Raw genomic sequence first — 57,671 nt, forward strand, 5'->3', positions numbered from 1 at the left:
TGCGAGACCGCTCCCTCGCCCGCGAACGCGCCAAGGCCGAAGCACGCGCGTCGTAAATTTCGCTCGACTGGTGTGCCCGGTACCGATTTCGGTGCCGGGCACCCCTTTTTTCTCCTGAAAGTTCTCCCTCCGTTCCAAAGGCTCTTCCATGACATTGCAGATCGGCTCCCTGGAGTTGCGCAGCCCCGTCGTCCTGGCACCGATGGCAGGCGTGACCAACGTGGCCTTCCGGACTCTGTGCCGGGAACAGGAACTAGAGCGGGCAGGTAGCACGTCGGGGCTGTACGTCTGTGAGATGGTGACCGCCCGCGCGCTGGTCGAGAGACAGCCCGCCACGATGCACATGACGACCTTCGGCCCCACCGAAACGCCGCGGTCGCTGCAGCTCTACACCGTCGATCCGGACACCACGTACACCGCGGCGAAGATGATCGTCGACGACAACTTGGCCGACCATATCGACATGAACTTCGGCTGCCCGGTGCCCAAGGTCACCCGCAAAGGTGGCGGCGCCGCTCTGCCGTACAAACGCAACCTGTTCGGTCGCATCGTCGCCGCGGCGGTCAAGGCGACCGAGGGCACCGATATTCCGGTCACCGTCAAATTCCGCGTCGGCATCGACGAGAACCACCACACGCACCTCGACGCGGGCCGAATCGCCGCCGACGAGGGTGCCGCCGCGGTGGCATTGCACGCGAGAACCGCGTCGCAGCGTTACTCCGGTACCGCGGACTGGAACGAGATCGCTCGACTCAAGGAACACGTCACCGGCATCCCGGTGCTGGGCAACGGAGACATCTTCTCCGCGTCCGACGCAGTCCGGATGATGGCCGAGACCGGCTGCGACGGTGTCGTCGTCGGGCGAGGTTGCCTGGGCAGGCCGTGGCTGTTCGCCGAACTCAGCGCCCGCCTGAACGGTCGCCCGGAGCCCGTTCCCCCCACCCTCGGCGAGGTGGCCACGATCATCGCCCGGCATGCCGAGTTGCTCGCCGAGCACCACGGTGAGAAGAAGGGTCTGCGCGAGCTGCGCAAGCACGTCTCCTGGTATCTGCGCGGCTTCCCCGCGGGATCGGATCTTCGAGTCTCGATGGCCTTGGTGTCCACTCTCGCCGAGCTCGACGATCTTCTGGCGCAACTCGATCCGACCGTTCCGTTTCCCAAGGACGCAGAGGGGCCACGCGGACGACAGGGTTCACCGGGCGCGGTTGCTCTGCCCGACGGCTGGCTCGACGATCCGGAGGACATCTGCGTCCCGGCCGGTGCCGACCTCATGCACTCGGGCGGCTGATCCCCAGCTGACCGCCCCGCACCTCGTACGAAGTGGACCATGCCGCTCGAGTCAGTACTATGGCTTGGATTGCCGAGTAGGCAACGCGTGCGTGTGATGGAAGGCCAGGTTCGAATTCGTGGGAGACGATCGAGAGTCGGGCCCGTCCGTGCCCGAGGGTCGCGCCCCATGGGAGCGCCCGCTGTCCTCAATCAGACAAAACGGAGAGCATCGGCCTCGCTCCGAACGCCCGTCCACACCGGACCAGAATTCACCACCGCAGCCCGGCGACAGCGGCAGGCTCGGCAAACGATCGCCGCGTAATGCCGACACCGTCTCGGTGGCCGAGTTGGTCGACAAGATGTCGCGGTCGGGATCGAGTCGTCGGGTACCTACCGAACGGCCCGAGACCGAAGAACCCACCGAGATCATCGCCCCGATCACCGATTCCACGCCCCCACCCTCCCGGGCAGTACCACCGCCGCCACCGCATGCCGTGCCGGAACCGGTGGGCGCGCCCGCCTCGGACCGCCCGGCACTGACGCGGTTGGCGATGAGCCGGGTGCGCCGACGCAGGCGACTGCGGATGGTCGGCCGGAGTCTGGTGTCCGTCATCGCGATCCTGTCGGTGGCACTGACCGGCGTGGTGTGGGGCTATCTCCGAAATACCGACCAGGGATTTCTTCAGGTCGCTGCGCTCGATCCCGACTCGACGGACGTCGTCGACGCCGCGGGCCAGTACGGCGACGAGACCTACCTGATCGTCGGTACCGACACTCGCACCGGGGCCAGCGGCGAGGTGGGTGCAGGAACCGTCGCCGACGCCGAGGGAGCCCGCTCGGACACGGTCATGCTCGTCAACATTCCGGCCGATCGCAGCCGCGTCGTCGCCGTGTCGTTCCCCCGCGATCTCGATGTGACACGCCCCGAATGCGAGCAGTTCGACAACGACACCAATACCTACACCGGTGAGATGTTCCCCGAGGCCTACGGCGACAAGCTCAATGCCACCTACGCCCTCGGCGGCCCCAAATGCCTGGTCAAAACGATCCAAAAGATTTCCGGCCTACGCATCGGTCACTTCGTGGGAATGGATTTCGCCGGGTTCGAGTCCATGGTCGACGAGGTCGGCGGCGTCGAGGTCTGCACCGCGCAACCGTTGATCGACTACGAGCTCGGAGACGTGCTGCCCAACCCCGGTACGCAACGCATCGACGGGCGCACCGCGCTGAACTACGTCCGGGCTCGCAACGTCGAGTCCGAGGGCAACGGCGACTACGGCCGCATCAAACGGCAACAACGCTTCCTGTCGTCCTTGCTCAGATCGGCACTCTCGAACAAGGTTCTGCTCGACCCGGGCAAGTTGAACGGGTTCGTCAACGCGTTCACCTCGGACACCTTCGTGGAGAACGTGAAGACCCAGGACTTGGTGACGCTGGGCCGATCGCTGCAGAACGTGGACGCCGGCGCGGTCACCTTCCTCACCATCCCCACCACCGGCACCAACGACTACGGCAACGAGATCCCCAACGACGACGCGATCGGGGCAATCTTTCAGGCCATCATCGACGACGATCCGCTGCCCGGCGAGGAACGCGCGGAGCCGGTGGCCCCCGAATCCCCGGCTCCCCCCACCGCCCCCGACGCCCCGCTACTGGCCGTCGAACCGGGCACAGTGTCCCTCCAGGTATCGAACGCGTCCGATATCGCGGGAATGGCTCAAACGGCATCCGACGAGCTCGCGACCTACGGATTCCAGATCCTGACGGTGGGCAACTTCTCGGGGTCCGCCGCCCAGACCGTCGTGCGCTACTCCCAGGACCAGGAAGCGGCCGCAGCGACCGTCGCGTCTGCGATCCCCGGCGCAGCCATCGAGCTGGCTCCGAGCCTGAACAACGTCGTCGAGGTGGTGCTCGGCTCCAATTACCCCGGATACACGCAAGCCCCGACAGCGTTCGGCACCGCGATCGATGCCACGCAGGTGGAGGGCACGACCGAGAGCGCGCCGCTCCCGGAAGATCTTTCGTTCACCAATGCCGCCGACGACACGTGTGCCTGACTTCATTCATGCTCCGTTAACCCTCGGGACAGCGAACAGGTCAGTGTGACCTACTAAACTTCGCTCATGCGCGTCGCCTACAACGAACAGATGAACGAGCTTGCCGATCTCCTCGGAGAAATGGCGAGCCTGGCTGGTACGGCCATGGAGAAGGCCACTCAGTCACTCCTCCAAGCAGACCTGGTGCTCGCCGAGCAGGTCATTTCCGAGCACGACAAGATCACCGAGCTCAGCGCGGTGTGCGAGGAGAAGGCTTTCACGCTCCTCGCCCTGCAAGCTCCTGTCGCAGGCGATCTCCGGTCGGTGGTGGCCGGAATTCAGATCGTTGCCGACATCGACCGGATGGGCGCGCTTGCCCTGCACGTCGCGAAGATCACCCGTCGCAGGCACCCGAACCACGCCCTCCCCGAGGTCGTCAACGGGTACTTCGCCGAGATGGGACGCCTCGCCGTTCAGATCGGCGCGTCCGCCCGCGAGGTCCTCGAGACACGGGACCCCGAGCGCGCTGCGAAGTTGCAGGAGGAAGACGAGGCAATGGACGATCTGCACCGTCACCTCTTCACGGTTCTGATGGACCGTGAGTGGAGCCATGGCGTCGCGGCTGCGGTGGACGTGACCTTGCTGGGGCGCTTCTACGAACGCTTCGCCGATCATGCTGTCGAGGTCGGCCGCCGAGTGATCTTCCTCGTCACCGGCCAGCTTCCGGTCGACCTGCACCAGAACAACATTCCCACCTCGTAGTACCGCTCTCGTCGAGTAGCGTTGCCCAGCAGCGCTACTCGACGTCCGTATCGGGGCAGGCGCACAACGAAAAGAACCCCCGTCGAGCTTTCGCTCGGCGGGGGTTCTTCGCGGTATGTGGCTATCCGAAGCGGCCGGAGATGTAATCCTCGGTGGCCTTCTGCGTGGGGTTGGAGAAGATCTTCTCGGTGTCGTCGATCTCGATGAGCTTGCCCGGCTTACCTGTCGCCTCGAGGTTGAAGAAGCCGGTCTGATCGCTCACACGTGCAGCCTGCTGCATGTTGTGGGTGACGATCACGATCGTGAAGTCCTGCTTGAGTTCCTGGATCAGGTCCTCGATGGCAAGAGTGGAGATGGGGTCCAGAGCCGAGCACGGCTCGTCCATCAGCAGCACGTCGGGCGACACGGCGATGGCACGAGCGATGCACAGACGCTGCTGCTGACCGCCGGAGAGGCCGCCACCGGGCTTGTCGAGGCGGTCCTTGACCTCGTTCCAGAGGTTGGCACCCTTGAGGGAGCGCTCGGCGATCTCGTCGAGTTCCTTCTTGCCGCGGCCGCCCTGCAACTTCAGGCCTGCGACGACGTTGTCCTTGATGGACATCGTCGGGAACGGGTTCGGGCGCTGGAAGACCATGCCGATGGTGCGGCGCACGCCCACCGGATCGACGCCGTTGCCGTAGATGTCCTCGCCGTCGAGCAGCACCGAGCCCTCGACGCGGGCACCGGGGGTCACCTCGTGCATGCGGTTGAGCGAACGCAGGACAGTGGACTTACCGCAGCCCGACGGTCCGATGAACGCTGTGACGCTGCGCGGCGGTACGGCCAGGGTGACGTCGGAGACGGCGTGGAACTTGCCGTAGTAGATGTTGACGTCTTTGAGATCGAGACGCTTTGCCATGTTCTTCGTTCCTTACGGTTCGCTGGAGTCGGGTGGGTCAGAAGTTCTTGGGCGAGAAGAACTTCGAGACCAACTTCGCGCCGATGTTGAGTATTGCGACGATCAGGATCAGCGTCAGGGCTGCTCCCCACATGCGCTCAGCGGTGAGCACGCCGGTTCCTGCCTTCTGCAGGTCGACCATCATGAGCGGCAGAGACGTCTGCGGCCCTTCGAAGATGTTGAAGTTGATAGCGGTCGCGGATCCCACCAGGATCAGCACCGGTGCCGTCTCGCCCATGACGCGGGCCAAGGCCAACATGATTCCGGTGACGATTCCGGACAGCGCGGTGGGGATGACGATCTTGGCGATGGTCTTCCACTTCGGCACGCCGAGCGCGTAGGACGCCTCGCGCAGGTCCTGGGGGACGATGCGCAGCATTTCCTCTGCCGAGCGCACGATCACCGGGATCATCAGCAGAACGAGAGCGAATGCGACGGCCACACCGGAGCGCTGGAAGCCGAAGGTGGCGATCCAGAGCGCGTAGATGAACAGGGCCGCGACGATGGACGGCACACCGGTGAGGATGTCGACCATGAACGTCGTCACTCGCGCCAGCCGGGTACCCACGCCGTATTCGACCAGGTAGATAGCGACAAAGATGCCGATCGGGATGGAGATGACGGCGCAGAACAGTCCTTGAAGGAGAGTTCCGACAATGGCGTGATACGCGCCGCCGCCTGCGATGAACTGGGTGACGCCGGCCTGCGAGTTCTGCCACCAGGTAGGTGAGACCACGGCCGAGAGACCGCGGGAGATCACCGTGTAGAGCACCCACACGAGCGGTACGAGTGCGACCAGCACCGAGAGGCTGACGAGAATCGTTGCCGAGAGGTTGGCTGCCTTGCGCCGGGCGCTGACGCCCTGGAAAGTCGGTTCCTTGACGGGCTTGTCCATGGTTGTGGTCATGGGTCAGTCCTTCTTTCCGGCGATGGCGGCGCGAGCACCTGCGTTGACGACGAAGGTCAGGACGAAGAGCACCAGACCGGCGGCGATGTAGGCCCCTGCCTGCAGCGGGTTGTTGAACTCGCCTGCGGCCAGCGCGATCTTGGTCGCGAACGTGGAACCGCCGTCGAACAACGTTCCACCGAATGTCGCCTGGGTGCTGCGGATGATGATGTACAGCGCGATGGTCTCACCGAGTGCGCGGCCGAGACCGAGCATCGAGCCGGAGACGAACCCGGACTTACCGAACGGAATGACCGTGGTGCGTACGACTTCCCAGCGAGTGGCTCCGAGCGCGAGGGCGGCTTCGACCTGGCCCTTCGGCGTCTGGATGAACACCTCACGGGTGACGGCGGCGATGATCGGCAGGATCATCACGGCAAGCACGATGCCACCGGTGAAGATGGTGCCGCCGCCGGCGATCGAGACCGATCCGGTGCTGAAGAGCGGGAACCAGCTCAGCGACGAGTTCAGCCACTCGGCGAACGGGCTGATGGCGGGAGCGAGGACGTACAGGCCCCAGAGACCGAAGACGATCGACGGGACCGCGGCCAGCAGGTCGATGATGTAACCGAGCGGTCCTGCGACTCGCTTGGGTGCGTAGTTCGTCAGGTAGATGGCGATGCCGAGTGCGACCGGCATCGCGAGAATCAACGCGAACAGCGACACGGTGACGGTGACCAGGAAGAGGTCGAGTACACCGAACACCATTGCGGAGGTGTCGGATGTGTCCCAGGCGCCGTTGTAGGTCAGGAAGTTGACCGTGTTGTTCGACAGTGAGGGGATCGCGCGCCAGAGCAGGAAGATACCCACGGCGGCGATCAGGGCGATGATGAAGATGCCCGAGCCCGTGGCCAGGCCTCGGAAGATCCGGTCACCGGGACGTGTGACGGTTCCCGATGTTTTCTTGTCTGACAATTGTGGTTCTTCCGGTTTGTGCGCGGCACCCGTGGAGGGCACGGTAGCCGCGGAGGGGACGCCGGTCATCGAGTGGGTGTCGCTCATACCGCTCACTGTCTCGTGTGGGGGTCGAGGACGGTCTTGCTTCGGCTCGCGATACCGCGAGCCGAAGCAAGATTACGTCTCATTGAATCAGGCGATCGCTTCGATAGCGGTGACCAGGCGTTCCTTGAATGCGTCGGGCAGCGGCACGTAGCCGGCTGCCTCGAGGCCCTGCTGGCCCTCGTTGGCTGCACTGAGCAGGAAGGACTTGACCGCTGCCGTGGTGTCGGCGTCGTAGCCCTTGGAGCAGACGATCTCGTAGGTCGCCAGAACCAGCGGGTACGTGTCGGCTGCGTTGCTGGCGTACAGGCCGTCGATGTCGATGACGAGGTCGTTGCCCTCACCCTTGAACTTCGCGGCGTCGATGGCCTTGCCCGCGGTCTCGCTGCTCAGCTCGACCGGTCCGTTGCCGAAGTCGACGGCTGCCTTGCCCAGGCTCTCCTGGTCGGCGAAGCCCTTCTCGACGTAGGTGATCGCACCGGGGGTTGCGGCTACGGCCTGGGCGACGCCCGAGGATCCGTTGGCACCTTCGCCGACTCCACCGGCCCAGTCGGAGCTGTGGTTCAGGGTCCAGGCCTCGGGAGCGGATGCGGCCAGGAAGCGCTGGAAGTTGTCGCTGGTGCCCGAGGAGTCGGAGCGGTAGACCGGGGTGATCGCGGTCGACGGCAGCGTTGCGCCGTCGTTGAGCGCGGCGATGGCCGGGTCGTTCCAGGTGGTGATCTTGCCGGTGAAGATCTGGGCGATGACGTCGGGGTTCAGCACCAGATTGTCGACACCGTCGACGTTGTATGCCACCGCGACCGGTCCGAAGACGAGCGGCAGATTCCACGCCGGGTTGTTGGCGCAACGAACGGCAGCCTGCGCGGCCTGATCGTCCTTGATGGACGAATCGGAGCCGGCGAAGTCGACGAGACCGGCGACGAACTGCGTACGGCCGTTGCCCGAGCCGCTGGTGGTGTACTCGACGGCCTTGCCGGCGCAGACGCCGGAGTAGATCGAGGTGAAGTTGGACATGGCGTTCTGCTGAGCGGACGAGCCTTCACCGGTCAGCGGGGACTTGCCTTCGCAGGTAGCCGAGGACTCTGATGCGCCGTCCGTGGTGGCGACGTTCGCGTCACTACCGCATGCGGCCAGCAACATGGCACTGACTGCCACTGCACTCATGAGAGCACCGTTGCGCTTGAGGTTCACCTGTTTCCTCCGAGGAATCTTGGGCCGTGTTCACGCCTCGGGCCTGATCGGCCGAGCAGTGACTGTGTGGGTGCCGGCTCGAAAGAAACCTCGCACCAGGCGGCGTTGGTTGCCGCCCAGAGAGAAAGGTAAGGGCAGGTGGTAGACGTTTACCCCCGCGTGGGTGAACGGGAGATGAACACCGTGGCCGATATGTCCGTTCAGGCGCTGCGCGCGTACGCCGCGTCCACGTGATAGTTCTCGAACCCGAGCTTGGTGTACGTGTGCACCGCCGCAGTGTTGTCGGCCTCGACGTACAGCATGATCTGGTCCAGTGCGCGTCCGTGCAGATAGTGCAGCCCGGCCAGGGTCAGTACCCGTCCGAGACCGCGACCCTGCGACTGCGGATCGATACCGACCACGTACACCTCGCCGATGGCCGGGTCGTTGCTGTCCGCCGCATGAACTTTGGTCCAGTGAAATCCGAGCAGGTGGTCGCTGCCTTCCTCGAACGCCAGGAACAGGCCCGCCGGATCGAACCACGGCTCGTCTCGCCGCGACGCGATGTCGCGATCGGTCCAGCCGCCCTGCTCGGGATGCCAGGAGAATGCCGCGTTGTTCACCCTCAGCAACTCGGCATCGTCCTGGTGCCCACGATAGGTTCGCAGCGTAATGCCCTCCGGCACAACAACATCGGGAAGATCAGGACTGGCCGATGCCCGACGCATCTGCAGCAGTTCCCGAACCACCTTCAGCTCCAGACGAGCTGCAACGGACTGCGCCGCGGCGATGTTGCCATGCGCCCAGATTCGCGTGTCGGAGCCGATATCGAGTGCGCGAGAAACCAATTCGCGACCGATGCCGCGACCGCGGGAAGAAGGATCGACCACCGCCTCGGCCATCCCGTCGGCGATTCCGGCGTAACCAACGACGCGATCACCTTCGGTGGCGACGAGACGAACGACGCCCTCGCCGGCGTCGACCGCCTTCACCGCCTGCTCCGAGAGGGGCGCGGTACCGTCGACTTCGGTTGCGCGAGAAAGGATCCGATGAATCTCGTCGGAAACCCGAGAAGACGGTGCGTCGCCGTCGATGGGATGGACGCCGAACGCAGTATCCGAACTCATCTAGGAGAGAGTACTCTCCTGCTCGAACTCGAAATCCGCATCGCCGGAATCCCCGCCCGCGCCGTCCGACGCGGCTGGGCCGCCCTTGGTGTTGCGCGCTGGCCGGACCGCCTTGTATCCCACGTTGCGCACGGTGCCGATCAGCGATTCGTACTCGGTGCCGAGCTTGGCGCGCAGGCGTCGGACATGGACGTCGACGGTGCGAGTGCCACCGAAGAAGTCGTAACCCCACACTTCCTGCAGCAGTTGGGCACGAGTGAACACGCGGCCCGCGTGCTGAGCCAGGTACTTCAGCAGCTCGAATTCCTTGTAGGTCAGATCGAGCGGACGACCGCGCAGTCGTGCGGTGTATGTGCCCTCGTCGATGATCAGCTCACCGAGCGTGATCTTGCCCGAGGCCTCCGGGCTCGCAACGCCGCCGCTGCGACCGACCAGTAGCCGCAAGCGCGCGTCCAACTCCGCCGGGCCGGTACCGGGGAGCAGGATGTCGTCCAGGCCCCAATCGGAGTTGACCGCCACCAGCCCGCCCTCGGTGAGGACCGCGACGACGGGGATGGCCGACCCGGTACTGCCCAACAGGCGACACAACCCGCGTGCCGCAGCCAAATCGGTGCGGGCGTCCACCAGCGCGATATCAGCCGATCCCGCTTCCAGAAGCGAGGACACCTCGGTGGGCACCGGACGCACGTGATGCGCCAGAAGAGCAAGGGACGGAAGAACGCCCTCCGGATTGGGGTCGGAGGTCAGTAGTAGGAGCTCCACTGCGTCTCCATTCTTGCTGCTGGCCGGTCCAGCTCGAGCTGGATTGGAGTGTTCGTCAAGGACACAGACTAGCTTGTTCGTACAACTGGCCGAAGCGGGCAGTGTGCGACCCGTCGGTCACAATGGACGCGTGCGCACACTTCTCATCGGACTCGTCAGCCTGCTGGCCCTCGCGCTCGTCGTGGATTTCGGCGCGGCGGCCTACTCCGAGTACAGGGTCTCGCGCGCGATTCGCGCCGGTGGCGAGCTCAATTCCGACCCCCAGGTGATCGTGCACGGCTTCCCGTTCCTCACCCAAGCAGCGGACGGCCGCTACCAGAACATCGAGATCAGGGCTCAGGACGTCCCCACCGAATACGTCGGGTCGACGACGATCGAGGCCAATCTTCGCGGCGTGCACATCGCCCTGTCCGACTTGATCGACAACAACGTCCGGGCCATTCCGGTCGACGAGCTCGACGGCCGCGTCCGCATCGAGGCGACAGACCTCGGCCGGTTCCTCGGCATCGTCGACCTGCAGGTTTCTGCGCCCCCTGCCGACAAGTCCGACGGCACGGGCGGCTCGGGCGGCTCGGGCAAGACGACGACCGGAGGCGTCGTGCTGACCGGAACCGTGCCGGTCGGCCCACTGCAGACCACAGTGAGCGTGCAAGCCGACCTGTCGCTCGAGGGCGACAGTGTCGCCATCGTGGCATCCGACTTCTACTTCGGCCCCGAGGGTCGGGCGGACTTCACGATTCCCGACTTCGCCAAGCCGACAGTGCTCGGGTTCTTCACCAAAACCATCGAGCGGCAGAACCTGCCCTTCGGACTGCTGCCGACCGACGTCTACGCGGAAGGGTCGCAGATCGTCATCGAGGGTTCGGGTGACAACGTTACGATCGACCTCAACGAGATCGAAAAGCCGTGACAGGGATCACAGTTCTGTTGGTCGTGGCGGTCCTTGCCATAGCTACCGGGTTCTATCTCCGGAGCCGGTCCGGTGCCGTGCGCGCGGTACGAGACACCGGCTCCGACACCGACACTCTTCTCCCACTCCTGCTCGAGGCGGGCATCACCACCGACACCGCGACCGTGCTGCACTTCTCGGCGGACTGGTGCGGACCGTGCGCGGCCGTCCGTCGCGTCGTCGGGCAGGTACTGAGCGACCGCAGCGGAGCCCGCGAAGTGGAGCTCGACATCGACGCCAACCCTGTTCTCGCCCGCGAACTGGGAGTGCTGTCCTTGCCCACCACGTTCGTGCTCGACACCGACCTGCGCCGGCGCTCGCGAATCGCGGGGGTTCCCTCCGCGGCGGCTCTGCGGTCCGCGCTCGACGCCTTGTGACCGCACCCGCTCGGGCCGGCGGTTCAACGCGCCGCTGGTAGCGGGTAGGATGCTCTTCGTGTTCTCCCGCCACGAGCTGATGCTCACCAGTCGACGCACGGTTGATCTGTGCCGACTGGGCGGATGTTGCTGTCGCTGCTGCTGATTTCCTTCTGCCGCCACGCCCATGCGTGATGTCGGCCCAAGACAGGAATCCACGTCCGAGCACTGCCTATGCGGCGTGCCCCGGCCTCGTACAGGAGTACTTCTCGATGTCGACACCCGACTCCCCCACGATCGACCAGGTCGACGTCCGCGGCCCGCGCTTCGCAGCGTGGATCACCACCGCCGTCCTGGTAGTCGTACTTCTCCTGACCACGTTCTCGGTCCCCGCAGCGGCAATCCTGCTCGGGCTACAGGCGATCGTGTTCGGAATCGGAGCCGTACGCGGACCCAAGCACAGTCCGTACGGCACGATCTACGCGACGTTCGTCGCTCCGCGTCTCTCCCCGACCAGCGAACGCGAGCCGGTGGCTCCGTTGAAGTTCGCTCAGCTGGTGGGATTCGCATTCGCCGCCGTCGGAGTTCTCGGCTTCGCACTCGGCGCTCCCGTCGTCGGCACCGTGGCAGCAGGCTTCGCCTTGTTCGCGGCGTTTCTCAACGCCGCGTTCGCGGTCTGCCTCGGCTGCATGCTCTACCCCCTCGCGGCGCGCTTGCGCAGCACCTCGCACTGACAACGTTCTTCCGATCCGTACAAGAAAGACCGAAAGGAACACCATGGCTCGCTCCGACGTCCTGGTCTCTGCCGACTGGGCCGAGCAGAACCTGAACGCACCGAAGACCGTCTTCGTCGAGGTCGACGAAGACGCCAGCGCCTACGACGGCGGACACATCGAAGGTGCAGTCAAGCTCGACTGGCGCAAGGACCTGCAGGACCCGGTCCGTCGCGACTTCCTGAACCAGGAGCAGTTCTCGGATCTGCTGTCGGCCAAGGGCATCAGCAACGACGACACCATCGTTCTGTACGGCGGAAACAACAACTGGTTCGCCGCCTACGCGTACTGGTACTTCAAGCTCTACGGCCACCAGGACGTCAAGCTCATCGACGGCGGACGCAAGAAGTGGGAGCTCGACGGACGCGCACTCTCGAAGGACGTCGTCAGCCGGGAGACCACGCAGTACCGCGCCGAGGCTCCAGACCTGTCGATCCGCGCGTTCCGCGACGAGGTCATCGACGCCATCGGCAACAAGAACCTGATCGACGTGCGCTCGCCCGACGAGTTCTCGGGCAAGATCCTCGCCCCGGCTCACCTGCCCCAGGAACAGGCTCAGCAGCGTGGCCATGTGCCGTCGGCGATCAACATCCCGTGGAGCACCACCGCCAACGAGGACGGCACGTTCAAGTCCGACGAGGCGCTCGAAGAGCTGTACAAGACCAAGGGTTACGACGACGACAAGGCCACCATCGCGTACTGCCGCATCGGTGAGCGTTCGAGCCACACCTGGTTCGTTCTCAAGGAGCTCCTGGGCAAGGAAGACGTCAAGAACTACGACGGTAGCTGGGTCGAGTACGGCTCCCTCGTCGGAGCACCCATCGAGTTGGAGGTTCACTGATATGTGTGGAGCACCCGTACAGGGCCAGACCATCCCCGCAGGCGTCGACGTCGAGAAGGAGACGGTCATCACCGGCCGCGTCCTCGCCGGCGACGGCGAGCCGGTAGCAGGGGCATTCGTTCGTCTGCTCGACGGCACCGGTGAGTTCACCGCCGAGGTCGTCGCGTCGGGCACCGGAGACTTCCGCTTCTTCGCCGCTCCCGGCCAGTGGACGCTGCGCGCACTGTCGGCATCGGGCAACGGCGACACCGTCATCGCTCCCGAGGGCGCAGGCGTGCACTCTGCCGACGTCACAGTCGGAGTCTGATTTCGCAGCTCGTATCGAACGAGAAAAAGAACCCCGCACCTACGAGTAGGTGCGGGGTTCTTTTCTGTCCAGGCCGGAGATCGTTCAGTTGGGCACGGGCGCTGCGGTGGTGCGCTCGGGAACCGTGGAGTACTGCGGCGGGAACAGCCCCTCCGGGACCGGGATGCCCTGAGACTCGAGGAAGGCACCGAAGTCACTGACGCGAGTCTGCGTTCCCGGCTCCGGTAGCAGTCGGGGCTCGGCGGCAGGCGTGGGCGTCTCGGTCGTGGGCGTCTCGGTCGAGGGAGCCTCGGGCGTGGCCGGATCCACCGCGGGGGGTGCATTGTTCTTCTCGCGTTCGGTACGAGCCAGATCGGTCACCCAGGCAACCATCTTCTCGCTCTCCCACTCGTAACCGTCGTTGGGGTCGTTGTACCAGTACGACAGGTGCTGCAGAAAGCCGATTGCCAAGTAGGGACCGAGCACGACGTCGACGATGCCCTTGTTGTTCTCCACCAGGCCCTCGCCTTCGGCGCGCAGTTTCGCCTTCACGGTCTCGGCACCGGGCCCGAGAGCCCAATTGAGATCGGCGAGCAGCTGCTCGGGAGACAGCGCTGCGGCAGCCTGCTCGTCGTCCACCTGATACTGCCGGTCGGAGACTTTGACCAGAACCTGCAGCAGCGTCTCGTCCGACTCGAGCCACGACTTGTTCGTGGCGATGTCGATGATCGCGCGGGTGGCAATGGAGGCGACCGTCCGACCGAAGTCGGAGACGGTCTGCACCGGGTTGAGCAGCGTCAACCGCATCTGACCGAATACACCGAGCGCCAGCTGCAGCAGTTCGATCTTGTCCGGCGAATCGCAGGCGAGATCGTAGGGACGACACGACCAGGTGACCTTGTCGGTCATCGACCCGTAGTCCCGCGGCGACTGGTCCATGAAGCCGCCGAGCGACTGGCCCACCTCGTCACCGAAGTTCGGCACGCCGGCCGGGCGGTAGGGCGACCCCACCATGACGACACCGACGACGTCGTCGGACGTGACGAGAGCGTTGGGGTCACGGTGGCCGAGTTCCCTTGTCACGCGATCGAGAATTTCACCGCCGACGCTGTACCCGAGCAGCGCGAACTTGGTCTTCTCACCGCACTTGGTCTTGTACTCGTCCATCAACCGATTGGTCGACGCGATGCCGTCGGCGATCGACTCCTGGTAGGTCGGCACGTTGTCGAGTACGTCGAAACCGTACGTGGAGGAATACGGAACATAGAGCCATCCGACGGTGCCGGGGCTGTCCGCGTTCGCCTCACCGACCGGAACGGTGACGTTGCCGACCCAGTTCGACGCGATCGTCTGCGCTTCTTCGTTGAGCGGATTGCGATCCGAGTCCGAGTCGGTGGCGCCGGACACCGCCAACAGCAGTACGTCCGGGCAGTCCTGCGCGTAGTTGTTCGGATCGATGTTCGGGCCCTGAGAGGACCCGAAGTCGGCGGAACCGGAATCCGACGAGCCCGAGTTCGACGAGCCCGAGTCGGGGGCGGCCAACGCAGCAGCGGGTGCTGCGAGCGCCAGCGCCAGTGTGACGACCGCCGATCGAAGCAACACGGAACCGAACGACGATGTCAGAACACGCTTACGACGCAGCATTTTTGCAGAGCCCTCCCCAGCCTTCACGACACAACACTGTAAACACGTCGACAATTCGCCCGCGAGCGCCCGACGTCCCCCGAAGAAGGTACCCGTTGTGCGGGATTTCTCCACCAGTGCGAGTGATCCAGCGCACTTGGGGCGGCAAACTCGGGTAAATGTCACCAAGGACACACGTCGGATTCGGGCCGCTGTTCTCGGTGGGAAACTATGCGGGTTAAACTCGTTTCCGTGGTCATCTTCTTCGAGTTGTTGCTGGTGCTTGCGGCAATAGCCATCATCGCGTTCTCGCTCTACGTCGTCTACCGACTGGTCAACGACGAGTCGTGACGGATCCGGTTGCGGGACAACCCGGCAGTGGTGACGAGGGCAAGGCCGACGAGAGGCACGACGCCCCCATCACCAGTGGTGACGAAGCGATAGCGGCGGCCGAACAGAAGTTCGCCGAGGCATCGTCGCGCAACGTCCCGATACTGCCCGATATCCCTCATCCCGACGACACCGCCAACCTGCGGCTCGGCCCCGATCTGAACCCGTCGATGCTGGCTCTGTTGCCGCTCGTCGGCGTCTGGCGTGGCGAGGGCGAGGGGCACGACCCCGAACTGGGAACCGACTACCCCTTCGGACAGCAGATCGTCATCACCCACGACGGCGGTAGCTACCTGAGCTGGGAATCGCGCTCGTGGCGGCTCGACTCGGACGGCAATTACGCTCACCCCGACCTCCGTGAGACCGGATTCTGGCGCGTCAGCGGCGGCCACGGCGTCAAGGGTTCCGAGAACGAAGAGGTCATCGAGCTACTGCTGACCCACAGCACTGGTGTGGTCGAACTCTATTACGGACACGCACTCACCAAGTCCTCCTGGGAACTCGCCACCGACGTGGTCATCCGCAGCACCTCGGGTGCGCTGGTCGGCGGGGCGAAGCGGCTCTACGGCATCGTCGAGGGTGGAGATCTGGCGTACGTCGAGGAACGTGTCGTCGCCGACGGCCCACTCGCACCGCGGCTTTCCGCACGACTCTCTCGTTACATCGGCTGAATCTCTCTCTGCTCGTTGCACGCGAACGGCCCCCGAGCCGTACCTGCTTTCAGGTCCCGACCGGACAGGTCGGGGGCTCGGGGGCCGGGTAGCTGCCTGGGATTCGCTTGCCGCTCGCGCGGTCTTCGCAGTGAATCCGTCAGCGATAGCGGCTAGCTGACAGCCACCTCACGCGTCCTAGAGTTCATCAACTTCAGACCACCTCCTCTCTCGTGTACTCCCAACGTACGCCGGAGATTCCGAGTCGGCAAAGGGTTTTTTCTTCGAGTCTTTGCCGAGGTCGATCACCTGGTCGGCGTCGGTATCCTCCGGCAGTTGATGGGTGACGACCACCACGGTTCGGTCGGCACCGAACAGGCCGCCGTCGGAGGTGAGCAGCTCTCGCAGTATCCGCGTCCCGGAGACTCTGTCGAGGTGTTCCGTCGGCTCGTCCAGCAAGACGATCGGTGCGGTACCGAGCAGAGCGCGCGCGAGCAGCAGCCTGCGTCGTTCTCCCCCGGACACCGCCTGTGCGCCGCCCACCAGGGTCGTATGGACACCGAGGGGCATCGCGTCGAGCCACGAGCCGAGGCCGACTTTCCGCAGTGCCTCCGCTGCTTCCTGTTCGTCCACGTCGCCGCGTACCACCCGCAGATTCTCCAGAATCGAGGTGTCGAACAGATGCGCGTCCTCAGCGAACAGCGCTGCGTCCGAGCCGTATTCCTCGGCCAGTGCGCGCAACATCGTCGTTTTACCCGATCCACTCGGACCGATGAGAGCGCTTCGCGCATGTGCACGGAAGTTCGTAGCAGGGGTCGAGCGGGAGTGGAGCCCGCGGAACGACCCAACCGGGGAGGCGCTCACATGGAGCGGCGGAGCCGCATCGAGCATCGCCATGATTCGGGTCGCTGCGATTCGGCCGCGCATCAGCGCGACAGCAGCCCCGGGGAGCGCGGCAGTCGCCTCGAACGCAGCCAGCGGAACCAACACGATGATCGCCAGTGCCATCGGCGTCATACCGCCGGCGGTGCCTCCGTCCGGTCCGTACAGCCCGATTCCGACGAGCAACGACCCGATCACCGACGCTCCGATCGACAGCGGCCCAGCGGCATCGGCCATGGCCGACGGACGGGCGGCGCGGTCCCGGGCAACCACCGAATCCTGTGCTGCGCTTCGAGCTTCGGCCAGTGTTGCGTCGAGTCGCCCGGCGACCCGCAGTTCCGCGGCGTGGTCGAGGGCACGGACGGCCGACTCGGCGAACCGTGCGTCGGCGTCGGCACCGGCCTCTTCCGCGATCCTCGCCGACCGCGCCGCCAGCATCGGTGCTCCCACTCCGGCGATCAGCAACGCCACCGCCAGGATCGACGCGGCAGCAGGCGCAATGCCGGCGAGCAGACCCACCGCCGCGAACATCATCACGACACTGACACAGATGGGCACGACCGCCCGCACGACGACGTCGCCGAGCACGTCCACGTCCGCTCCGGTGCGAGCGAGAACGTCACCGCGCCGCAGATGGATCGCCCCGTTTCCGTTCGCCAACCTCTCGTAGATTCCGGTGCGGGCTACCGTCGTACCGCGCAGTGCCGCATCGTGTGTGGACAGTCGTTCCAGATATCTGAACACTCCCCGCGAAATGCCCAGCGCCCGAACGGCTACCACGGCCACGGACAGATCGAGCACGGGTGGGATCTGCCAGGCTCGGGTGATCAACCATGCCGAGAGCGCCGCCAGAGCCAGCGCACTCCCGAGCGTCGCCACTCCGGCGGCCACCGCCACCGCCACCCGCCGCGGGGAGAGCTCCAACAACGTCAACGCCCGACGTAGATCAGACATGATCGAACTCCGAGTGCAGGGTCGCGTCACTGCGTACTTCGACCACTCGGTCGGCGGCATGCAACACCGACCGCCGGTGACCCACCACCACCACGGTCACTCCTCGGTCGGCAGCGGCTCGGACAGCCTGCAGCACAGTCTTTTCACGCTCCGAATCCAGGTGTGCGGTCGGCTCGTCCAGCACCATGACCGGCGCATTCGAGACGAAGGTCCGGGTGAGGGCGAGGCGCTGCAGTTCGCCGAGCGACAGCCCCACTCCGCCCTGACCGACGCGAGTGTCCCAGCCGGCCGGATGATCTCGGAGAACCTCGTCGAAGCCGGCCGAACGGCACGCCGCGTCCAAGGCATCCGAATCGGGCACTCCGTGCAGCGTGACGTTCTCGTACAGCGTGCCGGGCAACAACACCGGCCGTTGCGGCAGCCAGGCAACCTGCGCCCACCACTGTTCGAGGTCGAGGTCGGCCACCGGCACTCCCCCTATTCTCACCGCGCCGCTCGAAGGCGTGGTCAGACCCAGGATCGCCTGTAGCGCAGTCGATTTTCCCGCACCGTTCGGTCCGGTCAGCACCGTGATGGTGCCCGCTCGGCACACCGCACTGAGCTCTGCCGGAGCCTCGCCGTCCCGACTCGCGACGGTGAGCCCGTCGAGTTCGATGTTCGCGGCCGAGGCGTCGACCGTGCGACCACCACTCGACCGAACCGTCCGCCGATCCAACACTCGGAAGGCTCGGCTCGCGGCCTCGACGCCGTCCTCGGCCGCGTGAAATTGGGTACCTACCGACCGGAGTGGAAAGTACACCTCGGGCGCGAGGATCAACGCGACGATGCCTGCCTCGAGTGTCATCTCCCCGAAGACCAGCCGCAGTCCGATGCCGACGGCCACCAGCGCGACACACAGGGTCGCGAGCAATTCCAGAACCATCGACGAGAGGAAGGCAACCTTCAACGCGCGCATCGTCGTTCGCCGATGTGCATCGCCCAGTGCTCGGATGCGGGCGGCGGGCCCGTGTTCGCGCCCCAGCGCGCGTAATGTCGGCAGACCGGCCAACAGATCGAGCAACTGCGCCGACAGCCGGGTCATCGTGTCGAGCGTCGCAGCCGCTCGCCCCTTGGTCAGCAGTCCGATCAGAATCATGAAGATCGGGATGAGCGGCAGGGTCACCGCGATGATCACCGCCGACGTCACGTCCTGGGTGAGGATGACGATCAGGACCAACGGGGTGACGATGACGGCCAGCACCAGAGCCGGTACGTAGCCGATCAGGTACGCCCGCAATCCGCCGATGGCGCGAGTCACGACGACCGCCAGCTCGTCACGTTCGGAGTCGATCTCTCGAGGCTCGAAACGAGTTGCGGTCGTGAGCACTTCGAGTTCCAGCTCGGCCACCACCCGCGATGCCGAACGGTGCGCGTACCGCGACTGGGCTCCGGTCGCGAGCACACGAACTGCCATTGCACATCCCAGCACCACCAGTTCCGTGGTCCAGTCGGACAACGACCTGGCCGTCGGGTCGGTGATGACACCGGCCAGAACGCGGCCGATGGCAAGCGCGCTCACGATGATGCACAGGGTGACGACCGTCGACAGCCCGACCGTCGCGACGAGGTAGCCCCGCGCGGAGCGAGAATATTTCCACAGTCTGGGATCGACCGGTGCCCGCGAGCGGGCGGGTGCGCTCACGACTTCACCGTCAGTCCGATCGAGTCGGGTATCTGAGCGCTCGAAATGCGTTGCCGGAAGACCCAGTACGTCCAGGCCTGGTAACCGATGACGACGGGGGCAGCGAAAGCCGCGGCCCACGTCATCACCTTCAACGTGTACGGGCTGGACGACGCGTTCGCGATGGTGAGATCGAAGGCGGCGTCCGTGCTGGACGGCATGACGTTGGGGAACAGGGAGGCGAACAGCAGCACGACGACGGCGACGATGGCGATGCTGGTGAAGACGAATGCCCAGCCTTCGCGTACTTTCGCCGTCAGCGCGACGACAAGCAGCAGGGCCACTGCTGCCACCGCGACGAGTGCCCAGGTCCAGGTCTTCCCGTACGCGAGTTGTGTCCACAGCGCGAAGGATCCGCCGACGAGCACCGCCGGAACCGACAGCCACGTTGCCATTCTCACCGAGTCCTCGTGTACATCCCCGGAGGTCTTGAGCGCGATGAACACGGCACCGTGCAGTGCGAACACCACGGCCATCGTCACTCCGCCGAGCAGTGCGTACGGGTTGAGTAGGTCGAAGAACCCTGCGGTGACCTTCTTGTTCTCGTCGATCGCGACTCCGCGCACGATGTTGGCGAAAGCGACGCCCCACAGCACCGCCGGAACCCACGAGCCGATGCCGATTCCGATGTCGCAACGTCGACGCCACGTCGGGTCGTCGATCTTTCCGCGCCATTCGATGGCGCAGATACGCAGGATCAGCGCCACCAGGATCAACAGCAGCGGCAAGTAGAAGCCCGAGAACAACGTGGCATACCACTCGGGAAACGCTGCGAACAGGGCACCGCCTGCGGTGATGAGCCAGACTTCGTTGCCGTCCCAGACCGGACCGATCGTGTTCAGGACGGCACGCCTGCGCTTCTCACCCGTCGCCGCGTCCGGGTGCCTGCCGAGGATGGGCATGAGCATGCCGACGCCGAAGTCGAAGCCTTCGAGCACGAAGTAGCCGACGAAGAAGAAGGCGATGATGAGGAACCAGAATTCGGGCAGTGACATGGCTATCCCCTAGTACGCGAACGAGAGCTGTTTGGGCTCTTCGTCTTCCGAGTCCGGCGGGTCGACGTGCGGGTGCGCGTCGTGGTCGAGAGGTCCTTCGATGACGTAGCGTCGAAGCAGGTAGAACCAGACGCCCCCGAGAGCGGCGTAGAGCAGTGTAAAGGTCACCAGCGATGCGACGACGAGGCCGACGGGATGGTCGGAGACGCCTTGATCGACGGTGAGCCGGATCTGGTCGACTCCCGAGAGATTCGGCGCGACAACCCATGGCTGACGGCCCATTTCGGTGAAGATCCAGCCGGCACTGTTGGCCAGGAACGGAGTCGGAATGGCCAGCAGCGACAACCACGAGAACCACTTCTGGTCGGGAATCCGGCCACCTCTGGTGACCCACAATCCCGCGATGGCGAGCAGGGCCGAGCCTGCGGCCAGTCCGATCATCATCCGGAAGGCCCAGTACGTGACGAAAAGGTTGGGCTTGTAGTTGCCCGGGCCGAACTGCTGCTCGTACTGATCCTGTAGTTGGTTGACGCCCTGCACGGTGGCACCGAAGTCGTTCTCCGCCAGGAACGAGGTGAGGCCGGGAATCGAGATGAGGTGCACCACGGATTCGCAGTTGTTGTGGGTACCGACGGTCAGGAGCGAGAAGCTGGCTCCGGTTTCTGTGTCGCACAACGATTCTGCGGATGCCATCTTCATCGGCTGCTGCTCGAACATCAGCTTGCCCTGAACGTCTCCGGTGATGGCGAGCGCGCCGCCTGCGACGATCATGACGATGAAGGACATGCGCGCTGCCGATCGGAACATCGAGCGCGAGTCGGTGGCCGGGAGCGTGTCGAGCTCGTTCTCGGCGTTCTTCTTGCGCGCCTCGCGCACCATCCACCAACCGGAGATTCCGGCGACGAAGGTTGCGGCGGTGAGGAACGCACCTGCAACGGCGTGTGGAAAGGCCGCCAGCGCAGTGTTGTTGGTGAGCAGCGCCCAGATATCGGTGAGCTCGGCGCGGCCGGTCTCCTCGTTGTAGATCGCGCCGACGGGATGCTGCATCCAGGAGTTGGCTGCGATGATGAAGAAGGCAGAGGCGTTGACGCCGATGGCAACGAGCCAAATAGTCGCCAGGTGAACGAGTTTCGGAAGTCTGCTCCACCCGAAGATCCACAGCCCGAGGAACGTGGACTCGAGGAAGAATGCCACCAACCCCTCGAGCGCGAGGGGCGCGCCGAACACGTCACCGACGAAGCGCGAGTATTCGCTCCAGTTCATCCCGAACTGGAATTCCTGGACGATTCCCGTCGCGACGCCGAGCGCGAAGTTGATGAGAAACAGCTTGCCGAAGAACTTGGTCAGCCGGTACCAGGAATCATTCCCGGTGATCACCCACATGGTCTGCATGGCGGCCACCATCGGCGCTAGGCCGATCGTGAGAGGTACGAGAATGAAGTGGTAAACGGTGGTGATACCGAACTGCCACCGCGAGACATCCAACGCGTCCATCGATACTCCGAACTCTTCCACCCGAGCTGTGACGGGCAACACCGCAGGTCAGGGCATTGGCCCGCGACTGATTCGAATGTACTACTACAAGTAGTAGTAGGGAAGAGTCTTTCGGCAGGGTCGTAGGGCACCTATCTTGCGGCGGCGACTTCCACGGCTCGATCGACCATCTCGGAGACCTGTTCGCCGCTCCCGGGACGACCGAGAACAACGCCGTTCATCGCTGTCACCCGTGCCGCGAGAGTGACACTAGAGACCAGCCAAACGCTATCTGCCGCAATGAGATCCGCCGGGTAGACATGTCCGCGCTCGCAGGTCCAGCCGACGTCCTCGGCAACGTGGAACAACCCGGCGACGGTGGTTCCGGCCAGGATGCCCTGCTCCACCGACGGTGTGACGAGTGTCGTACCGCGCGCGAGCACCACCGTGGACCGTGGACCTTCCAGTACCCGGCCCTCGCTACTCAGGTAGATGACGTCGTCGGCCCCCTGGGCGGACGCGTGCCGCAGCGCAGCCATGTTCGTCGCGTACGACAATGTTTTGGCTCCCGCGAGCTGCCACGGCGCAGTAGACGAGAACTCGACCGAATAGCCTCGATCGAGCGTGATCACCGACACTCCGTTCGCTCGCGCTGTCCGCACCCGCTCGGGAAGGGGCCCCACCGTCACGAACGCCGTCGGCTCTCCGCCGCTCTCGCGTCCCCGACTGAGCACCAACCGGAGCACCGCTTCATCCACCGAGTCCTCGGTCCAGAGACCGACGGACTTGTCGATCACCGTTCGCCACTCGTCGAGATCGGGAGCAGGCAGTTCCAGTGCCGCTGCCGACGCCGCCAGACGGGCCAGGTGCAACTCCACAGCGCAGGCTGCACCGCCCCGCACGAGCAGTGTCTCGAACACCCCGTCGCCGCGTACGGCAGCCAGGTCGTCGGCGAACAACAACGGCTGTCCGGCGTCGTGCACTCGGCCGTCCAACGTCACCACTACCGAATCGGCCATGGCCGTCACTGTAGAGCCAGACGGTCAGTCGGCTCGATCTGCCTGCGCCATCACGTCGCGGTACTCGTCGAGGTCGATGTCCTCGGCGACGACCGTCTTGGTTCCGTTGTAGACGTCACGGTCGATCTCGTCGTCGGCGTTGGCTACCAACATCGCGACGAACGTGTCGCCGTTGACGTTGAGGAAGGTGCGGAAGATTCCGGCGAACCAGTCGACGGCGATCAACAGGCCAACCGCCTCGAACGGCAGGTCCAACGACGTTGCGAGGAACATCGCGATCACCGGGAATCCACCCGGCACCGTGATCGTGCCCATGTTCAGCAGGATCGCCAGACCCATTCCGAGGGCAATCTGGCCGACACTGAGATCGACGTCGCCGGCCTGCGCAAGAAACATCACGACGATCATGTAATTGAGGACCGCGCCGTACGAACCCATGGTGAGTCCGATCGACAGCGTGAAGTTCGCGACCTTCTGACTGACGCCCACCTTCTCCACGGTGTTCTTCAGAACGGTCGGAAAGGTGACTGCAGAACTCGTGGTCGTGACAGCAATGGCCGTCTGCTCGGTGAGCTTGCTCGGCAAGCTTCTGGGATCCAACCGGGTTCGTACCGTCACCACGACCACGAACAGTGCGAACAGGATGAGTACTCCCAGCAGGGTGGTCCCCAAGTAGCTCAACGCGGTCGAGACGACCGAGAATCCGACATCTCCCGCGAGAGCGGCAAGGAGGCAGAAGACACCGACCGGAGCGATGGACATGACCAGGCGAATCATCGTCAGGACGATCTGCTGAATCTGATCCATGAACGTCAGTACGCCGGTGTCGCCCGTCTTGGTGATGTGGCTGCGCAGCGCAATTCCGAAGAGCAACGAGAACACGATGATCGGCACCATCGTCGCTGTGGACATCGCGCTGAAGACGTTGGTCGAGACGAAGTTGAGCAAGGTGTCCTGCCAGCCGAGCGCCTCGCTTGCGCTCTCTTCCAGGCTCGGGTCGAGTTGCGCAGTGAATTCCATGCCTGCACCGGGCCGGATGAGAACGCTCAGCAGCCACGCCAGCACAGCTGCCACGAACGAGAAGCCGATCATCCACTTGAACGTTCGCACCGCGATCTTGCCGGTGCCTGTTCCGGACATGGATCCCGTCGCCACGATCACCGATGCCATGACCAGCGGCACGATCGACATCTGAATCAGGCGGATGAACAGATCGCCGACGAACTTCAGGTTCGCGGCCCAGTCACCGACGATCAGTCCGAACACGATTCCGCCGATTGCGGCCAAGCCGATCTGCGCTGCGGGGTGTCTCAAAGCTTTCACGGCTCGAAACCTAGACAGGGCACGGCGCCCCCTGATATCGGACGCGTTGCGCGTAGGTAAACCGTCGGGCTCCTACTATGGAGTGGTGTCCGATTCCGTGACGATCAGCCCAAGTCCTCTTCTCACTCTCCCCGGTGCAGTTCCATCGCCGGACGACAGCGTCGACGCCGGGGTGGCCTGGCACTACGGCAATCCGTTCGGCGAACAGCGCGACGCTGTCAGTGGAGCCGCCGTCATCGATCGATCCCATCGCTTCGTCCTCGCCATCAGCGGAGACGAACGCCTGAGCTGGTTGAACACGATCTCGAGCCAACTCGTCTCGAACCTGCCCGACGGCAGCTCGGCCGAGAACCTGAGCCTGGACATCAACGGCCGCATCGAGCACCACTTCGTCCAGACCGACTTGGACGGCGTCACATACATCGATACCGAACGCGCCGCGGGCCCCGATCTTTTGTCGTTTCTGAAGAAGATGGTGTTCTGGGCGAAAGCCGAACCTCGCGAGGCCGACGATGTGGCCGTTCTCACCGTGCTGGGATCCGACGCGGCGTCGGTCCTCGACAAGGCCGGTGTGCCGGCTCCGAGCGAGATCTACGGTGCGTCGGCGATCGACGGCGGCGGATTCGTTCGGCGGATGCCGTGGCCCGGCCAGAACTCGTACGACGTGGTGATTCCCCGCGCGCACCTCACCGAATGGTTCCTCCGACTACGCGATGCCGGTGCCGCCCCGGCCGGAACCTGGGCGTTCGACGCGTTGCGGGTGGAATCGTTGCGTCCGCGCGTGGGCGTCGACACCGACGAGAAGACCATTCCGCACGAGGTTCGCTGGATCGGCAGTGCCGCCGAGTTCGGTGCCGTGCACCTGGAGAAGGGCTGCTACCGAGGCCAGGAGACCGTCTCGCGGGTCCACAACCTCGGTCGACCGCCGCGGCACCTGGTGCTGCTGCATCTCGACGGCTCCGCGGACGGTCGGCCCAGCACCGGTGATCCGGTCACCGCAGGCGGACGGTCGGTGGGGCGTCTGGGTACCGTCATCGATCACTTCGAGCTCGGCCCGATCGCCCTGGCTCTGCTCAAGAGAACGATTCCGGTGGACACCGCCCTCGAAGCGGGTCCGTGTGCGGCGTCGATCGATCCCGATTCGATCCCGTCCTACGACGACGTTCAGGCCGGCCGCGCTGCCGTCGACCGCCTCCGCGGCCGGTGACCGGGACCGTCCTCGCTGTCTGCGTCGTGCATGCCGATGTTCCGTTCGGACGTCGCGGCGTCGTGGACAGCGGCATCGACAAGCGGCCTGTCGAGGGACCGGTGGATGTGCACGAGCTCGGCATCGGCGGAGACCACTGCCGGGACACGAAGTTCCACGGCGGTCTCGATCAGGCTGTGTACGCCTACGACGAGGGCGAGGCGCAGTACTGGGCCGACGAGTTGGGGGTGCCGGTTCTGCCGGGTCGATTCGGCGAGAACCTTCGCACCGAAGGTATTGCGGTGACCGACGCGGTGATCGGGTCTCGATGGCGCGTCGGAACGGTGATGCTGGAAGCAACCATCGCCCGTAAGCCCTGCGGCACGTTCGCGCGATGGATCGGTGAGCCGGGGTGGATCCGTCGCTTTGCGGATCGAGGTGATGTGGGTGCGTACTTCCGGGTCGTTGAGCCAGGTGTGTTTCGCAGCGGCGACGCCGTGACTGTGGAGTCGGTGCCGCAGCACGGGGTGACGGTTCGCGACTTGTTCCGAGGTACCGACGCGACCGCGATGGCCACTCTGCTCGACGAGCCCGGTTTGGCACCGAAGGTGCATCGCGACGCGGCGGCGGCGCTGAAAAGGTTGCGGAGGCCATGACGCGCAGCACGTAGTTTTCGTGTCGCGTGGCAAAGATAGTTTGCCGGAGCACGGATATGTGCAGGTACGGGCAGCGCGGGCCCGCGCCCCGGGCGTGTCGCGCCGCGGTACCCACCACCGACACGTGGCACCGTATGCGCATCGCGGCGATTCGCGCGCTAGAGTGTGTGCCAGGAAGAAATACCAACTCTAACGGGGCCGCCAAATTTCCCCAGGCCGCCCCGCAAGTCCGCGAGGGGGCACCGCCATGGGCCGAGGCAGGGCTAAGGCAAAGCAGACAAAGGTCGCTCGTGAGCTCAAGTACAGCTCGCCGACAACGGACTTGGAGAGTCTGCAGAAAGAACTCTCCGGTGGTTCGTCCAACTCCCATCGTGGCATCCACTCTGACTCGGATGTGCATTCCCGAGTCGAGGAAGACGAGTACGAGGACTGGCGACGCTAGTACTGTGCACCGAACGACTGAGGGGGAGCCGCAGTGCGGCTCCCCCTCATTTGTTCGTGCAGTAAGGCCCCGATCAGAACCTCGGGTGGTTGCCCTGCAGCAACGCACGCTCGTCGGCGATGTCCTTGCCGGTGGCCTTCTTCACCGTGCCGAGGGTCCAGCAGTCGATGTGGCGTGCGGTGAGCACCGCCAGGGCGCGGTCGACGTCCTCGGGAGCGACGATCGCGACCATGCCGACACCCATGTTGAACGTCTGCTCCATCTCGGCCCGCTCGACACGGCCGCGCTGAGCGATCAGCGAGAAGATCGGGGCCGGGCTCCACGTGGTGCGGTCGAGTTCGGCCACTAGTCCCTCGGGCATGACTCGGGAGAGGTTGTTGGCCAGTCCGCCACCGGTGACGTGGCAGAACGTGCGCACGTCGGTCTCGGCTGCGAGCGCGAGGCAGTCCTTGGCGTAGATCTTGGTGGGCTCGAGCAGTTCCTCGCCGAGCGTGCGGCCGAACTCCTCGACATGTCCGCCGAGGTCCATGTGGTTGATCTCGAGCAGCACCTTGCGAGCGAGGGAGTAGCCGTTGGAGTGCAGACCGGACGACCCCATGCCGATGACGACATCACCGGGACGCACGCGCTCGGGGCCGAGGATCGAATCCGCCTCCACGACGCCGATGCCCGTTGCCGAAAGGTCGTAATCACCGTCGGCCATCAGCCCCGGGTGTTCGGCCGTTTCGCCGCCGAGCAATGCACAGCCGGCGATGATGCACCCCTCGGCGATGCCCTTGACCAGCTCTGCGACCTGCTCGGGCACAACGCGGCCCACGGCGATGTAATCCTGAAGGAACAGCGGCTCGGCTCCACAGACGACCAGATCGTCGACGACCATGGCCACCAGGTCGAGACCGAGCGTGTCGTGCTTGCCGAGGGCCTGTGCCACGGCCACCTTGGTGCCGACGCCGTCGGTCGAGGCCGCCAGGACCGGCTCACGGTAATCGCCCTTGAGCGCGAAGAGACCGGCGAAACCGCCGAGACCGCCCATGACCTCGGGCCTGCTGGCCTTCTTGGCGAGCGGCGCGAACAGCTGCACTGCTCGGTCTCCTGCGGCGATGTCGACCCCGGCCGCCGCGTAGGAGGCACCGCCCGAGTGAGTTGCGCTCGTGGGTTGGGATTCCTCGGTCATTCGGCTCCAGCCTGTGTACTCGTTCATGTCAGCGCCCGTTTCGAGCGCAGATAGCGCCCTAACGGTACCGGAGTGCCCGGTCAGGAGAAGAACTCACGTGTGCAGGCGCTTGCCGGGAATCGCAGCCAACAGCTTCTTGGTGTAGTCCGCCTCCGGGGCTCGCAGAATCTTCCACGGTGTTCCCTCTTCGACGATTCCCCCGTTGCGCAGCACCACCACACGATGCGCGACGCGGTCCACCACGGCGAGGTCGTGGCTGATGAACAGGCATGCGAAACCGAATTCCTGCTGTAGAGCCTCGAACAAGTCCAACACCGCTGCCTGCACCGAGACGTCGAGCGCGCTGGTCGGCTCGTCTGCCACCACCAGATCCGGACCCAGCACCAGTGCGCGTGCCAGGCTGACGCGCTGCCGCTGTCCACCGGAGAGCTCGTGCGGGTACCGCTTGTCGGTGCCCGACGGCAGTTGCACGGCGTCGAGCAGTTCGGTGGTTCTGGCCACGATCGCATCCTTGGAGCCGTACTTGTGCACGATCATCGGCTCGGCGATGCATTGTCCTACGGTCAGTCGGGGGTTCAGTGACGCCGACGGGTCCTGGAAGACGAAGCCGAAGCGTTTGCGCAGGGGCTTGAGCTTGCGTTCACTGACACCGGCGATGTTCTGCCCCATCACCGTCACGCTGCCGCTTGTCGGCTTCTGCAGTGCCGCAACACATCTGCCGATGGTCGATTTACCCGAGCCGGATTCACCCACCAAGCCGAGGGTCTCCCCGCGGTGAATGGTGAGTGAGACGTCGTCGACTGCCCGGAACGCCGGGGAGCCGACACCACCGGAGAACTGCACCACCAGCCGCGAGACGTCGAGTACCGGTTCGCCCGAGATGTCGACGGTCTTGTCCGACTCCACCGCAGCGAGAGTCGGCACCGCGGCCAGCAGCTTCTTGGTGTAATCGTCTGCGGGGGCGTCGAACAACTGTGCCACCGGCGCTTCCTCGACGACGCGGCCGTTCTGCATGACGACGACGCGGTCCGCCAGATCGGACACCACACCCATGCTGTGGGTGATGAGCACGATGGCGCAGCCCAACCGATCCTTGAGATCGCGGAGCAGTTCGAGGATTTCGGCCTGCACCGTGACATCGAGGGCGGTGGTCGGCTCGTCGGCGATGATGACCTTCGCCTCACACGAGATGGCGATCGCGATCATCACTCGTTGCTTCTGCCCACCCGAGAGCTCGTGCGGGTAGTACGAGAAGCGCTGCTCGGGGTCGGGCAGACCCACCATCGTCAGCAACTCGACAGCCCGCGCCTTGGCATCCTTCGCCGACATCCGCTTACCGTCCGCGCGGGTATGCGCACGCAGCGCCTCGACGATCTGATAGCCGATGGTGAAGAGCGGATCGAGAGCGCTCCCCGGTTCCTGGAACACCATCGAAATCCTGTTGCCGCGCAACTGCGCCCACGCCTTGTTGCTCAGCCTCGTCACGTCCTGGCCACCGAGCACCACGTGTCCCTCGACGCGTGCGGTATCGGGCAACAGTCCGATGGCGGAACGGACGCTGACGGATTTGCCCGAGCCGGACTCCCCCACCACAGCCAGTACCTCGCCGGGATACACCTCGAACGAGACCTCGGTGACGGCGTCGACTTCGCCGGCATCGGTGAGGAACGTGACGGACAACGACTTCACCGACAATGCGGACTCTCGTGGAGTCGCGACGCTCGATGTCATACCTTCACCGCCTTCTTGAATTTCTTGCGGGTGCGCAGCAACGGATTGAGTGTCTCACTTGCACTTTCGCCCACCATGGTCAGACCGAGAACCACCAGCACGATGCCGAGGCCCGGGAACACCGACGTCCACCAGATGCCGTTGGAAATGTCCGGCAGTGCCTTGTTGATGTCGTAGCCCCATTCCGAGGCGGAAGTGGGTTCGATGCCGAACCCGAGGAACCCGAGCCCGGCCAGGGTCAGGATGGCCTCGGCCCCGTTCAGGGTGATGATGACCGGCAGCGTCTGCACCACGTTGGCGAGGATGTGGCGGAACAGGATTCGCGGCGTGCCGGCACCGGTGACCCGAGCGGCATCGACGTACGGTTCGGTCTTGACCGCCACCGTGGCGTTGCGGACCACCCGGAAATACTGCGGGACGAAGATGGCCGTGATGGCGATGGCCGCGGACGCGATGCCGCCGAAGCTCGACGACTGTCCACCCGCCACGACGATCGAGATGACCACCGCGAGAAGCAGAGACGGGAATGCGTACATCGCGTCCATGAACAGAACGAGCACGCGGTCGAACCAGCGCCCGATGTAACCCGAGGCGAGCCCTAGCGGAACGCCGATGATCAGCGAGAGAATCAACGACGAGGCGATCACCATCAATGCTGTTCTGGCACCGTAGATCACACGCGAGAACACATCCTCGCCGCGGACCGAGGTGCCGAACCAGTGCTCGGCGGACGGAGCCGCTTGGCGAGCGAAATCCTGCCCGGCATCACTGGTCTGCGAGAACCCGTACGGCGCCAGAAGCGGCGCGAACACCGCCGCGATGACGAACGCCACCATCAGCGCCAACCCGACGATCAGCGTGACACGCTGCAATCCCGAGGTGGACTTGACGAACGCGACGCCGGGAAATCCTCGACGGTGTGGACGGGTGGGAGGTACGTCGGACAGCACGACTTCGGTGCTCATCAGAACCTCACTCTCGGGTCGATGAGTGCAACGATCGCGTCGGTGACGAAGCTGACGACGGCGACCACCACGGCCAGGAACGTCACGATGCCCTGCACCGCAACGAAATCGCGGGCCTGCAGGTACCGGGCAAGTTCGTATCCCAGGCCCTGCCACTCGAAGGTGGTTTCGGTGAGCACCGCGCCGCCGAGCAGCACGGCGATCTGCAGGCCGATGACGGTGACGATGGGAATCATCGCGTTGCGGAACGCGTGTCGCCTCGTCACCGTGCCCTCGCTCAACCCGCGAGCTCGAGCGGCATCGACGAACGGCGCCTGCAACGTCTGAATCAGGTTGACGCGCACCAGCCGCAGGAATACACCGGCCGTCAACAGGCCGAGGGCGAGAGCGGGCAGCACCGCATGCTCCAGCACGTCGACGGTGTAGCTCGACTCGCCGTACAGGAACGAATCCACGATCAGAATGTTGGTCTTGGGCGAGACGTTCTGCAGTGCCAGTTCCACATTGGTGCTGGCTCGTCCGGCCACCGGGAGCCAGCCGAGCTTGACTGCGAACAGCAGCTTGAGCAGCATTCCGACGAAGAACACCGGGGCCGCGTACGCGAGGATCGCGAAGATCCGCAACGAGGCGTCGCCGAACCGGTCGCGATGGGTAGCGGCGAAGAACCCGAGCGGAATACCGACGGCGAAGGCCACCAGCAAAGCCCAGAAGGCCAGTTCCAGAGTGGCTGCACCGTTGACGAGCAGGACGTCACTGATCGCGCGGTTGTCGGTCGCGGAACGGCCGAAATCGCCGCGCAGCAAGCCGGTCAGGTACTCCCAGTACTGCGTCAGAATCGGCCGGTCGTAGCCGGCCTCGGCCTTGCGCTGGGCGATCTGTTCGGCAGGTAGGCGGCCACCGAGGGCCGCCGTGATCGGATCACCGATCACCCGCATCAGAAAGAAGACGACGGTGACGAGAATCCAGGCAGTCGGAATGATCAGCAGAAATCTGACCCCGAGATAACGGGCGAGCGCGCCGTACCGTGACGGCGCGCTCGCCTGCTGTGCTTGCTTCTCGCCCTCTACCGTCGTGCTGTCGGTAGTGGGCACGCCGTCAGCTCTTGGCGAGAGTGACGAACCGGAACTTGAACGAGGCGTCGAGCGTCTCGTCCACGCCGCTGATCTCGTTGGTCGCGACGGCAATCTGCTTGCCCTCCAACAACGGAAGCGTCGGCAGGTAGTTCGTGGCGAGCTCGGTCTGAATCTGGCCGATGATCTGCATCCGAGCATTCTCGTCGGCCGTGGTGCGCTCGAGATCGAGCAGTGACGTGATCGCCGGGCTCTCGAAGTGCGACTGCAGGAAGTTGTCCGGCGCGAAGAACGGCGTCAGGTAGTTGTCGGCATCGGGATAGTCCGGGAACCAACCCAGCTGGTACACCGGGTAGGCGTCGGCGACGCGTTCCTTGGTGTACGTGCTCCACTCGGTGGACTGCAGGTTCACGTTGAACAGGCCCGTCGCGTCGAGCTGACTCTTGATCGCGGCGTATTCCTCGCTCGAGGACGAACCGTAGTGGTCCGGGTTGTACTGCAGGTTGAGCTGCACCGGGGTGGCAACGCCTGCGGCCGAGAGGAATCCGGCTGCCTCGTCGCGGTTGGGTGCCTCACCGTAGACGTCGGAGAATGCCTTGTTGGAGCCTTCGAGACCGGTCGGGACCACGGAGTAGAGCGGGGTGTACGTGCCCTTGTAGACGCCCTCGGACAACGCCTGACGATCGACCGAGGCCGCAATTGCCTTGCGTACGGCCAGCTTCTGATCGGGGGTGTCGCCGGGCATCGTGTTCATGTTGAAGACCATGTAACGCGATTCGCCGCCGGGTCCCTCGTGCACGGTCAGACCGTCCACGCCGCCGAGCGATTCGACATCCGTCGGGGTCAACGAACGCCACGCGACGTCGATGGCTTTGTTCTGCACGTCGAGCTTGAGGTTGTCGGAGCTGGTGTAGTACTTCGTGTTGATCGACGACGTCTTCGGGGTGCCGAGGATGCCCTTGTAGTCACCGTTGGCGGTGAAGCTGACGAGGGAGTTCTTGGCGTAGCTCGAGATCGAGTACGGGCCGGCGAACGGGGTGCCCGCCACGATGGCGTCGTCGTCGAGAACCTTGTCCGCCGGGAACACCGTCTGGTCGACGATCGGACCTGCCGGTGTTGCCAGGATCTGCGGGAACGTCTGATCGTTCGCGGCCTTCAACGTGAACTCGACGGTCTTCTCGTCCGGTGTCGCGATGCTGTCGAGGTTGGTCAGCAACGACGCGGGACCGTTGGGATCGTTGATCGCGACGATCCTGTCGAACGAGTACTTCACGCTTTCGCTCGTCAGCGGGTTGCCGTTCGCGAACTTCAGGTCGTCCTTCAGGGTGCACGTGTAGACGGTCGGTTCGGAGAAGTCGCAGTTCTCGGCTGCGTCGGGCTCGAGCTCGGAGCTGCCGGGCGCGAAGTTCATCAGGAAGGGGTACGTCTGGTTCATCACCATGAACGAGCCGTTGTCGTACGAGCCCGCAGGGTCGAGCGAGGTCACCTGGTCGGTGGTGCCGACGGTGATCGTGTCTCCGCCGCCATCGCCGGATCCGCCGGCGTCGGTGCGGCCCGAGCCACACGCTGCGGCCGTCAATGCGAGTACCGACAGTGCTGCCACTGCAGCGGTCTTCTTGCCGTGCTTGCGCACGGCTGTCCTTGATGCGGCGCTGTAGCGCAGCATGCGTCCGTCGTCGGGCGACAGGGTCATCTGATGCCTCTATCCAAATCGGTGTGTCCTATGTAACTCGGGACAGTACCGATGGACTGTTTCCAATATGTGGCATTGAGAAAACCCTGTTGTTCCCTCGAGGAAAAGACCAGGTCAAGGGCGACTGAGAGCGCTCACATTTGCGTCGTTGGCCACCGGCTGCCCGGCCGCCGACGCCAGTAGACCCTCGAGAACGTGCTTGCCGAGCGCATTGTCGGCGGGCAGATCGATCGGGTACTTACCGGTGAAACATGCTGCACACAACCGTGATTCGGGCTGCTCGGACGCCGCGATCATGCCGTCGATGGAGATGTACCCCAGCGAATCGGCACCGATGGCCTGGCGAACGCCTTCGAGAATCCCATCCTCCGAGTCGACGCCGTTGGCGATCAGCTCTGCGGGAGAAGCGAAGTCGATGCCGTAGAAGCACGGCCACCGCACCGGCGGGGACGCGATTCTCACATGGATTTCGAGTGCACCGGCTTCTCTCAGCATCCTGATCAGCGCACGCTGGGTGTTGCCGCGGACGATCGAATCATCCACCACCACCAGCCTTTTGCCCCGAATGACCTCTTTGAGTGGATTGAGTTTGAGCCGGATGCCGAGCTGACGAATGGTCTGCGACGGCTGAATGAACGTGCGGCCCACGTAAGCGTTCTTCATCAGCCCTTGGCCGTAGGGAATTCCCGATCCCTGCGCAAAGCCGATTGCCGCAGGCGTACCGGACTCGGGCACCGGAATCACGAGGTCACCCTCGGCCGGGTGTTCCTTGGCGAGACGCCGACCGATCTCGACCCGGGTGGAGTTGACCGATCGGCCACCGATCACGCTGTCGGGACGCGCAAGGTAGACGTACTCGAACACGCAACCCTTGGGCTCGGGGGACGCGAAACGCGAGGACCGAACGCCGTCGGCATCGATCGCGAGCAGCTCGCCCGGCTCGATATCGCGAACGAACGCGGCACCGACGATGTCGAGCGCGGAGGTCTCGCTGGCAACCACCCAGCCGCGGTCGAGACGGCCGAGGCACAGCGGGCGCACACCGTGCGGATCACGGGCAGCGTAGAGCGTGTGCTCGTCCATGAAGGTGAGGCAGAACGCGCCTTTCAACTGTGGCAGCAGTTCCATCGCGGCCTGCTCGATGGTGCAATCGGCGGCCTTGTGTGCCAGCAGCGCCGTCACCACGTCGGAATCCGACGTGCCGTTGCCCTGCAACCGATCGTTGATCAGGCCCGCATCTCGAGCCTTGGAGGCGAGCTCGGCGAAGTTCACGAGATTTCCGTTGTGGCCGAGCGCAATCCCGGTACCCGCAGTGGTGGTACGGAAGATCGGCTGAGCGTTCTCCCACGTCACCGAACCGCTGGTGGAGTAGCGGCAGTGTCCGATGGCGACATGCCCGGGCATTGCCCCCAGCGTCTGCTCGTCGAACACCTGGCTGACGAGGCCCAGATCCTTGAACACCAACACCTGCGAGCCGTCGGACACTGCGATTCCGGCAGCTTCTTGACCGCGGTGCTGCAGCGCATAGAGGCCGTAATAAGAGAGCTTGGCCACATCCTCGCCCGGTGCCCATACTCCGAACACTCCGCACTCTTCGCGCGGCTCGTTCTCCGGTTCGTCGAGAGGTTTGCTTACCAGAAGGTTCGGACTGTCGACCGACAAATCGGCGTTGGTCACGGGCAATGCTCCCTTGGGGGACGGGGCGGGGGGCCGTGCCTGAGTCTACGGGCACACGGCCGGAGTCAACGCATCGTGTGGACGGGAGATTCCCACCAGATGAACGAGTGTCCGATTCGCACCGTCATTTGATGGACAGCAACGGCAGCCAACGGCCCACTTCGGCTGCCCGGCTACCGGACGCATCGATGGAACCGTCGGCGAGGGCTTCGGCGAAATCCCGGGTTCCGGTCACCACCTGCAGCCACGTCAGAGCATCGGTTTCGACCACGTTCGGTGGAGTTCCGCGAGTGTGACGAGGTCCGACGATGCACTGCACCGCAACGAACGGCGGTACGCGCACCTCCACCGAAGATCCGGGCGCATTCTGGCCGAGTGTTCTGGCGGTGGTGCGCACTGCCGCGGCAATCTGTGCGCGAGCCGGTTTGTCCGCCTCACCCTTGATCCACTCCCCGACCGCCAGAACTGCGTCGCGTACCTCGGCGGGGCTGACTTCCTTGTGCGGTGGCATTGCTACCGACTCCTGTCGTTCGCAGCGAGATGCGCCAGCACTGCGCCGCTCGCGTTGAGGAAGTAGTGCAACAGCGCCGGGGCGAGCATGCTCCCACTGCGGGCCCTCAGCCATGAGAAGACAACACCGGCCGCAGCCGTCGCCACTACCGTTCCGATCACGGTGTCGCCTGCAGCGCGGGCCGGGTGAATGTGCCACAGGCCGAAGAAAATCGGTGACAGGGCCGGCGAGGCGGCGTCGAGCACACCGCGAAACAGCAACTCCTCGGTGAGCACCGTTCCCACTGGTATTCGAAACAGCACCCACTCGGCCAGCTCGTCCTCGGACGGCCGGACCCGGCGTCGCAACGACGGAATCGCGGCGACAACGGCAGATCCGAGGACGGGAATCGCCGACGCCGCAGCGCCCCACTTCAGACCGGCAGCAGAGTTGCGCAGACCGAGCTCGTCCGCGCTCGTTCGAGACAGTGCAGCCACACCGACTGCGAACGAGGCGTTGGCCACCGCTCGCGCACGGGCATCGAGACCGAGCGCGGGAAGGATGTAGGTACTCCACGCCGTCGTCGCCAGTCCGGTTGTCAGAGCGGTTCTCACTTCTCGGGACCGTCTCGCCCGGCGAATTGCTCCATGACTCCGCGGACTCGTTCGGTGTCGCGGTCGGTCCAGCCCTCGGGTGCGGCGACGGCAACCCAGCCGTCGAGCACCAGGGTGCCGTAGTTGTGGCCGTGTCCGTCGGGGACGCCCGCAGCGTTCGTCAGGTCGGCTGCCACTTGCCAGAACGTGACGACCGGGAACCATCGCATACTCGGCAGCCGGTCCGGCCCCGGTGGTTCGGAAAGCCAGTCGGGCCGCTCGAAGAGCAGATCCGGCGACCACCAGACCACCGGGTCCGAGGCATGCTGGACGTACAGGATCCGCGGTGCGTACCACGGCTGGTCCTCCGGCGGGATGCCCGACGAGTTGTCGGCGAAGCGAACCGTCAGGCCCTCGGAGTAGACCGGCCGAACCTCGGGACTGCCCGGGTCGCGTCGGCTGACGAACTGACTCCAGATGCGGTTGTTGTTCGGCGGTCCCACCCACAGGACTCCGTCGGTGACGGCCCTGATGTCCGCCAAACCGTCGAAAGCACCCTCCCCGGCTTGAGTCCCGAGGCTCTCGCCGTAGACGTAGAACTTGGGGCGGGTGGCCTCCGGCTCCTGCAGCCAGCGATCGTGAACCTTGTCGATGAGCGCTTTGCCTGCCTGAGCCGCCTTGTCGCCCTCGGCGATGAACGAGATCCAGCTGGGCAGATACGAATACTGAGATGCGACGGTCGCGACATCGCCGTCGAACATGAGCTCTTCCGCTTCGATGGCGGTGGGATTGACCCACCCGGTGCCCGTCGTCGGAACGACGATCAGGGCCTGCCGCTGGAAGGCCCCGGTGCGTTCGAGTTCGGCGACCACGATGTCGAGTCGTTCGTCCTGGGTCTCCGCGGTTTCCAATCCTGCGTATGCCCGAATCGGCTCGAGACTCGGGCGGCCCGTGGCCCGTTCCATCTCGTCGGCGCGGAGACCGCTGGAAACGAAGTTACGACCCTCGAATCCCAGGGTGTCCCAGGGAGCCAACGAGTTCGGGCTGCCGGATCGCTCGTCGGCGACAGGTTGTTCTGCCCCGTCCCGAGTTTCGTCGTTCTGCAGACTGAATGCCGAGTTGGTGACCGCCGAGACCGCACGTAGCAGCACGCCCTGAACCAGTGCGACGGAGAGCACGACGAGGAGGACGACTCCGAGCGCATTGGCCACTTCCCGTGGCATCTTCACCACGCGGTTGATCTGGCGGGCCAGCAGTCGAACGACGTCGCGCAACACCCGCCACAGCGAAATCAGCAGTGCCGCAATGGCGATGCTGAGTGCCCCGGTTCGTAAATAACCCGTTGTGGTGGTGCCCTCCGCGTCCATCAGTGCAGCGAGCTCACGCTGCCATTCCGCCGAGATGGCCAGCATGATCATCGACACCGCGACAGCCACGACCGGCACAGCGATCTTGACGGCGCGATCGACCGCGCGCGGCAACGGCCACCACGATCGGGACGACAACCACCACCGCGTCACCGCCCATCCGACCGCCACACCGAACGCGTAGCCGATGGCCGAATTGATACCGCCGATGATGCCCTGGAACAGCCAGCCGCGCGGGAGCAGCGACGGAGTCAGCGACCAGCAGAAGAACAACGCGCTGAACGCGATTCCGGTGAAGTCGAGGCGCAGCAGGCCCCACGCCCACATGACGAATGGATGCTTGTCGGGCGAAGGGACCGAGAATTCCAGGGTCGGCAGGTGGTACCGATGATGCTGATCCTGCTCGAGTGCGGCGTCGAGTTCTCTGTCGTGCCGCTCCGATGCCTGTTCCCCGACCGATGTCTGTCCCCCCACCTCGGTCAGCCGTAAAGTCTGGGGAGAGTGCTCTCGAACGTCTCACGCAGCTCCGCCATCGGGACGGAGAACTGCCCCTGCACCTCGATGGAATCAGAACCCTCGTCGACGACGCCGATGCGCGCCCACGGCAGACCGCGGGCGGTGCACATACCGGTGAAACGGGTCTCTTCCGTGCGCGGCACCGCGACCAGTACGCGACCCGAGGACTCCGAGAACAGCGTGACGAACGGATCGGCTCCCTCGGGAACGATGATGCGGCAACCGGTTTCGCCGGCCAGGGCCGCTTCGACCACGGCCTGCGCAAGACCACCCTCGGACAGGTCGTGTGCCGCCGAGACCATTCCATCGCGCGAGGACGACAGCAGAATGTCGGCCAGCAACTGTTCGCGGGCCAGATCGACCTTGGGTGGGACGCCGCCGAGATGATCGTGCTCGACCTGCGACCAGATGGATCCGTCGAACTCGTCGTGGGTCTCGCCCAGCAGAATCAGCGTCTCGCCCGGCTCGAGCCCGAGGCCTGTCGGGATGCGGCGGTGCACGTCGTCGATCACGCCGAGCACACCGACGACGGGCGTCGGCAGGATCGGCTCGGCACCGGTCTGGTTGTAGAAGCTGACGTTGCCGCCGGTGACCGGGATGCCGAGGGTTACACAGCCGTCCGCCAATCCGCGCACGGCCTGCTGGAACTGCCACATGACGCCCGGATCCTCGGGCGAACCGAAGTTCAGGCAGTTGGTGACGGCCTTGGGCGTCGCGCCGGTGACCGCGACGTTGCGGAACGCCTCGGCGAGGGCGAGCTGGGCACCCTGATAGGGATCGAGTGCGGTGTAACGGCCCGATGCATCGGTGGCCAAAGCGATTCCGCGCCCGGTCTTCTCGTCGATTCGGATCACGCCGGCATCGGCGTTCTCGGCCAGGACGGTGTTGCCGCGCACGTAGCGGTCGTACTGCTCGGTGATGAATCGACGGCTGCACAACTGCGGCGAGCCGATCATCTTCAGCAGCGTCGCCCTCAGTTCGTCCCCGGTTTCCGGGCGCTGCAGCGACGACGTGGTGTTCGCAACCAGATCGTCCTGGGTGTCCGGGCGCTGGACCGGGCGGTTGTACACCGGTCCTTCGTGCGCAACGGTCTTGGGCGGAACATCGACGACGGTGTCGCCGTGCCACGTGATCTGCAGATGCTCACCGTCGGTGACCTCACCGATGACGGTGGCCAGCACGTCCCACTTCTTGCAGACAGCCATGAACGCATCGACGTTCTCGGGCGTCACCACGGCGCACATGCGCTCCTGGGATTCGCTGGACAGCACCTCCGCGGGGGTCATACCGGTGGCGCGCATCGGCACCTTCTCCAGCTCGATATGCATGCCACCACTACCAGCCGAGGCGAGTTCCGAAGTGGCACAAGACAATCCGGCACCACCGAGGTCCTGGATGCCGACGACCAGCTTGTTCGAGTACAGCTCGAGGCAGGCTTCGATCAGCACCTTCTCGGTGAACGGGTCGCCGACCTGCACCGCGGGAAGCTTCTTGCGGCCCCCACCGGTCTCGTCACCGTCGAAGGTCTCCGACGCCAGCACGGACACGCCGCCGATCCCGTCGAGACCCGTTCGGGCACCGAACAGAATGATCTTGTTGCCCAGGCCCGACGCGAACGCCAGGTGCATGTCCTCGACGCGCATGACGCCGGCACACAGGGCGTTGAGCAGAGGGTTACCGGCGTAGGAGGCGTCGAACACCGTCTCACCGCCGATGTTCGGCAGGCCGAGGGAGTTTCCGTAACCGCCGACGCCTGCGACGATGCCGCTCAGAACGCGGCGCGTATCGGGTGCATCGGCAGCACCGAATCGCAGCTGGTCCATGACGGCGATCGGGCGCGCACCCATGGCCATGATGTCGCGGACGATGCCGCCGACGCCGGTGGCCGCACCCTGGTAGGGCTCGACGTACGAGGGGTGATTGTGGCTCTCGACCTTGAACGTGACGGCCCAACCGTCGCCGACGTCGACAACGCCCGCATTCTCGCCGATCCCGGCGAGCATCGGCTTGCGCATCTCGTCGGTGGTGGTCTCACCGAAATACTTCAGGTGCACCTTGGAGGACTTGTACGAGCAGTGCTCGCTCCACATGACGGAGTACATCGCCAGTTCGGCGTCGGTGGGCCGACGGCCGAGAATTTCCTTGATGCGGACGTATTCGTCGTCCTTGAGTCCGAGTTCCTTGTACGGCTGCGCAACGTCGGGGGTGGCGACGGCGTTGGAGACAGTGTCTGTGGGTACAGAGCTAGCGGACACGAGGAATAGGTCCCTTCGATGGAGCGAAATGCCAGGGAGAGTCTATAAGGTGCCACCGACATCTACGGCATCGGACGTATCGGCCTCGTGCGAACATCACCTGATGGACATCGCACTGACCGAGGACGATCTGGACGAAACGGGCGTCATCGACCCGTCGATGGTGGCCAAGGGAGTCGACGTACCGCCGAAGGCCGTCGTCTGTTTCTTCGCCGAGGTGATCGAGAGCATCTGCGCGAAAGGCGACGCCCGAGTGGTGTCGGTCATGCGCTCCGAGCACGGCGAACACCCCGTTTACGAGATCGAACGGAACGGACAGAAACTTGCCGTCTTCCATCCCGGCGTCGGAGCGCCACTGGCCGCACTGTTCCTCGAAGAAGCCATCGCGATGGGATGCACGCAGTTCGTGGCCGTCGGCGGTGCCGGGGCCCTGTCCGACGATCTGGGCATGGGACACGTGATGGTGGTCGACAGCGCGCTGCGTGACGAAGGGACCTCGTTCCACTACCTACCGCCGGGACGGGTGGTCGACGCCGATCCGGCAGGTGTCGCCGTACTCCAGTCGGTACTCACCGATGCCGGAATAGACTTCGTCACCGGCCGCTCCTGGACCACCGATGCGCTCTACCGCGAGACCCGTGCCCGGGTTTCCCGCCGCGTCGACGAGGGCTGCCGAACGGTCGACATGGAGGCCTCGGCCTTCTGCGCGGTGGCCCGATTCCGCGGAGTGCGATTCGCACAACTGCTGTACGCAGGAGACTCCCTGGCCGCCGACTGGGACCACCGCGGCTGGACCAAGGCGACGACAGTGCGCGAACAGTTGTTCTGGCTCGCGGCGGATGCGTGCCTGCAACTCGATCCGGTCTAGGTCGCTGGGGCGTCGGGTAGCCCTGAGATCTCGCAAACGCGCGCGCGTTTGCGAGATGCGAGCGGAATAGCCCACGAATCCACGCGCACCTGACAAATGCGCGCGCGTTTGCAGCTGCCGAACGATGATCGGCGTCACGTGGCGGGATTCAGCGCGCGCGTTTGCGACTGGCTGAACGGCTACTGCGCGGGGGCGAGGAAAGCCGCCAACGCGTCGGCGTATGCCTTCACGTCGGTAGCACCCATCAACTCTCGCGACGAGTGCATGGCCAGCTGCGCTGCGCCGACGTCCACCGTCGACAACCCGGTGCGCGACGCGGTGATCGGCCCGATGGTCGATCCGCAGGGCAGATCGGCGCGATGCACATAGCGCTGCAAGGGAACTCCGGCTTGATCGCAGGCGAGCGCGAATGCACCTGCGCCCGCGGAATCCGTTGCATAACGTAGGTTCTGATTGACCTTGAGCACCGGTCCCCCACCGAGTTCGATGCGATGTGCGGGCTCGTGCCGATCCGGGTAGTTGGGGTGCGTCGCGTGCGCCATATCGCCTGAAGCACAGATGGATCCGGCCATCGTGCGCAGGAATTCCTCACGCCCACCGCCTCTTCCCAGCACAATACGCTCGAGCACGGTGTTCAGCAGATCCGAGAACGCACCGCGATCGGACATGCTGCCGACTTCCTCGTGATCGAACAGGGCCAGCACCGGAGTCACATCGGTCGGATTCTCCACTGCGGCAAGCAAAGCCTGAGTTCCGGCGTAGCAGGTGCCCTGATTGTCCAGACGCGGCGCACTGACCAACTCCGACTCGACGCCAACGACGGCACTGGGCGCGAGATCGTGCGTCATCAACTCCCAACCCAGTACCGCGGCCGGGTCGACGCCTTCTCGCTCGGCGACGTAGGCGATGAACGACTTCGGTGAATTGCCCACGCCCCAAATGGCATTGACATGTCGCTGGGGGTCGAGGGTGACGCCCTTGCGGTCCTCGGACAGGTGGATCGCCAGCTGAGGAACTCGCAGGATCGGCTCGTCCACCTTGACCAACACTTCGCGGGCAGTGTTACCGTCGCGCACACTCAGCCGGCCGGAGATGCCCAGATCGCGGTCGAGCCAGGAGTTGAGCCACGCGCCGCCGTACGGTTCGAGACCCACCATCTGCCAGCCCGCCGATTGCAGATCGGGATGCTGCTTCACGCGGAGGTTGGGGCTGTCGGTGTGCCCGCCGACGATGCGGAAGGGGCCATCAGGAGTGGAGCCTGCGGAACGACCCGAATTACTGCTCTCGGTACTCCAGGCGACGAGTGAACCGCCGCGGATCAAGTAGTAGCGACCCGGTTCGATCGGCCAAGCGTCGATCTCGTCGAGCCGAACGAAACCGGCCTCCTCGAGCTGCACCGAGACCGTGTTGCAGACGTGGAACGGCGACGGCGAGACGTCGACGAAGTTGCAGAGACCGATTGCAGAAGCGTTGGACGGCATGGGAACCATTGTGTCAGCCCCTGCGTCGAACGCACCAAGAGCACACACAGACTCGGGGGAGCATCATGAAATTTCAATCCTTGCCGAATTACGGCGCAGTTCATGCAACGACATTCGCGATCGTCCGAATGAAGACCATCGAGGCGTTCCGACGGCGCGGGGTGACGGTTCACCGCGTGGATGCAACGACAGTGGCGGCGGGATCGGGCCCGCACTTTCCATTGGAGAACCTTTTCGCCCGGTGCTCGGGGGCTAGCAGATCGGCATGGGACAGCATCGTCGACGGCCATGTCGACGTCATGATCGAGATGATGCGCGAAGCCGACCCGACGTTCATCACCTCGTTGTCGGACGACGAGTTCCAGTCGAGGTTGCGCGAGCGCATCGTCGCACCGTCCGCACTCGAAGCAATGACGGAATACGACTACTCGGTCCCGCTGCTCGACGCACCGGGCGCACCCAGACGTGTACTGAATCTGTCGTCTCCCAATCGAGCCCTGACACTGGCCGATCGGCATCTCGTCGGCCGAGACATGGACGCCGCCTGGGCTGCCGGCCGAAGAAACACCGCAGCGCTGAAGTTCGAGGACGGCCGACTCCTCAGCAGAAACAGCATCGACATCGAGGTCCTCAGCGGCGATTCGATCTACCTCGCGTCGAAGGTCGCCGACATGCCTACGCTGATCTCCACACACCTCGGCGAGTGTCTGTACGGCGTAATGTTCGTAGTTCCCAATGCCTACGAGTTCATTTTTCACCGCCCGCGCAATGCCGACGTGGCGCTCGCAGCAGCAGCCGAGCTCGCCGATCTGGCGGATATGTTCAGTCGTGACACGCCGAGCCCACTGTCGCCGTCGGTGTTCTTCTGGCGAGACGGCGAGTACTGCCAGGTGTTCGACGGGATTTCGGTCGAGCCCACCGGCATCTTTGCGTCGACGTTGGCGGAGCTGCGAGCGTGTGCAGCATGACTGCGCTCGTGTGCTGGTAGGACGCGCTATTCGGGCGGCGGGGTGGTAGGTCGACCCGCTGCGGCGTCACGGATCCACTGCGGCACCTCACGTCCGCTGCGTTCACGGATTGCGACCGATGCGCGAGCAGCCGCCGCGGCGACCTCCGGCCGTCCGACCTTCATCTTGCGTTCGTCCGTGGTCGTCATCGCAGCTCCTCCAGCTCATCGCCTCGACTGTCAGTGTCCTCGTGTTCATCGGGTTGCGCCAGTGCATGCCGCAAGGCGCGATCGGCAAGGGCCACCAGGACATCCTGCTCCGTTCTGGTTATCAGCGGGGAGTCCGTAACCGCCCCGTAGATATCCCACCCCAGGGCAGCTTCGGCGTCGTCCGTGCTCATTGTGTGGTCGAGGCACCAGGTGATCCGCTGCCAAGCCTGTGCGCGTTTGTCGGCGACGGTGCGCTGGCGGACGGTGAGCGCTACTCCGACGACGGCGAGGACGCCCACCACGAGAGTTACCCATGCTTGGGCAGGCATCCGATGCTCAGTGCGACCCGGAAACGCAAAAAGCGTTGCCGTCGGGATCGCTCAGCGTCACCCAACGGAAGTCGCCCATGGTGTGTTGCGCAACTTCGCTCGCACCGGCCTCGACCAGCTGCGCAACCTCCGCGTCGAGGTCTTCCGTCGTCATGTCGAGGTGGATGCGATTCTTACCGGGCGTCGGATCCTCGACCTTCTGAAAGGCCATTCGGTACGGGGCGGCAGCCAGTTCCACTACGTAGAACCAGCCGTCGTTCTCTTCCACGATAGTGCCGCCGACCTGCGTCGCCCACCAGTGCGCGAGCGGCCCCGGATCGGTGGTGTCGAACGTGATCATGCCCAACGTGAGTGTCATGGCGGCACAATAACTCCGACCACCGACAGGTTGGGGTCAGGCGTTGACGATCGTGTCCAGTGCGGAATAGAAGATGCCCAAGCCGTCGTCGCTCGGACCGGTGAGCGGCTCGGTCGCATGCTCTGGGTGGGGCATCAGGCCGACGACTCGACCGTTGGCCGAGGAGATACCGGCGATTCCACGCTGAGATCCGTTCGGGTTGGTGCCGCTGTAGCGGAACACGACGCGACCCTCGCCCTCGAGCTCGTCGAGCACGTTCTGCGGTGCCTGGAATCGACCCTCGGCGTTCTTGACCGGGATCAGGATCTCGGCACCGGGCTCGTAGCGCGACGACCATGCGGTGTCGGTGTTCTCCACTGCCAGCCACTGATCGCGGCAGACGAAGTGCAGCCCTTCGTTGCGAGTCAGCGCGCCGGGCAGCAATCCCACCTCGCAGAGCACCTGAAAGCCGTTGCAGATACCCAGAACCGGCATACCGCCCTCGGCTGCTTTCACGACGGACTCCATCACGGGAGCAAATCTGGCAATTGCGCCCGCCCGCAGGTAGTCGCCGTAGGAGAATCCGCCGGGGACGACGATGGCGTCGACGTTCTTCAGATCGGCGTCCGCGTGCCACAGGCTGACGGCTTCTCCGCCGGCCAGGGTGACTGCGCGGGAGGCGTCGACGTCGTCGAGGGTCCCGGGGAAGGTGATGACTCCGATACGGGCGCTCATGCGGCGGGCTCTACCGACACACGAGTGACCGTCCAGTCTTCGATGACCGTGTTGGCCAGCAGCGACTCCGCGATCTTCTCCAGCTCGGCGTCGTCGACGGAGTCGTCGACCTCGAGCTCGAAACGCTTGCCCTGTCGCACGTCGGATACACCGGAGATACCAAGACGGCCCAGCGCGCCCGCGATCGCTTGACCCTGCGGATCGAGAATCTCGGCCTTGGGCATGACATCGACAACGACTCGGGCCACGAAAGCGCTCCTTGAAATACGTACAGCAAGACAGTTACCGGCAGGTGGGAGTCTACGCAGCCCTGGCGGGAGGCGCGAAACCGCGCTTACTGTGGAGTGCATGCGGCTGACACACTTCGGACATTCCTGCGTTCTCGTCGAACTCAACGGCACTACCGTGCTGTTCGATCCCGGCACGTTCTCCCACGGGTTCGAGGGCATCACCGGGCTCGATGCCATCCTCGTCACCCATCAGCACCCGGATCACGTCGATCTGCAACGACTTCCCGCTCTGGTCGAGGCAAATCCGCGAGCGGCACTGCATGCCGATCCGATGACGGCGGGCCAATTGGGCGGCCAGTGGGCGGCGGCTCCCGCAGGCAAGGCCTTCTCGGTCGGCGGCATCACGGTCACCGGCGTGGGCGGAACCCACGCCGTCATCCATCCCGAATTGCCGGAGATCGACAACACCGGCTACCTGCTCGGCACTCCGGAGAACCCGGGCCAGCTGTTCCATCCTGGCGACTCGCTGTTCGTCCCCGAGCAGCAGGTCGACGTGCTCGCGCTCCCCGCCGCTGCACCGTGGTCGAAGCTGTCCGAGACGGTCGAGTTCCTGCGTGCGGTGGCTCCGAAGATGGCGTTCCCCATTCATCAGGCAGTGATTGCCGAACAGGCGACCGGCGCGTACTACGGCCGCTTCAAGGACATGTCCGACGCCGAATTCCGCGAGCTTCCCGAGGAATCGTCCGTCTCGATCTAGCCGGTTACCTCGGGCGGAAGGGTGCCGATCATGGTCACTTGCGTTCCGTCCCACTGGTAGTCGATCGTGGCCGGTCCGCCGGTCGGGTTCGCGTTCGCGTCACCGGCGAGTGGCCAGCGGTAGTTCACTGTGATCGTGTCGGCGGACTGGGCCGCCACCGATGTGAAGCCGTACGGCTCCAGCGTCGCGGTGCCGAGGTAGTCGGCGTCGTGAAAGAAGAGCAGATGTGTCGGCGAGCTCACCGTTGCGCCGGACGGGAGCGCTTCGACCCAGGTGAACGACGCACACGGGTCGCCCATGCGAGTCGCGACCCACGGTGAATCGGCGAATACCAGAGGCAACGAGTCCACAGCGTCGGACACCGAGCTGGACGACACGTCGAGGCAGGTGACAGGCGCGGCCGCGTCGGGGATCGAATTGTTCTCGGGAAGCTCTTCGGTGTTCCAGTCGATCGGCCCGCTCGGCTCCGCATCCCCTGCGCCGACTGTCGGCCGGCTCGCCTCGGCCTGAGCTTGCGGCTGGGTGGCCTGGGACTGGACGCTTGCCGAGGGCACAGTACTCGGCGCAATGGCGGCCGGCGCTGCGACCGGATCGTCCGAGTTCCCGCACGCGACGAGAGCGAATGCACTGATGGTGACGAGTAGAAGTCGTTTCATGTAGACCGCCTGGTTCGTATTGTCCGACGCCAGGTATGTCCGCTCGCAAACATGTTCCGTTACATCACATTTCGATCAAGGGGCCGTTACCTATCCGGCGCAGGCAATTTTGCTCCACCCGTCGTACGATCCGCGGGGTTTCCGGGGATGTCGCGGCAGAGTGGAGCGCCCGTTGCACCCGTCAGTCGAGCCGAACCAGTTCCCGCAGTGCCGACTCGTCCACCGCGTCCAGGCCATCGAGGAACGCGACTGCGAATGATCCCGGCCGCGAAGTCGACTGCGCAGCGATCTCCGAGGCCACCGCAACATGCGCGTGCGCGGCGACGGCACCGATCAACGCATTCGGAGCAACGGAGCAGTATGCGGCCGTCAGCGCGCCCAATGCACACCCGGTAGCCGTAACCCGTTGCAGCAGTGCACTTCCGCCGCCGAGCTTCATCAACGATCCTTGTCCGACGATGTGGTCGACGTCCCCCGAGGCTGCAACGATCTCGGCCCGATCCAGCAGCGATCGCGCCGCATCGACCGAATCTGCCGCTCGTGCAGACGAATCCACCCCTCGCGATGCGCCTCGAGCGCCTGCCAGCCCCATGACCTCGGACGCATTTGCGCGAATGACGCTGGGCCGGTTGGCCAGTAGCTCGACCGCCACCTGGGTTCGCCAGGGCAGACCGCCCGCCCCCACCGGGTCCAGAACCCATGGCTTACCCGCTTCCCGCGCTGCAGCCGACGCCAGGCGAGAACTCTCCACCTGCGCCGCCGTCGGGGTCCCCAGGTTGACCAGAACCGCGTCGGCGATCCCGGCGAAACCGGCCGCCTCCTCGGGGTTGTCGACCATCGCCGGAGCGGCCCCCGCGGCCAACAGTGCATTTGCCACGAACTGAACCGACACGGTGTTGGTCAGGCACTGCACCAACGGATTGCGTTCACGCATCTGTCGATGTGCGTCAACGATGTTATCCAGGGTCACGGTCGAGGCACTCATTGTTGCGAGTCTACGACCGCTCCGGTGTGGATCAATGCGCCTTTGTTGCAGTCCAAGCGACTGAAACCCACATTGATCCCAAAACGCGGGGCGGGGCGGGGGTGCAGCGAGAAGTTACGCCACGCGGGCTTTGGTTCGCGGGATCCATTCGTAGATGCCGGCTTCGGCTCCGTGGTGGAGGGAGAGGTCGATGGCATCGAGGATTGCCTGTCGCGGCCCCGGTCGACCGAGTTGTTTGGCACTGATGGCCAAACGAACCACGCCCTCGCGTCGCGCGGTGCGGCCGGCCCCGAGAACCAGAGCTTTGAACCACCAGGGCTCGGCTTTGAATCCTTCGCCGATTCCCCAGACTCGGGCGCGGAGGACGCCGTCACGGTCGAGGTCGTGAATACCATTCAGCGCGGCGAGCATTCGGAAGCCTGCGTCGGGTAGAGCTTCGACGGCTCCGGGTGAGGCAATCCAGCGCGGAGCGGCGAACACTCGGGTGCGCAGTCCGGTCTGCTCCATCACGCGGTCGGCCGCCATCAGACGCAGTCGAGCTTCGTGACGGGGCAGTGCGGCGAACTCGGAGCGTCGACGCTTCGTCGCGGCCTGGTCGTAGCCGTGCAGAACGATCGCGTCGCCGCCGTCGCGTCGGGCCCGCAACCACTCCTGGGTGGGCACGTCCGCAGCAAGACGGTATTTGTCTTTCAAGCGCGGTGCGACGAGGAGTGACAACGGGACGCCCCGTCCGTCGAGGATCCGCGCGAACTCGGCGGCGTGCTCGTAGGTGTCGTTCTTGATTCCGCTCACCGACACGATCAGGCGTCCAGACATGACTCGAGCCTCGCACACCAGCGTGAACGAGGCTCGAAGTCGATGCAGACAGAAGCTAAACGGCGATCGTTTCCTTCGGGAGGATCTTGTCGATCGCGGCGAGCACCTCAGGAGCGTCCGGCTCGGTGCGCGGACGGAAGCGGTCGGTGACGACGCCGTCGGGCGAGATCAGGAACTTCTCGAAGTTCCACTGAACGTCTCCGGCCTTGCCTTCGGCATCCTCGGTCTTGGTCAGTTCGGCGTACAGCGGGTGCTGGTTGTCACCGTTGACGTCGACCTTCTCGGTCATTGCAAACGTGACGCCGTACGTGGTGGAGCAGAAAGTTTCGATTTCTTCGGCGGTGCCGGGTTCCTGGCCACCGAACTGGTTGCAGGGCACTCCGACGACCGAGAGGCCACGGGCCGAGTATTCGTTGGCGAGCTTCTCGAGCTTTTCGTACTGCGGGGTCAGTCCACACTTCGAGGCGACATTGACCACGAGGACGGCCCTTCCGGCGTACTCGTCGAGCGAGGTGGGCGCACCACCCAGCGTGTTGATGCCGATGTTCTGAACTTCAGTCATCACCCGAACTTACCTGTGAGTACCGACAGAATGGAACCGACGTACAAAAGCAAGTACGACCCCGCTGGTGGCGGGGTCGTACTTGCGTTTTTCCGAACCGGGCGACGGGGGGATGCGCGTCGCCCGGCAGGCCTCACGCCTTGGCGGCGTTCTTCTCGATGATGACCTGCTTGTCGGCAGGTCGGTCGTCCTCGGGGAGGTGGTCGTCGACCATGGTCTCCTCGTCGAACGGGTGCTTGCCGTCGAGCACCTCGTTGACTCGGGCGGCGTCGATCGTCTTGGTCCATGTTCCGACCAAGAGGGTGGCGACAGCATTGCCCGAGAAGTTGGTAACTGCGCGGGCTTCGGACATGAACCGGTCGATTCCGACGATGAGCTGCACGCCGTCCAGCAGTTCGGGACGGTGGCTCTGCAGGCCGCCGGCCAGTGTCGCCAGACCGGCTCCGGAGACTCCGGCTGCACCCTTGGAGGCGATGATCATGAACAGCAGCAGCGAGAACTGCTCGCCGATCGAGAGCGGCATGTTCATGGCGTCGGCGATGAAGATCGACGCCATCGTCAGGTAGATCGCGGTGCCGTCGAGGTTGAAGGAGTAACCGGTGGGGACGACGATGCCGACGGTGGTGCGCTCGACTCCGACGTGCTCCATCTTGGCGATCAGACGCGGCAGGGCCGACTCGGACGAGCTGGTGGCGACGATGAGCAGGTATTCACGAGCCAAGTACTTGACCAGCTTGAAGATCGAGAATCCGGAGACGAATTTGAGGATCAGGCCGAGGAAGAAGAAGACGAAGATGAAGCACGTGATGTAGAAGGCGAGCATCAGGGTGCCGAGCTGGATGACGGCGTCGAAGCCGGTCTTGCCGACAACACCGGCGATGGCACCGAAAGCACCGATCGGGGCGAGCCACAGGATCATGGTCAGGATGCGGAAGACGAGCTTCTGCACTGCACCGATGCCCTTGAGGATGCCTTCGCCCTGCTTGCCCATCGCCTGCAGTGCGAAGCCGACCAAGATGGCGACGAAGAGCGTCTGCAGCACCGAACCTGCGGTGAGCGAGGAGAGCAGTGACGTCGGGATGATTCCGGCGATGAAGTCCATCGTGCCGCCCGCCTCGTGAGCGGTGTCGGCGAGCTTGAGACCGGCGTCGTTGGGCGAGATGTTCAGGCCGTCACCCGGCTTGATCAGGTTGCCGACGACCATTCCGATACCGAGGGCGATAGTCGACATACCGATGAAGTATGCGAGCGCCAGGCCACCGACGCGGCCGACGCTGGCTGCGGCGCGAACCGATCCGATACCGAGCACGATCGTGCAGAAGATGACCGGGCTGATCATCATCTTGATCAAGCTGACGAAGAGCGTGCCCAGAATGGACAGGTCGGAGGCGAAGTCCTTCCACACCAGACCGACGATGATGCCGGCGATGACGGCGATGATGACCGCGATGTAAAGGAAATGCGTCCTGTCGCGCTTCTTCTTGGGCTCGGTGGGCGGGTTGTCGTTCCGCTCAGCATCGGTGCTGATAGTCATGAGTGTTCCTTCTGGTTTCAAGTGAAGCGCGAGTCGAACTGCTGCCTTCGTGACTACGGGACTGGAGTGAGGTGCATCACCCCTGCTGAGAGATGATGTTGCTGTACGCAGTGACTGGAGTCACCTATACGTTCATTCTGTTCACATCGATGTTTCTTGTGCGAAAGGAAAGTGGTGTCCTCGAAGCGGCCGCTGAGCGTCGCCGGCCAGGTGCTGGTGCTGCAGCTCGTAGTCATGGCGGTCGTCGTGTTCGCCGGCGGCATCCTGACGGTGCTCAACGAACGTTCCAACAGCGACGACGCGACCCGACGCGAGGTCACGGCGATCGCCGTGAGCATTGCCAACGAACCGTCGACGCCGGTGGCCATCGAGTCCGACGATCCGACCTCGCGCCTGCAACCGGAGACGGAGAAGATCAGGCAGGTGACGGGCGTCGACTTCATCGTCGTCATGGCTCCGGATCGCACTCGTTTCACCCATACCACCATCGACCTGATCGGTAAGCCCTTCAGCGGGAACATCGACCGTGCGCTGCAGGGCGAAACGTTCACCGAAACCTACGTCGGATCCCTCGGCCCCTCGATCCGGTCGGTCACCCCGGTCACCGATTCGTCCGGCGAGATCGTCGGCCTCGTCTCCGCCGGAGTCACTCGCCAGAAGATCAGCGACCAGTTCTTTCAGGGGCTACCGCTCATCATCGGGGTCGTGCTCGCCGCCTTCGTCGTGGCCGCTGTGGGATCGACCTTGCTCAGCCGCCGGCTCCGGCGTCAGACACTGGGCATGGCACCGGCGGAGCTGCGCACCATGTACGAGCATCACGACGCCGTCTTGCACTCCATCGGTGAAGGGCTGTTGGTCTTCGGCCGCGGCGACGAGGCCGAGTTGGTCAACGACGAGGCTCGACGCCTCCTCGACCTACCGGAGGGCCCGGTTTCGCTCGCGTCGTTGCCGGAGTCGATGCAGCAGATGGACACCGGCATCGTGCGCGGTGAACTGCATCTGACGAAAGATCGTGTTCTCGTCGTCAATCAGGATCCGGTGATGTGGGAGGGCAGGCGACTGGGCAATGTGTTGACTATCCGCGATCAGACCGAATTGCGTTCACTGATGGGTGAACTGGACTCTGTGCGTAATTTTGCCGAGTCGCTGCGTTCGCAGGCTCACGAATCGGCGAACAGGCTGCACACGGTCATCACGATGGTCGAACTCGGTCGACCCGAGGAAGCCGTCGAGTTCGCGACGGCCGATCTGGAGCTTTCGCAATCCCTCATCGACCGGCTGATGAATGCCGTCGGCGAGCCTGCGCTCGCGGCTCTGCTATTGGGCAAGGTCAGTCAAGCTGCCGAGCAGGGCGTGGAACTCACCATCACCGACGACACGGCGATGGAAGACGAAGGCGTATTGACGGCTCGCGAATTGGTCACGCTGGTAGGCAATCTGATAGACAATGCCATCGATGCCTCGAAAGAATCCGATCAGCCGTGGGTCGAAGTGACCGTCCGTGATGCCGACGGCGAACTTGTCGTCCGCGTGGCGGACAGCGGGCCCGGAATGCCCCCGGAGACTTTGAAAGCGGCTCTGCGGCGCGGCTACTCGACCAAGTCCGGCTCACGCGGGCTGGGTTTGGCCCTGGTGACTCAGGTCATCGGTCGCCATCGCGGCACCCTGACATCCGAGGTGACGTACGGCTCCGTCATGATCGCCACCATTCCTGGATCTACGTCGTGATCAAAGTACTGATCGTCGACGACGAACCACTGATCGCCGAGGCTCACAAGACGTACGTCGAGCGCACCCCGGGCTTCGAGGTAGCCGGCGTCGCGCACACCGGTGCTGCTGCCATGAGATTCGCCAGTACCGAATCCGTCGATCTGGTGTTGCTCGATATCGGGCTGCCCGACGCGAGTGGCATCGACGTGGCCGCGGCCCTCGGCGGCCTGCGCCCGAGCCCCGACGTCATCGCCATCACCTCCGAGCGGGACCTGTCGGTGGTGCGTTCGGCGGTGGCGCACGGCATCGTGCTGTATCTGCTCAAACCGTTCACGTTCGCTGCGTTCCGCGACAAGCTCGAGCGCTATCGCGAATTCCACGATGCATTACCCGCCGGCGAGAACGCGTCCAGTCAGCGAGACATCGACCGCGCCATGGCACATCTGCGCACGGCCGACGAACGCGTCTCCACCCCCAAAGGCATTGCCCCGCAGACGATGGACGGCATCACCGCCTCCGTCAAGGAATCGGCCGACGGCCTCAACGCATCCGAGGCCGCAAAGGTCGTCGGAGTATCCCGAGTGACGGCCTGGCGCTACCTCGAGCGCCTCGCCGACGACGGCCTGGTCACCCGGCACACCGAATACGGTAAAGCCGGGCGACCTCAGGTCCGCTACGTGTGGCGTTAGAGCGGCTGGCGCCGCATGTGAACGGAAACTCGTAGCAGGCTACGAGTTTCTATGCACGTGCGCCGGAGGCGCTCACGATCCACGCGTACTCGAAGGCCGCCTCTTTCCACTTCTCGTAGCGTCCGCTCACGCCGCCGTGGCCGGCGCTCATTTCGGTCTTGAGCAGCAGATCCGAGTCCCCCGTCTTCGTGGCACGAAGGGCCGCAACCCATTTGGCAGGTTCGACGTACAGGACGCGGGTGTCGTTGATGGACGTGATCGCCAGGATCGACGGGTAGTCCTTGGCCTCGACGTTCTCGTAGGGGCTGTACGACTTCATGTATTCGTACACCTCCTTGTCCGCCAACGGGTTTCCCCACTCGTCCCATTCGATGACCGTCAGCGGCAACGACGGGTCGAGGATGGAGGTGAGCGGATCCACGAACGGAACGTTGGCGAGGATGCCGTTGAACAGCTCGGGTGCCAAGTTGGCCACCGCACCCATGAGCAGACCGCCTGCGCTACCGCCGTCGGCGACCAGATGCTTCGGTGAGGTGCGGCCGGTGTCGATGAGATGCTGTGCAGCAGCGACGAAGTCGGTGAAGGTATTCTTCTTCTTCAGCGTCTTGCCGTTGTCGTACCAGTGGCGACCCATCTCGCCGCCGCCGCGCACGTGTGCGACGACGAAGACGATGCCGCGGTCGAGCAGAGACAACCTCGCGACCGAGAACGACGGGTCCATCGACGCCTCGTACGATCCGTAGCCGTACAGCAACGTGGGAGCCGGGCCCTCGGGGACGTCCTTGCGAGCGATGACCGACAGCGGAATCTGCGTTCCGTCCGGCGCGGTGGCCCAATCTCTGTGCTGGACGTAGTCGCCGGCATCGAACTTACCAAGAACCGGCTGCGATTTGCGGAGCAGCAGTTCGCCGCTGGCGATGTCGAGGTCGTAGACCTGACCGGGGGTGATGAACGAGGTGTAGACCATCCGCAGAAGGGGCTGATCCCATTCGGGGTTCGAGCCGGCTCCGACCGAATAGAGCTCCTCGTCGAACTCCAGCTCGCGGTATTCGCCGTACCCCTCGTCGGTCAGCGGCCAGATTGCCATGCGGGTCAACGCTTCTCGCCGGTAGGTGAAGATCAGGTGGCCGGCGAAGGCGTCGATGTCCTCGACACGGACGTCGCCCTGATGCGGAACCAGAGTGCGCTGATCGAGCGGGTCGGAGACCGGGGCCTCGGCGAGCAGAAAGTTCTCGGCCTTCTCTCCCTCCGTGCCCCAGCCGTTGACCGAACCGTTGTGGGTGATGAGGAAGCGATCCTCACCGGCCACGACGGCGTGTTCGATGCTGTACTCGATGCCGTCCGTGCGCGGCAGTACGACGCGGAACTCGCCCTCGGGATCGGTGGATTCCAGGACGAGGCACTCGGAGGTGATCTTGGAACCGACCCAGATCATCAGGTACTTCTCGCTACGGGTGGAACCGAAGCCGACCCAGTAGCTTTCGTCGGGCTCGTGAAAGACCTTGACGTCCGCGGCCTTACCGAGGGTGTGTCGCCAGACGGTGTCGGGACGCCAGGATTCGTCGACCGTCAGGTAGAAGACGTGCGTGGCGTCTGCGGTCCAGGTGGCTCCCGGCGCGACGTTCTCGATGGTGTCGGCCAGCAGTTCTCCGGTTTCGAGGTTCTTGAAGCGCAGTGTGTACCGCTCGTCGCCCTCGGTGTCGGTCGAGTACGCCAGCAGCGTGCCGTCGAGGCTGATCGAGAACGCACCGAGGGAGAAGAAGTCGTGCCCCTCCGCCTCGACGTTGGCGTCGAGCAAGACCTGCTCACCGGGAACGTCCACGTCGGACGACAGCGTCGGCGGTGTCCAGTCGTCGGGCGAGTCGACGGGGCAACGGCATTGGAGGCCGTACGACTTTCCCTCGACGGTGCGCGAGTAGTACCACCACTGGCCCATGCGCGTCGGGACGGACAGGTCGGTCTCCTGGGTTCGCGATTTGATCTCGTCGAAGATCTTGCCGCGGAGTGATTCCAGTCCGGCCGTCTGCTGCTGGGTGTAGGCGTTCTCGGCTTCGAGGTAGGCGATCACCTCGGGGTCTTCCTTGGCGCGCAACCACTCGTAATTGTCGATGAACGTGTCGCCGTGATGGGTGCGCTCCAGCGGCACCTTCTTGGCAATGGGAGGGGTGATCGTCATGGCGTGACCCAATCGTCGAAGTTCAGGCCCGAGATGCGCTCGTAGGCCTCGATGTAGCGGCTGCGTGTCGCGGCGACGATGTCGTCCGGCAACGGAGGTGGCGGGGTGTCGGATGCGCGGTCCCACCCGGATTCACCGGTCAACCAGTCGCGGACGAACTGCTTGTCGAAGCTCGGCTGGACGCGACCTTCCTGGTACGAATCGGCAGGCCAGTAGCGGGACGAGTCGGGAGTGAGCACCTCGTCGGCGAGCACGAGATTGCCGTCGGCGTCGGTACCGAACTCGAACTTGGTGTCCGCGAGAATGATTCCGCGTTCCAGCGCGAAGTTTGCTGCGCGCGAGTAGATCTCGATGGTGTCCTCGCGCAACTTGAAGGCCAGCTCGGCACCGACCTGCTCGACGGCCTGGTCGAAGGTGATGTTCTCGTCGTGATCGCCGAGTGCTGCTTTTGCGGCGGGGGTGAAGATCACCTCGTCGAGTTTGCTCGATTCGATCAGGCCGGGCGGCAGCTCGACTCCGCAGACGGCTCCGGTGGCGTTGTAATCGGTCAGACCTGAGCCGGTGAGGTAGCCGCGAGCGACACATTCGATCGGCACCATGTTCAGCTTCTTCACCACCAGGGCGCGGCCGAGCAGTTCGGCCGGGATGCGTTCGTCGAGCGGATCTCCGGCCAGGTGGTTTACGCCGCCGAGCTCCTCGAAGAAGAACACGCTCATCGCCGTCAGCACCCGTCCCTTGTCCGGGATCGGGGTGTCGAGGATGTGGTCGTACGCCGAGATGCGGTCGCTCGCGACGAGCAGCAGATGCGCGTCGTCGATTATGTACAGATCGCGGACCTTGCCGCCGGCCAGATGCTCGTAGCTACTCAATGATGGTCGCACGGTGCTCAACACTATCTGGGCCGGTGCCGCCGCGTCGGCAGGCAGGGATCACAATGAGTAGCAATGGCAACGACCGAATCGACCCCGGACATCGGATTCCGCTCCGAACGCGGTCCCATCCTGATCGCGCTGATGCTCAGCTCGTCGCTGGTTGCGCTGGACGCGACGATCATCGCTACTGCTGTGCTCACCATCGTCGGCGACCTCGGCGGGTTCGCGCAGTTCCCGTGGTTGTTCTCTATCTATCTGCTGGCACAGGCGGTCTCGGTGCCGCTCTACGGCAAATTGTCCGATCTGTTCGGGCGCAAGAAGATCATGGTGTTCGGCATCGCGGTGTTCTGCCTGGGCTCGATTCTGTGCGGCCTGGCGTGGAGCATGCCTGCTCTTATTGCTTTCCGCGCGATTCAGGGACTCGGTGCGGGTGCCGTCCAGCCGATGTCCATCACCATCGCAGGCGACATCTACACGCTGCCCGAGCGCGCCAAAGTGCAGGGCTACCTGGCCAGCGTGTGGGCGATCTCGTCGGTGCTCGGCCCCGCCCTCGGTGGCGTCTTCTCCGAGTACCTGTCGTGGCGATGGATCTTCTTCATCAACATTCCTCTGTGCGCGGTGGCGGCTTACATGTTGCTGCGCAAATTCGAGGAAGGCGCAGTCGAACGCGCCAAGCCGAAGATCGATTACCTCGGTGCAGCTCTGCTCACCGTCGGCGCGACGATGGTGCTCCTCGGCCTGCTCGAAGGCGGCCAGTCCTGGGCCTGGGGTTCGCCGATCAGCATCGCGATCTTCGTCGTGGGCTTCCTGCTGCTGGCGGTGTTCGCGTGGGTCGAGTCCCGCGCCGAGGAGCCGATCCTGCCGCTGTGGGTGTTCACCCGGCGGGTGCTGGTGGTCAGCAGCTTCATCTCGTTGCTCGTCGGCGCATTGATCCTGGGACTGACGTCCTACGTACCGACCTTCGTACAGGGCGTTTTCGGCACCGGAGCCATCATCGCCGGCTTCTCGCTGTCCACGCTGACTCTCGGTTGGCCGATCGCGGCATCCCAGTCCGGACGGGTGTATCTCCGTTTCGGCTTCCGCACGACGGCCGTGGTCGGCGGTTCGATCGGGATCGTGGGTACGGCACTGACGACTCTGCTCGACGCCGATTCGCAGATCTGGCACGTCGCGGCGATGTGCTTCGTCATCGGCCTCGGCATGGGGTTGATCGCGAGCCCCACGTTGATCGCCGCACAGTCGAGCGTCGATTGGGCCGAACGCGGCGTCGTCACCTCCACCAATATGTTCGCCCGCTCCCTCGGTAGCGCGGTCGGTGTTGCGGTCTTCGGTGCCATCGTCAACGCCCGTGTGTCCGGAGATCCAGAGCCCGAACAACTGTCCGACGCCATCCATCTGGTCTTCATCGGAGTGCTGGTCGCCGCCGTCCTGATGACCGTCGCGGCTGTACTGATGCCGAAGCGTGCGGCAAAGTAGCGTTCTCTGTATGTCCATCATTCACCGCGCCACGCTCGTTCCCTCGAAGCTGGACGCGATTGCGGCCTGGATTCCGACGCAGGAGTGGGCAGCTCAAAGTGATACCACCGGCCTCGAGGCCGTCGGCGCATATCGTTTCGACGATCCGGCCGGAGACGTCGGCGTCGAAACCCATCTCGTGCGGACGGCGTCGGGCACGGTATTTCAGGTACCCCTGACGTACCGCAGTGCCCCACTCGACGGAG

55 protein-coding genes (1 of these 55 running past the window's edge) are annotated in these 57,671 nt (G+C 64.5%); 19 read left to right on the plus strand and 36 right to left on the minus strand.

Annotation, left to right across the window (positions count from 1 at the left end; translation table 11 throughout):
* Window positions 1-148 precede the first annotated feature (148 nt).
* The 3 genes from dusB to phoU all read left to right on the plus strand — a co-directional run bounded on the left by dusB (window position 149) and on the right by phoU (window position 4,067).
* The gene (gene dusB, locus O4220_RS03750) at window positions 149-1,288 is read left to right on the plus strand and encodes a tRNA dihydrouridine synthase DusB (protein ID WP_269602262.1); all 1,140 of its coding nucleotides are present in this window, start codon (window positions 149-151) and stop codon (window positions 1,286-1,288) included.
* 118 nt (window positions 1,289-1,406) lie between these two features.
* Entirely contained in the window at window positions 1,407-3,326 is a 1,920-nt protein-coding gene (locus O4220_RS03755) for an LCP family protein (protein WP_269602264.1), read from the plus strand.
* 66 nt (window positions 3,327-3,392) lie between these two features.
* A complete protein-coding gene (gene phoU, locus O4220_RS03760; RefSeq protein WP_032376398.1) occupies window positions 3,393-4,067 on the plus strand; it encodes a phosphate signaling complex protein PhoU in 675 nt (224 codons plus the stop codon).
* A 121-nt stretch (window positions 4,068-4,188) separates the two neighbouring features.
* Here the strand turns inward: phoU and pstB are convergent, their stop codons facing one another.
* The 6 genes from pstB to O4220_RS03790 all read right to left on the minus strand — a co-directional run bounded on the left by pstB (window position 4,189) and on the right by O4220_RS03790 (window position 10,008).
* A complete protein-coding gene (gene pstB / locus O4220_RS03765) occupies window positions 4,189-4,965 on the minus strand; it encodes a phosphate ABC transporter ATP-binding protein PstB (RefSeq protein WP_032376397.1) in 777 nt (258 codons plus the stop codon).
* A gap of 37 nt (window positions 4,966-5,002) precedes the next feature.
* On the minus strand, window positions 5,003-5,911 hold the full coding sequence (gene pstA / locus O4220_RS03770; RefSeq protein WP_269602265.1) for a phosphate ABC transporter permease PstA: 909 nt from the start codon (window positions 5,909-5,911) through the stop codon (window positions 5,003-5,005).
* Window positions 5,912-5,914: 3 nt separating this feature from the next.
* Window positions 5,915-6,952 carry a phosphate ABC transporter permease subunit PstC gene (gene pstC / locus O4220_RS03775; protein WP_032376395.1) on the minus strand — a complete coding sequence of 346 codons (1,038 nt, stop codon included), beginning with the start codon at window positions 6,950-6,952 and terminating at the stop codon, window positions 5,915-5,917.
* 87 nt (window positions 6,953-7,039) lie between these two features.
* Window positions 7,040-8,140, minus strand: a complete 1,101-nt coding sequence (gene pstS, locus O4220_RS03780) for a phosphate ABC transporter substrate-binding protein PstS (RefSeq protein ID WP_269602267.1) — start codon at window positions 8,138-8,140, stop codon at window positions 7,040-7,042.
* A 200-nt stretch (window positions 8,141-8,340) separates the two neighbouring features.
* Complete coding sequence (gene mshD, locus O4220_RS03785) at window positions 8,341-9,246, minus strand: mycothiol synthase (RefSeq protein ID WP_269602268.1); 906 nt, start codon at window positions 9,244-9,246, stop codon at window positions 8,341-8,343.
* Window positions 9,247-10,008: a winged helix-turn-helix transcriptional regulator gene (locus O4220_RS03790; protein WP_269602269.1), complete on the minus strand. Its 762-nt coding sequence runs from the start codon at window positions 10,006-10,008 to the stop codon at window positions 9,247-9,249. It lies immediately after the preceding gene.
* A gap of 130 nt (window positions 10,009-10,138) precedes the next feature.
* Here O4220_RS03790 and O4220_RS03795 point away from each other — a divergent pair, with 130 nt between their 5' ends.
* The 5 genes from O4220_RS03795 to O4220_RS03815 all read left to right on the plus strand — a co-directional run bounded on the left by O4220_RS03795 (window position 10,139) and on the right by O4220_RS03815 (window position 13,234).
* Entirely contained in the window at window positions 10,139-10,918 is a 780-nt protein-coding gene (locus tag O4220_RS03795; protein ID WP_269602270.1) for an LmeA family phospholipid-binding protein, read from the plus strand.
* A complete protein-coding gene (locus O4220_RS03800; protein ID WP_269602271.1) occupies window positions 10,915-11,334 on the plus strand; it encodes a thioredoxin family protein in 420 nt (139 codons plus the stop codon). Before O4220_RS03795 ends, O4220_RS03800 begins: the two co-directional genes overlap by 4 nt.
* Window positions 11,335-11,585: 251 nt before the next feature.
* The gene (locus O4220_RS03805; protein WP_269602272.1) at window positions 11,586-12,047 is read left to right on the plus strand and encodes a DUF4395 domain-containing protein; all 462 of its coding nucleotides are present in this window, start codon (window positions 11,586-11,588) and stop codon (window positions 12,045-12,047) included.
* A 43-nt stretch (window positions 12,048-12,090) separates the two neighbouring features.
* Window positions 12,091-12,927, plus strand: coding sequence for a sulfurtransferase (locus O4220_RS03810; RefSeq protein ID WP_269602273.1), 837 nt, complete (start codon window positions 12,091-12,093; stop codon window positions 12,925-12,927).
* A 1-nt stretch (window position 12,928) separates the two neighbouring features.
* The gene (locus O4220_RS03815; protein ID WP_032376387.1) at window positions 12,929-13,234 is read left to right on the plus strand and encodes a DUF1416 domain-containing protein; all 306 of its coding nucleotides are present in this window, start codon (window positions 12,929-12,931) and stop codon (window positions 13,232-13,234) included.
* 84 nt (window positions 13,235-13,318) lie between these two features.
* On the opposite strand, the gene O4220_RS03820 is transcribed toward O4220_RS03815, so the two are convergent.
* Window positions 13,319-14,884, minus strand: a complete 1,566-nt coding sequence (locus tag O4220_RS03820; protein ID WP_269602275.1) for a cutinase family protein — start codon at window positions 14,882-14,884, stop codon at window positions 13,319-13,321.
* Window positions 14,885-15,255: 371 nt separating this feature from the next.
* Between O4220_RS03820 and O4220_RS03825 the strand changes: the two genes are divergently transcribed.
* Complete coding sequence (locus O4220_RS03825; protein ID WP_269602963.1) at window positions 15,256-15,897, plus strand: FABP family protein; 642 nt, start codon at window positions 15,256-15,258, stop codon at window positions 15,895-15,897.
* 177 nt (window positions 15,898-16,074) lie between these two features.
* Here O4220_RS03825 and cydC read toward each other — a convergent pair whose 3' ends face one another.
* The 6 genes from cydC to O4220_RS03855 all read right to left on the minus strand — a co-directional run bounded on the left by cydC (window position 16,075) and on the right by O4220_RS03855 (window position 24,242).
* Window positions 16,075-17,712, minus strand: coding sequence for a thiol reductant ABC exporter subunit CydC (gene cydC / locus O4220_RS03830; protein WP_269602277.1), 1,638 nt, complete (start codon window positions 17,710-17,712; stop codon window positions 16,075-16,077).
* Window positions 17,705-19,393, minus strand: a complete 1,689-nt coding sequence (cydD, locus tag O4220_RS03835; RefSeq protein WP_269602278.1) for a thiol reductant ABC exporter subunit CydD — start codon at window positions 19,391-19,393, stop codon at window positions 17,705-17,707. The genes cydC and cydD overlap by 8 nt, the downstream gene beginning before the upstream one ends.
* The gene (gene cydB, locus O4220_RS03840) at window positions 19,390-20,427 is read right to left on the minus strand and encodes a cytochrome d ubiquinol oxidase subunit II (RefSeq protein WP_269602279.1); all 1,038 of its coding nucleotides are present in this window, start codon (window positions 20,425-20,427) and stop codon (window positions 19,390-19,392) included. The genes cydD and cydB overlap by 4 nt, the downstream gene beginning before the upstream one ends.
* Before the next feature lie 9 nt (window positions 20,428-20,436).
* Entirely contained in the window at window positions 20,437-21,921 is a 1,485-nt protein-coding gene (locus O4220_RS03845) for a cytochrome ubiquinol oxidase subunit I (protein WP_269602281.1), read from the minus strand.
* Between the two features lie 131 nt (window positions 21,922-22,052).
* Window positions 22,053-22,919 (minus strand): aminodeoxychorismate lyase, encoded by an 867-nt coding sequence (locus O4220_RS03850; RefSeq protein WP_269602282.1) that lies wholly within the window; start codon window positions 22,917-22,919, stop codon window positions 22,053-22,055.
* 24 nt (window positions 22,920-22,943) lie between these two features.
* Window positions 22,944-24,242: a dicarboxylate/amino acid:cation symporter gene (locus O4220_RS03855; RefSeq protein ID WP_269602283.1), complete on the minus strand. Its 1,299-nt coding sequence runs from the start codon at window positions 24,240-24,242 to the stop codon at window positions 22,944-22,946.
* An 85-nt stretch (window positions 24,243-24,327) separates the two neighbouring features.
* On the opposite strand from O4220_RS03855, the gene O4220_RS03860 reads away from it, so the two are divergent.
* The 3 genes from O4220_RS03860 to O4220_RS03870 all read left to right on the plus strand — a co-directional run bounded on the left by O4220_RS03860 (window position 24,328) and on the right by O4220_RS03870 (window position 26,526).
* Window positions 24,328-25,449, plus strand: coding sequence for a YgfZ/GcvT domain-containing protein (locus O4220_RS03860; protein ID WP_269602284.1), 1,122 nt, complete (start codon window positions 24,328-24,330; stop codon window positions 25,447-25,449).
* Complete coding sequence (locus O4220_RS03865; RefSeq protein WP_269602285.1) at window positions 25,446-26,084, plus strand: MOSC domain-containing protein; 639 nt, start codon at window positions 25,446-25,448, stop codon at window positions 26,082-26,084. The genes O4220_RS03860 and O4220_RS03865 overlap by 4 nt, the downstream gene beginning before the upstream one ends.
* 247 nt (window positions 26,085-26,331) lie before the next feature.
* Window positions 26,332-26,526 (plus strand): DUF3073 domain-containing protein, encoded by a 195-nt coding sequence (locus O4220_RS03870; RefSeq protein WP_008719426.1) that lies wholly within the window; start codon window positions 26,332-26,334, stop codon window positions 26,524-26,526.
* A gap of 73 nt (window positions 26,527-26,599) precedes the next feature.
* On the opposite strand, the gene purM is transcribed toward O4220_RS03870, so the two are convergent.
* From purM to purL, 10 genes are all read right to left on the minus strand, one after another.
* Complete coding sequence (gene purM / locus O4220_RS03875; RefSeq protein ID WP_269602287.1) at window positions 26,600-27,700, minus strand: phosphoribosylformylglycinamidine cyclo-ligase; 1,101 nt, start codon at window positions 27,698-27,700, stop codon at window positions 26,600-26,602.
* 93 nt (window positions 27,701-27,793) lie between these two features.
* A complete protein-coding gene (locus O4220_RS03880) occupies window positions 27,794-29,431 on the minus strand; it encodes an ABC transporter ATP-binding protein (protein WP_269602288.1) in 1,638 nt (545 codons plus the stop codon).
* A complete protein-coding gene (locus O4220_RS03885) occupies window positions 29,428-30,396 on the minus strand; it encodes an ABC transporter permease (RefSeq protein ID WP_269602289.1) in 969 nt (322 codons plus the stop codon). Before O4220_RS03885 ends, O4220_RS03880 begins: the two co-directional genes overlap by 4 nt.
* Entirely contained in the window at window positions 30,396-31,382 is a 987-nt protein-coding gene (locus O4220_RS03890; RefSeq protein ID WP_371833921.1) for an ABC transporter permease, read from the minus strand. The genes O4220_RS03885 and O4220_RS03890 overlap by 1 nt, the downstream gene beginning before the upstream one ends.
* A gap of 109 nt (window positions 31,383-31,491) precedes the next feature.
* Window positions 31,492-33,132, minus strand: a complete 1,641-nt coding sequence (locus tag O4220_RS03895) for an ABC transporter substrate-binding protein (protein WP_420030326.1) — start codon at window positions 33,130-33,132, stop codon at window positions 31,492-31,494.
* A gap of 141 nt (window positions 33,133-33,273) precedes the next feature.
* Complete coding sequence (gene purF, locus O4220_RS03900) at window positions 33,274-34,836, minus strand: amidophosphoribosyltransferase (protein ID WP_269602293.1); 1,563 nt, start codon at window positions 34,834-34,836, stop codon at window positions 33,274-33,276.
* A gap of 124 nt (window positions 34,837-34,960) precedes the next feature.
* Complete coding sequence (locus O4220_RS03905) at window positions 34,961-35,347, minus strand: sterol carrier family protein (RefSeq protein ID WP_269602294.1); 387 nt, start codon at window positions 35,345-35,347, stop codon at window positions 34,961-34,963.
* 2 nt (window positions 35,348-35,349) lie between these two features.
* Window positions 35,350-35,940: a CPBP family intramembrane glutamic endopeptidase gene (locus O4220_RS03910; protein WP_269602295.1), complete on the minus strand. Its 591-nt coding sequence runs from the start codon at window positions 35,938-35,940 to the stop codon at window positions 35,350-35,352.
* Entirely contained in the window at window positions 35,937-37,664 is a 1,728-nt protein-coding gene (locus O4220_RS03915; protein WP_420030327.1) for an alpha/beta hydrolase, read from the minus strand. Before O4220_RS03915 ends, O4220_RS03910 begins: the two co-directional genes overlap by 4 nt.
* Before the next feature lie 101 nt (window positions 37,665-37,765).
* The gene (purL, locus tag O4220_RS03920; protein ID WP_269602297.1) at window positions 37,766-40,057 is read right to left on the minus strand and encodes a phosphoribosylformylglycinamidine synthase subunit PurL; all 2,292 of its coding nucleotides are present in this window, start codon (window positions 40,055-40,057) and stop codon (window positions 37,766-37,768) included.
* A gap of 49 nt (window positions 40,058-40,106) precedes the next feature.
* On the opposite strand from purL, the gene O4220_RS03925 reads away from it, so the two are divergent.
* Complete coding sequence (locus O4220_RS03925) at window positions 40,107-40,925, plus strand: nucleoside phosphorylase (protein ID WP_269602298.1); 819 nt, start codon at window positions 40,107-40,109, stop codon at window positions 40,923-40,925.
* Window positions 40,926-41,104: 179 nt separating this feature from the next.
* Here O4220_RS03925 and O4220_RS03930 read toward each other — a convergent pair whose 3' ends face one another.
* Window positions 41,105-42,406, minus strand: a complete 1,302-nt coding sequence (locus O4220_RS03930; RefSeq protein ID WP_269602299.1) for a M18 family aminopeptidase — start codon at window positions 42,404-42,406, stop codon at window positions 41,105-41,107.
* A gap of 65 nt (window positions 42,407-42,471) precedes the next feature.
* On the opposite strand from O4220_RS03930, the gene O4220_RS03935 reads away from it, so the two are divergent.
* Window positions 42,472-43,374: a hypothetical protein gene (locus tag O4220_RS03935; protein WP_269602300.1), complete on the plus strand. Its 903-nt coding sequence runs from the start codon at window positions 42,472-42,474 to the stop codon at window positions 43,372-43,374.
* Between the two features lie 26 nt (window positions 43,375-43,400).
* On the opposite strand, the gene O4220_RS03940 is transcribed toward O4220_RS03935, so the two are convergent.
* Genes O4220_RS03940 through purS form a run of 5 tightly spaced genes read right to left on the minus strand, consistent with a single transcriptional unit; the run spans window position 43,401 to window position 45,211 of the window.
* Window positions 43,401-43,562 (minus strand): hypothetical protein, encoded by a 162-nt coding sequence (locus tag O4220_RS03940; RefSeq protein WP_269602301.1) that lies wholly within the window; start codon window positions 43,560-43,562, stop codon window positions 43,401-43,403.
* On the minus strand, window positions 43,559-43,891 hold the full coding sequence (locus tag O4220_RS03945) for a hypothetical protein (RefSeq protein ID WP_269602302.1): 333 nt from the start codon (window positions 43,889-43,891) through the stop codon (window positions 43,559-43,561). Before O4220_RS03945 ends, O4220_RS03940 begins: the two co-directional genes overlap by 4 nt.
* A 7-nt stretch (window positions 43,892-43,898) precedes the next feature.
* On the minus strand, window positions 43,899-44,249 hold the full coding sequence (locus O4220_RS03950; protein ID WP_269602304.1) for a VOC family protein: 351 nt from the start codon (window positions 44,247-44,249) through the stop codon (window positions 43,899-43,901).
* Between the two features lie 36 nt (window positions 44,250-44,285).
* Entirely contained in the window at window positions 44,286-44,963 is a 678-nt protein-coding gene (gene purQ, locus O4220_RS03955; RefSeq protein WP_032376368.1) for a phosphoribosylformylglycinamidine synthase subunit PurQ, read from the minus strand.
* Window positions 44,960-45,211, minus strand: coding sequence for a phosphoribosylformylglycinamidine synthase subunit PurS (purS, locus tag O4220_RS03960; RefSeq protein WP_032376367.1), 252 nt, complete (start codon window positions 45,209-45,211; stop codon window positions 44,960-44,962). The genes purQ and purS overlap by 4 nt, the downstream gene beginning before the upstream one ends.
* Window positions 45,212-45,311: 100 nt before the next feature.
* On the opposite strand from purS, the gene O4220_RS03965 reads away from it, so the two are divergent.
* Window positions 45,312-45,950: an MBL fold metallo-hydrolase gene (locus O4220_RS03965; protein ID WP_269602305.1), complete on the plus strand. Its 639-nt coding sequence runs from the start codon at window positions 45,312-45,314 to the stop codon at window positions 45,948-45,950.
* Here O4220_RS03965 and O4220_RS03970 read toward each other — a convergent pair.
* The 5 genes from O4220_RS03970 to O4220_RS03990 form a co-directional block, all read right to left on the minus strand.
* Window positions 45,947-46,606, minus strand: a complete 660-nt coding sequence (locus O4220_RS03970; protein WP_269602306.1) for an LppP/LprE family lipoprotein — start codon at window positions 46,604-46,606, stop codon at window positions 45,947-45,949. The two genes, O4220_RS03965 and O4220_RS03970, sit on opposite strands and share 4 nt — an antisense overlap.
* Before the next feature lie 181 nt (window positions 46,607-46,787).
* Entirely contained in the window at window positions 46,788-47,591 is an 804-nt protein-coding gene (gene thiM, locus O4220_RS03975) for a hydroxyethylthiazole kinase (protein ID WP_269602308.1), read from the minus strand.
* A 114-nt stretch (window positions 47,592-47,705) separates the two neighbouring features.
* Entirely contained in the window at window positions 47,706-48,407 is a 702-nt protein-coding gene (locus O4220_RS03980; RefSeq protein WP_269602310.1) for a DUF2334 domain-containing protein, read from the minus strand.
* A 55-nt stretch (window positions 48,408-48,462) separates the two neighbouring features.
* Window positions 48,463-48,972 carry a glutathione peroxidase gene (locus tag O4220_RS03985; protein WP_420030309.1) on the minus strand — a complete coding sequence of 170 codons (510 nt, stop codon included), beginning with the start codon at window positions 48,970-48,972 and terminating at the stop codon, window positions 48,463-48,465.
* A 130-nt stretch (window positions 48,973-49,102) separates the two neighbouring features.
* The gene (locus O4220_RS03990) at window positions 49,103-50,503 is read right to left on the minus strand and encodes a cation:dicarboxylate symporter family transporter (protein ID WP_269602312.1); all 1,401 of its coding nucleotides are present in this window, start codon (window positions 50,501-50,503) and stop codon (window positions 49,103-49,105) included.
* A 234-nt stretch (window positions 50,504-50,737) separates the two neighbouring features.
* On the opposite strand from O4220_RS03990, the gene O4220_RS03995 reads away from it, so the two are divergent.
* Entirely contained in the window at window positions 50,738-52,231 is a 1,494-nt protein-coding gene (locus O4220_RS03995) for a sensor histidine kinase (protein ID WP_269602965.1), read from the plus strand.
* A complete protein-coding gene (locus O4220_RS04000; RefSeq protein WP_032376361.1) occupies window positions 52,228-52,902 on the plus strand; it encodes a response regulator in 675 nt (224 codons plus the stop codon). Before O4220_RS03995 ends, O4220_RS04000 begins: the two co-directional genes overlap by 4 nt.
* Before the next feature lie 49 nt (window positions 52,903-52,951).
* On the opposite strand, the gene O4220_RS04005 is transcribed toward O4220_RS04000, so the two are convergent.
* On the minus strand, window positions 52,952-55,078 hold the full coding sequence (locus O4220_RS04005) for a S9 family peptidase (protein WP_269602313.1): 2,127 nt from the start codon (window positions 55,076-55,078) through the stop codon (window positions 52,952-52,954).
* Window positions 55,075-55,959 (minus strand): phosphoribosylaminoimidazolesuccinocarboxamide synthase, encoded by an 885-nt coding sequence (locus O4220_RS04010; RefSeq protein ID WP_269602314.1) that lies wholly within the window; start codon window positions 55,957-55,959, stop codon window positions 55,075-55,077. Before O4220_RS04010 ends, O4220_RS04005 begins: the two co-directional genes overlap by 4 nt.
* 63 nt (window positions 55,960-56,022) lie before the next feature.
* On the opposite strand from O4220_RS04010, the gene O4220_RS04015 reads away from it, so the two are divergent.
* Both O4220_RS04015 and O4220_RS04020 read left to right on the plus strand, forming a co-directional pair.
* A complete protein-coding gene (locus O4220_RS04015) occupies window positions 56,023-57,426 on the plus strand; it encodes an MDR family MFS transporter (protein ID WP_269602315.1) in 1,404 nt (467 codons plus the stop codon).
* Window positions 57,427-57,436: 10 nt separating this feature from the next.
* Window positions 57,437-57,671 carry the 5' end (the start) of a CG0192-related protein gene (locus O4220_RS04020; RefSeq protein ID WP_269602317.1) on the plus strand. It continues 332 nt past the right edge of the window, so only the first 235 of its 567 coding nucleotides appear in the window; its start codon is at window positions 57,437-57,439; its stop codon lies beyond the right edge, outside the window.

Source organism: Rhodococcus ruber, from assembly GCF_027270735.1.
Classification (GTDB): Bacteria; Actinomycetota; Actinomycetes; order Mycobacteriales; family Mycobacteriaceae; genus Rhodococcoides; species Rhodococcoides rubrum_A.

Excerpts from the sequence above, each read along its gene's own strand:
- dusB (WP_269602262.1), top strand. The coding sequence starts at position 149 with ATGACATTGCAGATCGGCTCCCTGGAGTTGCGCAGCCCCGTCGTCCTG.
- phoU (WP_032376398.1), top strand. The coding sequence starts at position 3,393 with ATGCGCGTCGCCTACAACGAACAGATGAACGAGCTTGCCGATCTCCTC.
- pstB (WP_032376397.1), bottom strand. The coding sequence starts at position 4,965 with ATGGCAAAGCGTCTCGATCTCAAAGACGTCAACATCTACTACGGCAAG.
- pstA (WP_269602265.1), bottom strand. The coding sequence starts at position 5,911 with ATGACCACAACCATGGACAAGCCCGTCAAGGAACCGACTTTCCAGGGC.
- pstC (WP_032376395.1), bottom strand. The coding sequence starts at position 6,952 with ATGAGCGACACCCACTCGATGACCGGCGTCCCCTCCGCGGCTACCGTG.
- mshD (WP_269602268.1), bottom strand. The coding sequence starts at position 9,246 with ATGAGTTCGGATACTGCGTTCGGCGTCCATCCCATCGACGGCGACGCA.
- O4220_RS03805 (WP_269602272.1), top strand. The coding sequence starts at position 11,586 with ATGTCGACACCCGACTCCCCCACGATCGACCAGGTCGACGTCCGCGGC.
- O4220_RS03810 (WP_269602273.1), top strand. The coding sequence starts at position 12,091 with ATGGCTCGCTCCGACGTCCTGGTCTCTGCCGACTGGGCCGAGCAGAAC.
- O4220_RS03815 (WP_032376387.1), top strand. The coding sequence starts at position 12,929 with ATGTGTGGAGCACCCGTACAGGGCCAGACCATCCCCGCAGGCGTCGAC.
- cydC (WP_269602277.1), bottom strand. The coding sequence starts at position 17,712 with ATGTCTGATCTACGTCGGGCGTTGACGTTGTTGGAGCTCTCCCCGCGG.
- cydB (WP_269602279.1), bottom strand. The coding sequence starts at position 20,427 with ATGTCACTGCCCGAATTCTGGTTCCTCATCATCGCCTTCTTCTTCGTC.
- O4220_RS03845 (WP_269602281.1), bottom strand. The coding sequence starts at position 21,921 with ATGGACGCGTTGGATGTCTCGCGGTGGCAGTTCGGTATCACCACCGTT.
- O4220_RS03850 (WP_269602282.1), bottom strand. The coding sequence starts at position 22,919 with ATGGCCGATTCGGTAGTGGTGACGTTGGACGGCCGAGTGCACGACGCC.
- O4220_RS03870 (WP_008719426.1), top strand. The coding sequence starts at position 26,332 with ATGGGCCGAGGCAGGGCTAAGGCAAAGCAGACAAAGGTCGCTCGTGAG.
- purM (WP_269602287.1), bottom strand. The coding sequence starts at position 27,700 with ATGACCGAGGAATCCCAACCCACGAGCGCAACTCACTCGGGCGGTGCC.
- O4220_RS03880 (WP_269602288.1), bottom strand. The coding sequence starts at position 29,431 with ATGACATCGAGCGTCGCGACTCCACGAGAGTCCGCATTGTCGGTGAAG.
- O4220_RS03885 (WP_269602289.1), bottom strand. The coding sequence starts at position 30,396 with ATGAGCACCGAAGTCGTGCTGTCCGACGTACCTCCCACCCGTCCACAC.
- O4220_RS03895 (WP_420030326.1), bottom strand. The coding sequence starts at position 33,132 with ATGCTGCGCTACAGCGCCGCATCAAGGACAGCCGTGCGCAAGCACGGC.
- O4220_RS03905 (WP_269602294.1), bottom strand. The coding sequence starts at position 35,347 with ATGCCACCGCACAAGGAAGTCAGCCCCGCCGAGGTACGCGACGCAGTT.
- O4220_RS03930 (WP_269602299.1), bottom strand. The coding sequence starts at position 42,406 with ATGCCGTCCAACGCTTCTGCAATCGGTCTCTGCAACTTCGTCGACGTC.
- O4220_RS03935 (WP_269602300.1), top strand. The coding sequence starts at position 42,472 with ATGAAATTTCAATCCTTGCCGAATTACGGCGCAGTTCATGCAACGACA.
- O4220_RS03940 (WP_269602301.1), bottom strand. The coding sequence starts at position 43,562 with ATGACGACCACGGACGAACGCAAGATGAAGGTCGGACGGCCGGAGGTC.
- O4220_RS03945 (WP_269602302.1), bottom strand. The coding sequence starts at position 43,891 with ATGCCTGCCCAAGCATGGGTAACTCTCGTGGTGGGCGTCCTCGCCGTC.
- O4220_RS03950 (WP_269602304.1), bottom strand. The coding sequence starts at position 44,249 with ATGACACTCACGTTGGGCATGATCACGTTCGACACCACCGATCCGGGG.
- purQ (WP_032376368.1), bottom strand. The coding sequence starts at position 44,963 with ATGAGCGCCCGTATCGGAGTCATCACCTTCCCCGGGACCCTCGACGAC.
- O4220_RS03965 (WP_269602305.1), top strand. The coding sequence starts at position 45,312 with ATGCGGCTGACACACTTCGGACATTCCTGCGTTCTCGTCGAACTCAAC.
- O4220_RS03970 (WP_269602306.1), bottom strand. The coding sequence starts at position 46,606 with ATGAAACGACTTCTACTCGTCACCATCAGTGCATTCGCTCTCGTCGCG.
- thiM (WP_269602308.1), bottom strand. The coding sequence starts at position 47,591 with ATGAGTGCCTCGACCGTGACCCTGGATAACATCGTTGACGCACATCGA.
- O4220_RS03980 (WP_269602310.1), bottom strand. The coding sequence starts at position 48,407 with ATGTCTGGACGCCTGATCGTGTCGGTGAGCGGAATCAAGAACGACACC.
- O4220_RS03990 (WP_269602312.1), bottom strand. The coding sequence starts at position 50,503 with ATGACTATCAGCACCGATGCTGAGCGGAACGACAACCCGCCCACCGAG.
- O4220_RS03995 (WP_269602965.1), top strand. The coding sequence starts at position 50,738 with ATGGCGGTCGTCGTGTTCGCCGGCGGCATCCTGACGGTGCTCAACGAA.
- O4220_RS04005 (WP_269602313.1), bottom strand. The coding sequence starts at position 55,078 with ATGACGATCACCCCTCCCATTGCCAAGAAGGTGCCGCTGGAGCGCACC.
- O4220_RS04015 (WP_269602315.1), top strand. The coding sequence starts at position 56,023 with ATGGCAACGACCGAATCGACCCCGGACATCGGATTCCGCTCCGAACGC.